Here is a 56671-nt window from a genome sequence, read left to right as displayed (position 1 = left end):
TTATGGAATAAAAAGCTTTGAGCGATTACGAAAAAAGATATTATGGCGTCAACTTATCAGAAGGAATGTAGGTTAACCTACATTCCTTCCAAAGAGAGAGTATTGGAAATATTTACACCACCACAATTGACAGAGAGCCGGAATTTTTCAGAATTCCAATCAAATTTCCCTGCATCCACAATAATTCCACCGAGTGTCGTTCCATTTCCAAGAAGCCATTTTGTTGCAGAATGGATAACAATATCAGCACCATGCTCGAATGGTCTGCAAAGATACGGTGTTGCAAATGTATTATCAACGATTAATGGAATTCCTGATTCATGAGCGATTTCTGCTACTTTTTCAATATCAAGCACATGCAGACTTGGATTACCAATTGTTTCGGCAAAAATTGCCTTCGTATTCGGGGTAATAGCCTGTCTAAAGTTCTCAGGATTTTCTGGATCAACGAAATGCACGTTGATTCCATATTTTGGTAGTGTATTGGCGAATAAATTATACGTCCCGCCGTAAAGGGTTGAAGCAGCTACAATTTCATCACCTGCCCCCGCAATATTTAGGATCGCTAATGTGATTGCTGCCATTCCACTAGCAACGGCAAGAGACCCAATACCTCCCTCCAGCAATGCCACTCTTTCTTCAAAAACAGTTACAGTCGGATTATGAATTCGAGTATAGATGTAGCCAGCTTCCTTTAATCCAAAAAGATTCGCCGCATGCTCTGTGTCTTTAAATAAGTAAGCATTACTTTGATAAATCGGAACTGCACGAGCTCCTGTAACCGGGTCGGCTTGTGTTCCACCATGAATACTAAGTGTTTCAAAACGATAATTTGGTTTGTTTCCGGACATGCTTTTCTCTCCCTTTTTTCAAAAAATTCAAACAACTAAATGCATAGCGGTTCCTTAACGAAGGAGCACCGACATCATGTTGTCCTTAAAGAACTAGCCATTCCAACAAAAAAAGCCTCTTCGATAAGAAGAGACTTGTTTTAAGTTACTCTCCTTATCTTTACAGAATCAAACAGATCCTGCTGGAGTTAGCACCGTGTATTGCACATACCGGTTGCCGGGTTTCATAGGGCCAGTCCCTCCACCTCTCTGGATAAGATTAAATTCCTATAGCTTTAATTGGAAATATATCACACAATGGTATGGTCGTCAATATATTTTTTAGAAAAATTAGAAAATTTAATACGGTTTTGCCAGCATGACAATGCTTTCTAACCGTAATACGTCCCGAAAACTTCCTTTCACCTTCATGGTCTTTTGGTTGATCAATTCTTGAAGCTTCATTTTCCCGCTTAGCCATGCTGTTGCAGTTTGCAAATTGCATTCGATTTGGACAATAGTATGTGACTCTTCTGATAATTCAAGCGTAATGGCTTCCTTTGAAATAAAAAATCCGTATTGTGATTCTCCTATAAGAATTTTTACATACATCCCTTTTTCCGGAAGAAGTAAGCTGATATGGTTCCTTTTATTACATTCCTTGATAAATTGCTTAAGAAGTTCTGACATTCTTTCACTTCCTTTGATAGAAAAGTCAAAAGTGTAAACACGAATCAAGTATATCTACTATTAACTTCTTCCTTCTGGATGTTTTTTCCTTTAAGAACTGTTCGACATTTAATTTTTTTATTTCCCGAGAAATACATAAACTTGTCGATTTTACCCTTTTTACTGCTAAAAAAATAAGGCTGTTTTCGCAAACTTTGTTGCTTTTTAACAAGTAGTGAGGATCGGTTGATTTCCGCTCCAGGATGCTCGCTTTCCGCGGGGCGGGCGGTGAGTCTCCTCGGCGCGCAGCGCCTGTGGGGTCTCACCTGTCCCGCTGCTCCCGCAGGAGTCTCGCACCTTGCGCTCCAATCAACCAACTTTTTTATCAAAGGTTTTCATTCCCAGAACCTATGTAAAAACAACAATCTTTTAGAAAAGAGCCAAAAATAAAAAACCACCGTTTTATATAAGACGATGGTTTTCAAGATCTTTTAATATTTCATAAATATAGGGAACCGATTTAAATGCATAAACTTTTTTTTCGAGCATTCCATTTCTAAAAATCAACAAACAAGGTACACTTTCAATTTTAAAATTCTTCGCTATATCCGGTAAATAATTCAAGTCAGCTTTTATCATTTTAAGTTTTGGAAGCATCGCCTCTACAACAGCAAGCATCTTAGAAGCCACCTGACATGTTCCGCAAAGAGGGGTATATAAATAAAGACAAAAAGTTTCTTTTTGTAAAAGAATTTGTTCTAATTCTTCTTTTGTTAATTGCTGCATTTCTTTACTAGTTCATCCTTTGTTTCAAATATTCAGTATTAACGTCTATATTCGCACTTAAGAGTACAGTAGCAATGTGATGCTTGGGTGCAGTTGCCACTTCTCGATACGCCTTATCAATATAAAGATGAGACGCCTTAGGCAATTCTCTTTTGAATTGCTTTCTTAGCTTTTCTCCAGCTTCATCTGCATCCACCAATATATAGACTTCCTTATTAAATAACTCATCGACCATTTCATCTAGCTTACTTAAAGAAATGGTCCCATTTGTACAAATGATTTGGACAGGTTCGTTCACGACGCTTTTCACTTTGCGTTTGTCAGAAGTCCCCTCGACAATAATCACTTTTTCCAATTGCATATTTTCCATTGTAATCACCCATTCTTACCATGGTAAAAGAAGAAAGCTGTAGAATAATCTGACATGTCCATTTGAGTTAGGAATAACATAATCTATTCTGCTAAGTAGAATGATATGTTAAAAAGTTACTTTGAATTATACTCATATATTATTCAAATTCTAGAATAAGGTGTTGTTTTCCTCTTTTATTTGTGAATTTTAGGGACTATGCTCTTTCATACTTTTCCCCAAATGCTCTTTCACAAACAAAATACTGCAAAAATGAAAAGCGCCGCTAACCTGAAGGGAATATACTTTTTTTCCGAAGAGCTGTAAACAAAAAGAGAAGGCATTTTTTGCCCTCTCTAATCGTCATTAGTCTTCTTTAATCATTTCTTCATATTGCTCAGCTGTCATGAGCTTGTCCACTTCACTAATATCTGACGGTTCTACTACAATCATCCATGCCTTTTCATATGGAGATTCATTTACATATTCAGGATTGTCATTTAATTCTTCGTTTACTTCCACAACTTTACCGCTAATTGGTGCGTAAAGCTCAGAAACTGTTTTCACAGATTCAACACTGCCAAACGGCTCATCTGCTGTAATTTCATCTCCTACTTCTGGAAGCTCAACAAAAACAATATCGCCTAACTCAGATTGAGCAAAAAATGTGATCCCGATACGGACCTTATCCCCTTCTACTTTTACCCATTCATGCTCTTCAGAATAACGCAGTTCTTTTGGTGTAGTCATCCCGATCCCTCCAACTTATGTAATAATTTTTTTAAATCTATTGAAAATAAAATAGATTTTACATACATGATGACATCCTAAAAAGTGAAAATCAATATTTTCTTCTTTTTAAGAAAGCCAGTTCTTTTCAAATTCTTCTTCTTTAAAACCGACTGTGACCTTTTTTCCATCCGTTACAATCGGACGCTTGATCAACATCCCGTCAGAAGCTAATAACTCAAGCAGTTCTGTTTCACTAGCAGTTTTTATTCGATCCTTTATTCCAAGCTCACGGTATTTTTGACCGCTCGTATTAAAGAATTTTTTTAGCTCGAGGCCGCTTTTTTTATAAAGGTCCTCAAGGGTTTCTTTTGAAGGAGGATTTTCTACAATATGAATATCATTATATTGAATTTGATGGACTTCAAGCCACTTTTTTGCTTTCTGGCAAGTGCCGCATTTAGGGTACCAATAAAATGTAAGCATTTTTTCCAATTCACCTCTTTTTTAGGATAACCTCTTCGTGAGAAAAAAACAAAAAATAAGCAATGTTTTTATTAAGTATTTATTAAATAGAAAAAACCGCCTAGAGGACGGTTTTTTCTATTTTTCATCAAACTACATATTTTTCAGCGTCAACCAGTTTTTCAGCTGCTTCACGTTTTTTCGCGATGACATTAATTGGAGTATGTCTCGTAAATTTTCGTAATGCAGAGATCATGATTCTGAGTGTATCTCCTTGTTCTGTTGCAAGCAATGTTTCTTTTGCAAGCTGTTCAATTTGGTTAAATGCTTCTTGGCAGAAAATTTGAGTGTAAAGAAGTTTTTGCTTGCTCTTCTCTAATCCAGACCTTGCAATGGATTTTTCTGTACGTAATACCGCTGATTCCATCGCATATGCGTAAGAAACGATATCTGCAATGTTCACAAGAATTTCTTGCTCTCTTTCTAATGCTTTACCAAATTTTTGTGCTGCCAATCCTGCTGCAAGAAGACCAATCTTCTTCGCGTTCTTCACAAGATACTTTTCTTGCGCAAGCGGTTCGTCACCAGGCTCTTCAGGGATCAGCATCATCAATTCTTCCTGCAATGCTTGCGCTTTTTGAAGTAGAGGAAGCTCGCCTTTCATTGCTTTTCTTAAGAAAGTGCCTGGTACGAGAAGTCGATTAATTTCGTTTGTTCCTTCAAAGATTCGGTTGATACGAGAGTCACGATAAATTCTTTCAATTTCATATTCAGCCATGAAGCCGTATCCACCATGGATTTGAACGCCTTCATCTGCAACATAATCCAATACTTCTGTAGCAAACACCTTGTTAAGCGAGCATTCAATCGCATATTCTGCGATCGATTTGGCAACTTCAAGTCCATTTTTCACTTCTTCATCTGAAAGCCTGCTCATACGCTCCTCAAATAAGCCGACCGTTCTATACACTGAACTTTCCGCTGCGTAAATTTTAGAAGCCATTGTCGCTAATTTTTCACGAGTTAAATTAAATGAAGAGATCGGTGTTTTAAACTGCTGGCGCTGATTTGCATAAGCTGCTGTCAATTCGAATGCACGCTTGGAACCTCCAACTGCACCTACACCCAATTTATAACGACCGATATTCAAGATATTGAAGGCAATGACGTGTCCTTTCCCTGCTTCCCCAAGTAGGTTTTCCTTAGGAACAAGCGCATCTTCAAGAATAAGAGTTCTAGTTGAGGAGCTCTTAATCCCCATTTTCTTTTCTTCAGCACCTGTGGATACACCAGGGAACTCACGTTCAACGATAAAGGCTGAGAAATGCTCGCCATCAATTTTTGCATATACAACAAAGACATCTGCAAAACCTGCGTTTGTAATCCATTGCTTTTCACCGTTGAGTACATAGTGAGTACCCTCTGCGTTTAATTTTGCTGTCGTTTTTGCACCTAGCGCATCAGAACCTGAACCTGGCTCGGTTAAGGCATAGGCTGCAATTTTTTCACCTGTTGCAAGAGCAGGAAGATATTTTTGCTTTTGCTCTTCATTACCAAAAAGAACGATTGGAAGGGATCCAATCCCTACGTGGGCACCGTGTGAAATGGAAAAGCCGCCTGCACGGGACATTTTTTCTGCAATCAATGCAGAGCTGATTTTATCTAGACCTAAACCGCCGTATTCTTCAGGTACATCTGCACCTAATAATCCTAGTTCGCCCGCTTCCTTTAATAGCTTAACAGAGCGATCAAATTCATGATTTTCCAAATGCTCTACCTGTGGAAGTACTTCATTGACTACGAAATCCTCAGTGGTTTTCGCAATCATGATTTGCTCGTCAGTAAAGTCTTCCGGTGTGAAAATCTGTTCCGCCGATACATCTTCGATTAAAAAGCTGCCGCCTTTAACTAATTTTTCAGTTTGACTTGACATTTTATTTCCCCCTTAATTTATGCTAATAGCTCGAATACTCCGGCTGCTCCCATTCCGCCGCCGATACACATCGTTACGATCCCAAATTGCTCATTTCTTCTTTTCATCTCATGTAGAAGTGTTAACGTTAGCTTAGCACCTGTACATCCAAGTGGATGACCAAGAGCGATTGCTCCACCATTTACGTTTACTTTCTCTTCATCTAAACCTAGCTCTCGAATAACTTGAATTGACTGGGAAGCAAAGGCTTCGTTCAACTCAAACAAACCAATGTCAGATAGCTCAAGACCTGCTAATTTCAATGCTTTCGGAATAGCTGCAACAGGACCAATTCCCATAATTTCAGGCGGTACTCCCGCAACTGCAAAGGAACGGAATTTTGCGATTGGTGCTAGTCCAAGTGACTCAGCTTTTTCCTTATCCATGACCATAACGGCTGCAGCACCGTCACTTGTTTGAGATGCGTTTCCAGCTGTAACCGTACCTTTTACGGAGAAAGCCGGGCGAAGTCTTGCCAATCCTTCTATGCTCGTATCTGGACGGACTCCCTCATCAACGGCAAATTGAATGGTTTTTTCCCTTAATTTATGATCACTTCCTACAGAGCGGAGTGTCACTTCAACTGGTACAATTTCATCGACAAATTTGCCTTCTTGGATCGCTTTAGCTGCTTTTTGATGGCTTCTGACAGCGAAAGCGTCTTGCTCTTCTCTAGAGATTCCATATTTTTTTGCTACTTCTTCGGCTGTATGTCCCATCCCCATATAGTATTCTGGAGCAGATTCAGCCAGCTTTACATTCGGTCTTGCTACATGGCCCATCATCGGAACAAGGCTCATCGACTCTGCGCCGCCGGCTATAATGGTATCCGCATGACCAAGCATAATTCGTTCGGCAGCATACGCGATTGTTTGCAGACCACTTGAGCAATATCTATTGACCGTAATGGCTGGAACAGTATGCGGCAAACCTGCCAATGCTCCAATATTCCTTGCCATATTCAAACCTTGCTCAGCTTCTGGCATCGCACAGCCAATAATTAAATCATCAATATTTCCTTCATAATTTCCCGCCCGTTTTAATGTTTCTTTCACAACCAGTGCACCCAGGTCATCCGGGCGTACATGTGCAAGCGTTCCTTTTTTTGCTTTTCCGACCGGAGTTCTCGCTCCAGCTACGATTACCGCTTCTCTCATGTCGATCCCCCTTGCCATATTTGGAAATTTTTTGTTTCAGCCAGACAGAGACCCCCTGCCTAGGACTGAATGAATCTATTAGTTTCTTAACGGCTTTCCTTTTACAAGCATATGCTGCATTCTTGCTTGAGATTTCGGTTGTTCTACTAAACTTAGGAATGCTTCTCTTTCAAGGTCTAACAAATATTGTTCATCCACTTCTGTTCCGTATGGCACCTTTCCGCCTGCAATGACAAAGGCCAGCTTCTTCGCAATCTTTAAGTCATGCTCAGAAATGTAGCCGGATAAATACATTGCTTGTGCACCAAGCAATAATGTGGCATAACCAGTTTCTCCAACAACAGGAATTTTTTTACGAACAGGAGGCTTATATCCTTTTTCGTAAAGAGAAAGCACCGCTTGCTTTGCATCATACAGAAGATGGTCTCCATTTACGCTTATTCCATCCGTACGATTTAATAGGTTCAAATCTCTTGCTTCTTCACCAGACGTAGACACTTTTGCCATAGCAATCGTTTCAAACACTTTGTTCGCTACTTTTTGAAGATCAAATTCTACTCCGCTTGGCATGCTTTCTAAATGCTTAATATACAATTCCTTGTTTCCTCCGCCGCCAGGAATTAGACCGACACCAACCTCTACTAATCCCATGTACGTTTCAGCAGAGGCTTGGATATGGGCTGCTGGCAAGCAAACTTCCGTTCCACCGCCTAACGTCATGCCAAATGGTGCAGCAACGACCGGCTTAGAAGAATATTTGATTTTCATCATCGCTTGCTGGAAGTGTCGCACGACCATGTCAATCTCGAAGATGTTGTCATCTTGTGCTTCCATCAAGATCATGGCAAGATTTGCACCCACACAGAAGTTTTTACCCTGATTACCGATCACGAGCCCTTTAAAATTCTTTTCCACTTCATCGACAGCAAAATTAATCATTTGAATGATGTCAAGGCCAATCGCATTGTTCGGAGAATGAAACTCCAAAAGCGCTACACCATCTCCAAGGTCAATGAAGCTTGCACCAGAATTTTTCTTGATGACTCCTTTTTGCTTTTTCAAGCGCTTAAGATTGATAACCTTTGGATTTTCTTCTAACAGCTTAAATTCACCTTTATGATAGAAATATAATCCGTCCTCCCGCTCTTGATAAAAGCTCGTTACACCGCTTGCCAGCATGTCCTCTACCCACTCTGGAACCTTTTTACCTTCTTCTTTCATCTTGGCTACGGATTTTTCCACTCCGATCGCATCCCATGTCTCAAAAGGACCTAGTTCCCATCCAAAGCCCCATTTCATCGCATTGTCAATCGCTACAATGTCATCGGCAATCGTTCCAAGAAGTTCAGCTGAATAAACAAGAACAGGACTAAAAATATTCCATAGCAATGTTCCAGCACGGTCTTTGCTGTAAACAAGCGCTTTCAGTTTATTTGAAAGACCTTTTTCTTGCTTACTCATTTCAGTGGAAGGCGTTTTTAGCTTCTTTCTTTCTTCATATTGAAGTGTATTTGGATTTAGCTCTAGAATTTCTTTTCCTTGCTTCAAGAAAAATCCTTGACCGGATTTAGATCCAAGCCATCCGTTTTCGAGCATCTTTTTCATAAAGTCAGGAACTTCAAAGACTTCTTTCTCTTCTCCTTCTACTTGGTCGTAGACGTTTTTAGCGACATGAGCAAATGTATCAAGCCCAACAACATCCAACGTACGGAAGGTAGCACTTTTCGGCCTTCCGACTAGAGGACCCGTTACGGAGTCTACTTCTCCAACACTGTAGCCCCCCTTAGTCATTTCTTTCACTGTTACCAATAAACCGTAGGTACCGATACGGTTTGCAATAAAATTCGGCGTGTCTTTCGCTTCGACTACACCTTTACCTAAAACATCCTCTCCAAATTGCTTCATAAACGAAAGCACTTCAGGGTCGGTCTTCTTAGTAGGAATAATTTCAAGAAGCTTTAGGTAGCGAGGCGGGTTGAAAAAGTGCGTACCTAAGAAGTGACGTTGAAAATCTTCTGATCGTCCTTCAGCCATTGCTTCAACAGAGATGCCAGATGTATTGGAACTAACAATACTTCCAAGCTTTCTGTATTGATCGACTTGCTCAAATACTTTTTTCTTAATATCAAGATTTTCCACAACCACTTCAATAATCCAATCAACTTCGCTAAGTCGCTTCATATCATCTTCAAAGTTTCCCGCTTGTATCAAAGCAATATTTTTCTTTGATGTTAATGGAGCTGGCTTTTGCTTCAATAGCTTCTGTAAATTTCCTTGGCTAATTCGATTTCTAACCTGAGGATCTTCAAGAGTAAGTCCTTTTTTCTTTTCATCCTCCGTAAGCTCACGAGGAACGATATCGAGTAGTAATGTTGGAATTCCAATGTTTGCGAGGTGTGCAGCGATTCCAGATCCCATTACACCGGATCCTAATACTGCGGCTTTTTGAATTTGTCGAACCAACTTCATATCCCCCTTTACACTTTTGAATGAATACTCATTCATTTTTTGAGCAAAAAAAATTCAAAAATTTTCTTCTTACTTCTATTATAAAAGATTTTTGAAAATTCCGCAATAATCAATAGACTAAAAATTACAAATCTTTCGCATCTTATTTTTACTTGCATTTTGGACATGATATTGAAAGAGGTGATGAATATGGCAAAGTTTAAGAAAAACCCTTCTAAAGCTGGGGTGAGTGCAGCCAGTGTAAAAGGAAATGCTGGTCCTACCGTTGAAATGGACGGCGGAGGCAAAGTAAATAGCCAAAACAACCAATACAAGAAATAAGAAAAGCGGATTGCGCCCGCTTAGCTCTGAAAAAATCCCCGCTAACTATACAGGTTTAGCGGGGTTATTACATATATATTATTTTTTGAAAATTCCTTTAAGAACAAAGGCAACATTGGCAGGTCTCTCAGCTAATCGACGCATGAAATATCCATACCAGTCGGTTCCATACGGTACATATACACGCATTTTGTAGCCTTCTTTCACAAGCTCAAGCTGTCTTTCTGTACGAATTCCATAGAGCATTTGAAATTCAAATTGATCGTTTGGAATGTTATGCTCTTTTACAAGCTGCTTAGTATATTCGATGATTGCATCGTCATGAGTTGCAACCGCTGTATAGTTGCCATTTAATAGGTGCATTTTAATAATTTTTTTAAAGTTTTCGTCAACATCTTTCTTTTCTGGGAAGGCTACTTCAGGCGATTCTTTATAAGCTCCTTTTACAAGACGAAGGTTCGGATGATATTGATTTAGATCCTCAATATCGTTTACTGTTCTATATAAATAAGCTTGGATAACTGTTCCTACATTATCATACTCAGACTTAAGCTGTTTGAAGATATCTAAGGTTTTTTGACATCTCGAATAATCTTCCATATCGATCGTTACGAACACATTGTTTTCTTTTGCTGCATCCAAAATTCTTCTCATATTACGCATAACAGCTTCATCTGATATATCAAGCCCCATACTTGTCATTTTTAATGAAAGCTGGGAATCCAGTTTTTCTCTTCCGATGGCTTTAATAGCCTCAATTGAATGATCAGCCATCTCATTAGCTTCAGCTACGTTGTCAACAAATTCACCTAAATAATCAATCGTTACACATAACCCTTGCTTATTAAGTTCTTTGATGACATTTGTCGCCTTATCAATCGTTTCTCCTGCAACGAAACGAGAAGCTCCAAAACGAAGACCATATTTTTTTGCCAGTTTTGTCATACTTTTATTTTTTGATAAAAAGAGGAAGAAATCTCTCATTGCTTGTTCCATTCTATAAACCTCCAGTCAAATTGAAAACGTATACAAATTATTTTTTTAATAAAAGAATGCATTAGATAAACATTCAACAAAAAGTTCGAAATTTCGACATTTTTATTTTATCACTTTATTTTGTATTTGAATATTCATAACTATTATTTTTATAAAATAATTTTATATTATTTTTTCACCTTTTAAAATACTGAAATTTTTGATTATTTATCCAGAATATTGCTATTTCCGGTAAAACTGAAATTATATTTTAACTCAGTACTGCAATAATAAAATGTATGTTTATTGGGTGTTGGAGGAAGCATTCACGCAAGAGCACTTTTCTGTCTATTTAAAAAAAGAGAAACCTTATGTATTACGGTTTCTCATCATGATTATCTCAATTTCTTACAAGCTTGAGGACATGTTTTACATCTGTTTTCTTTTTCATCTAGCCTATATGAAAAACAACAAGTAGATCGTACACGAACATGTGCGTCGTATGGTTGAATATACCTTTTTTCGTGGAAGTACCTTTTTAATGGATTATGATTATAGGGCCCAAATAATTTTGCATTCTGATCATCAAGAAGAAAATGAAAATCTTCTGTGATTAGCTGATGAATCATAGGATCTTTATTTTCTTCCAGCAAGCTTTCGTACAGCCAAAAAAGATAAATTCCAATATTTTCCCACATAATCAACTTAGAAAGTTTCGTCACCCGAGATAGAGTATCCATTACATCATAAATATGTTGAGCAAATAATTCTCTGTAAAGCTTTTCCCTTAAATGAGGATAATCAGTGTCCATATCAATAGATGACATGCTTTGAAATTTAATACTCGGAAGCCACATATCATTCTCAAATGAATCAATAAATGAAATATTTTGAATGGAAGGATTCAATTTTTTTCTAAGCATTGTCATACTGTACAAGGTTATAACAGGCAAAAACGCATATCGCTTCATGAATATGGATGCTGCTACTTTTAAATCAGGAGCATTCATAACCTCACAAATTCTTTCAAGCTCTATCAAAGCTTGTCTCTCATCGTTAAAAACCGAAGCAAATGTTTCTTTAACAACGAATGGGTTAGTGTGATCAAAGAAACGATATGGCTTAAGCTTTTCAATATCATGCTGTGAAAGCTTCATTCCTAAGCCTCCCATTCTATATTTTAGGAAAGCAAAACCTAGTCAACCAATGAATTAGTAGCTTGACCCCCTTACACGGTTGCATCCAAAACAGTATTGTTTTTCAAAATGCATCTTCCTTTACCGTGTGGAATGCATAATGGAGTTCCAAAAATCGGGTCTACTGTCACTTCGCAATCCATCTGAAAGACGTTTTTAACAAGGGAGCAATTCACAACAAATTCCGGCTTACCTTGAGCAAAAATCTTCTTATCCTTAATCGCCACAATGTTATGAGCATAGCGGCAGGCAAGATTCAAATCGTGAAGCACCATCACAATCGTACGGTTTTCTTTTTCGTTTAGTTCAAAAAGCAGGTCTAGGATCTCAATTTGATGAGTCATATCCAAATAAGTAGTAGGCTCATCCAACAGAATTGTATCTGTATCCTGTGCCAAAATCATCGCAATCCATGCTCTTTGGCGCTGTCCACCTGAAAGTGAGTCAACCGGGCGATCCTTTAAATGTTCGACCCCTGTTGCTTTCAGTGCATACATGACTTTTTCTTCATCTTCTTCTGACCACTGCTTATACCAAGTTTGATATGGGTATCTTCCCTGCTTCACGAGTTGCAAAACAGTAAGCCCTTCTGGTGCCAAAGGAGATTGAGGAAGAATAGCCATCCTCTTGGCAATTTCTTTTGTAGGAAGCTTTGCGATCGCTTCTCCATCAAGCAGGATAGTGCCCGTCTTAGGTTTTAAAAGACGTGCAATCGATCTAAGCAAGGTTGATTTACCAGATCCATTACTTCCGATAAAAACCGTAATTTCTCCCTTTGGAATGTACAAATCCAAACCTTCAATAATATTTTGATCGCCATATGATAATGTTAATGATTTTGTTAAAATTGCTTCCATATTTTTAAAACCTCTCTATTAGGAATGACGTGTTTTATAAAGAAGATAGATAAAGTATGGAGCTCCGATACTGGCTGTAAAAACTCCTGCTGGAATTTCTAACGGAGCAAATAATATTCTTCCTATTAAATCTGCAATCATAACGAGCAGCGCTCCAATTAGTGCTGAGGTAGGTAATAGCGCACCAAAAGCACTGCCTACCAATCTCCTCGCCATATGAGGAGCCATTAATCCAACAAATCCAATACCTCCTGCAAATGCAACAGCTCCTCCCGTCAATGCAGTAGCTGCAGCAATTAGCATGAATCTTTGTGCTTGAATCTTACTTCCTACACTAACGGCAATTTCTTCTCCTAGTTCTTGTACGTTAAGATTTCTTGCAAGAACCAAAACAATGAATAAAAGGGCTATAACAAGTGGAAATAAGATCTTCACATCCGCCCATTTCGATCCGTTTACAGTACCAGTAATCCAAATATTAGCCTGTGAAGCTTGAAAGATCGGACCCATAATCATCATCATAGTAGTACCTGCCTGCATCAATGCAGATATACCTACACCAACAAGAACAAGCCTAATAGGTGACACTCCATTTTTCCATGCCAGTATATAAACAATGATCGCTGTTACAGATGCTCCAATAAATGCTGAAAGAGGAAGCCAATTAATACTTACCACTAATGAGTTATTATCATCACTAAAAATTGCCAAAAATCCTACAACCGCAACTGAAGCCCCGCCTGTAAGACCTATGATATCTGGTGAAGCAAGAGGGTTTCTAATTACCCCTTGCAAAATACCACCTGCAACCGCTAGCGACATCCCTACGAGTAAAGCAATAAGGATTCTTGGTAAACGGAAAGAATGGATCACAGTTTGATGCATATCATTTCCTGCCCCAGCCAATGCTTTCACAACTTCGAGAGGGGAGATATATAATTGTCCGATCGAGGCGCTTACAATGGTGACACCTACAGTAATAAGCAACAAAATGAAAACGACGAAGGAAGCTTTTTTATCTATTAAAAATGACAGGTTACGTCCGATTCGAAAGCTTGTATATTTTTGCATACTCACTTTGCATTAAACCCCTTTCTAGCAATGTAAATAAAGAAGGGAGTTCCGATAACTGCCGTCATAACACCTACTGGTACTTCCTCAGGCATTACTATATATCTAGCTGAAATATCAGCTGCAACCAGTAATACTCCGCCCAATCCTGCACTGAAAGGTATAACCCATTTATGGTCAACACCAACAATGGATCTTGCAATGTGAGGAATCACTACTCCAACAAAACCTATTGGACCTGAAACAGCTACAGCACTTCCCGCTAATAGAATAATGCATAGAGCAGAAAGTAATTTAATAAATCCAACCTTTAAACCCAATCCTTTTGCAACGTCATCTCCCATAGAAAGGAGATTTAATTTGCTTGAAAGCAAATAGGAAACAAGCAGTCCTACAACAATATATGGAAGTACTGCAACAAGTGACTCTAACTTTCTTCCTTGAACCGAACCTGCCAGCCAAAAAAGCACTTGTTCAAGTGCTGATTCATTATGTACTAGTAAGCCTTGTGTAAGAGATGAGAACATAGCAGCCATCGCAGCACCTGCCAATGTTAGTTTCATAGGAGTTAAGCCTTCTCTTCCTAAGGACCCCACCACATACACTCCAAAAGCTGCAAAAGCTGCACCTAAAAACGCAATCCATGTATAGGTCTGCAAATTCGACACTTGAAAAACAGTAACCGCAACAACAACTGCAAATCCTGCCCCCGCATTGATACCGAAAACTCCAGGTGAAGCAAGCGGATTTTTTGTCAATGTTTGCATAAGTACACCAGCAACAGCTAGACAAGCGCCTACGGAAGCTGCAATCACTGCTCTTGGAAGCCTAACTGTTTGAAGCACGATGTGTTCATTGGATCCGTCAAAATAAAAGAAAGAATCCCAAGCCATGCTCCAAGAAGTATTTGTATATCCATATACTATGCTGGCACATAGCAAAAATAATAAAAGAATACATAAACTCGAGAAACCTAGCCACTTATGCCAAGTTTTTTTCAGTAACATGATGCATTTCCCTCTCCCGAAGAACAAAATATCTTTTTCTTCTATAAGTCTAATGGATTAGAATGTAGTAGTCAATGAACATGAAAATCATTTTCAATTATTGATTGACAAACTCTTTTTGTCATTATAATATCAGAAATGGAATCATTGATAATGATTATCACTATTACTACATAACAGGAGGTACAACTATGCAGATTCAAAAAAAGAAAGGCTTTTCATTTCTACTTCTCACGATCGTATTCGCTTTCATATTAGCGGCTTGTGGTAAAGAAACAACTAAAGAAGAGCCAAAGAAAGAAGAAAAACCAAAAGAAGAGAGTTATACAGTTGAGCATGCAATGGGAACAACTGAAATCCCTAAAACACCTGAAAAGGTAGTCATCCTTACAAACGAAGGTACTGAAGCATTACTAGCCCTCGGTGTTAAGCCAGTAGGTGCAGTTCAATCCTGGACAGGAAAACCTTGGTACGATCATATTAAAACAGATATGGAAGGCGTAGAAGTAGTTGGTACAGAAAGTGAAGTAACACTAGAAGCAATCGCTGCACTACAGCCTGACCTTATTATCGGAAACAAAATGAGACAAGAAAAACTTTATGATCAATTAAACGAGATCGCTCCAACCGTATTCTCCGAAACACTTCGTGGAGATTGGAAAGAGAATTTTGCTCTGTATGCCAAAGCAGTGAACAAAGAGGAAAAAGGTAAAGAAGTACTTGCACAATATGACGAACGCGTTAACAAAATAAAAGAAACGCTTGGCGATAAAGTGAACCAAAAGGTTTCTATCGTTCGTTTCATGGCTGGAGATGTTCGTATTTATCACAAAGATTCTTTCTCTGGCGTTGTGTTAGATCAACTTGGATTTGCTCGTCCTGAGGGACAGGATGTGATGGACTTTGCTGAGAAGAATGTAACAAAAGAAAGAATTCCAGCAATGGACGGAGATGTTCTATTCTACTTTACATATGAAGATGGAGCTGGAGAAGCAACTGCGCTTGAAAAAGAATGGCTTGAGGACCCACTATTCAAAAACCTTTCTGTAGCCAAAGCAGGAAAAGTTTATAAAGTAGATGACGCAATCTGGAACACAGCAGGTGGCGTAATCGCAGCTAACAAAATGCTGGATGACATTGAAAAACACTTCGCTCAATAATCATAACAAGCCGGGATTCGCAAATTCGAACCCCGGCTTTTTTTCATTAACATTTAATGCATACTCTAGATAGTTTTTAATCGCACTTCTCCAATGAGAAGGAAAATAATAGTCATTAGTAAAAGTTTTTGCTACTTTAAATGGTATATATGGCAAAACCTTTAGTCTTATCTGGATTCCAATAGCTGAAGCATTTGCCATAGTTATTGAATAAGTCCAATTCACAAACCCATTTTGATAAAAAATAAAGACTCTTTTCTAAAAGATTGTTGTTTTTACATAGGTTCTGGGAATGAAAACCTTTGATAAAAAAGTTGGTTGATTGGAGCGTAAGGTGCGAGACTCCTGCGGGAGCAGCGGGACAGGTGAGCCTCCTGGAGCGGAAATCAACCGATCCTCACTACTTGTTAAAAAGCAACAAAGTTTGCGAAAACAGCCAAAATAAAAGCCCCCAAAAAACAACCTCCCGATATCTCGGAAGGTTTGCCTCTAAATGTCTGTCGAAAACATGTATTTTTTATAATGGTACCTTATACTGAAGATGATTCCCATCCCAAGCATATTTCCAAGTAATGAGCTTCCCCCATAGCTGATGAATGGTAACGGAATACCAGTAATCGGAAGTACTCCAATGGTCATTCCGATATTTTGGAAAACGTGGAACGTAATCATACTAATAACACCAACACAGATGTAGGAATAAAAAGGATTTTTCGTTTCCATTCCTATTTTTGTAATATGGTAAATCAATAAAAAGAATAGGCTAATGACAATGCTCGATCCAATGAAACCAAATTCTTCTCCAATTATAGAAAATATGAAATCAGAATGACTTTCAGGAAGATAAACCTCCCTATTTCCGATTCCTTTTCCAGCCGTTTGTCCTGATCCGATTGCCAATAGTGACCTAGTTAAATGGAAACCTGTAGAGCTTTGATAATTGTAAGGGTCAATCCAGGAGTAGATCCGACCAAACTGATATTGCTTGACTCCTAAATATTTTTCTAAAATATCCGGATGCCAAAGAACAAAATAAAAAATCGTGGCAACTATTAAAACACCAGCCGTAAAAATAGGAAGTAGAATTCTCCAGGAAATCCCTGAAATAAAAATCATCCCAAGAAGGATTGCAATTAACACAAGTGAAGTTCCTAAGTCAGGCTGCTGCATCACCAATATCAATGGAAGAAAGGTGATCAATCCGAGCTTGAGGAGAAGCAAAAAATCCGTCTCAATCGTTTTAATGAGATGCTTAGCATGATGATTTGTAATGACATTTGCCAGAGTCAGTATTAAGAAAATTTTCATAAACTCAGAAGGCTGCAATGAGCCAAAGCCGGGAACCTTATACCAGCTTTTTGCTCCATTTATGACAGGAGCAATGCTACTTGGAGCTACTATTAATAACGCTAATAATACATTACCGAAGCCATAAGCGTACCATGAGATTTTTTTCAGCTGATCAGAGTCAAAGGTAATGACTCCAAGAATAATTCCAACTCCCACTGTGTACCATACCAGTTGTTTGAGCAAAAAATTTTCTCCATATTGCCCAGTAGTTTGTGCACTATAAATCGCAATGCAGCTTACAATGAACAATAAAAATAGGATGAACGCCAGACCGTAATCAATCTTCGATGAAAAATTATATTGATCTTTCTGCACAATTGACTCTCCTTGTACAAAATAGAAATACCTTCTTTGTGAAAAATGGCAAAATAAAACAGGTTTGCGACCTAATATTATTGAGAAATAGCTGCCTCATTCGAGAAGCCAAAACTTCTTCATATCCAATTACACTTAATCATTATACTTGAACAAAATAAAATCACAACTCACAACTTCCATCTGGATATTATTTCAAAGCTATTATCCAAAATACTAACTAAACGAAAGGGTTGACCCTTAAGTAGATCAACCCTTTTACCAAATGCTAGTTTTTATTATGAAGCCGTTACAAACTATTCATTCATATTAATTTCATTATATATATGCATGATTTAAAATCTTTCTTCATATTCTCACTTATGATTATTTCTTCCATTTTTTTATAATCAGCTTGCCTTATAAGTAGAAATTTAATTATAATAAAGAAAAAAGTTAAAAAATTTAGAAAACTCTGTATTTTTAAAGGGGGTGATATAAGTAAGCAGAAAAATATTTCAAATCACATCTTTGCGCAATCATAGTTATTTGAATCAACTTGGGATGATCAACGTCGCTATCTATTACGGAAAAGCATCTTAGTGATAAACATTTCTTTTACCAGTTTATTCTATGAACAATGCTCTACATTACGAGAGGGGGAATTTTCAAATGGGGGAAAAAAAATTCAATAACCAAAATGAAAGCGATTACACCGCTATTGTTCAATCATCAGCATTTCAAACATTACTCTCCGAAAAGAAAAAATTCATTATTCCAGTCACTATATTCTTTTTTTGTTTCTATTTTGCTTTGCCAATTTTAACTTCTTATACAACAGTGTTAAATCATCCTTTTGTCGGCAGTATTACATGGGCTTGGGTTTTTGCATTTATGCAATTTATTATGACCTGGGGTTTGTGTATGCTCTACTCTAAAAAAGCAGCTAAATTTGATGAGTTAGCTGAAAAGGTCATAAAAGAAAGGAGTAGAATACAATGAATACTGCTGCATTTATTATGTTTTTGGGCATCGTCTTTTTAACGTTAATCGTTACATACTATGCTTCAAAAAAGACAAATAACGCGAGTGAATTCTATACAGCAGGTGGAGGACTTACTGGCTGGCAAAATGGTCTTGCCATAGCAGGGGACTACATGTCTGCCGCCTCATTCCTTGGAATTGCCGGAGCTGTAGCCTTGACTGGTTTTGATGGGTTCTTTTACAGTATTGGATTTCTAGTTGCATATCTTGTCGTCCTCTATCTTGTGGCTGAACCGTTAAGAAATCTTGGAAAATATACGTTTGCGGACATGATAGCAGCACGTTTTGAAGCTAAGAAAATCCGTGGTGTAGCAGCTTTGAACACTGTAACGATTTCTATTTTTTATATGATTGCTCAGCTTGTTGGCGCAGGAGCCCTCATTAAATTATTACTAGGTTTGGAATACACTACTTCGGTGTTAATTGTTGGAGTTTTAATGACCGTGTACGTTATTTTTGGAGGAATGCATGCTACTAGCTGGGTACAAATCATAAAAGCGGTCCTCTTAATGGGCGGAACATTTTTAATCTCTATAATCGTTTTCGCTAAATTTAATTTCAGTATAATGGATATGTTTGCACAAATGAAAGAAGCCACACCATTAAAAGAAGCATTTTTAAATCCGGGAGTTAAGTACAAAGTTGGTTTGGACACGATTTCATTAAATATGGGATTAGTGCTTGGAACAGCTGGACTTCCGCACATTCTAGTACGCTTCTTTACTGTAAAGGATGCAAAAACGGCCCGTTCTTCCGTTGTATATGCAACATGGATTATCGGAGCATTTTATGTCATGACCATCTTCCTTGGTTTTGGCGCTGCAGCCTTTGTGGGAAATGAAGTGATTGTAGCAGCTAACCCTGCTGGTAACATGGCTGCTCCACTTCTGGCAAAAGCTTTAGGCGGAAATATGCTCTTTGCGTTTGTTTCGGCAGTTGCTTTCGCTACCATTCTAGCAGTAGTAGCAGGACTCGTTTTAACCGCTGCTTCAGCATTTTCACATGATTTCTATAATGAGATTCTTCGTAAAGGAAAAGCGACAGAAAAGCAACAGGTCAACATGGCACGCTGGGCAGCAATCGGGGTTTCAGTAATTTCTATTATTATTGCATTAGGTGCACAAACTCTAAACGTTGCCTTCCTTGTTTCACTAGCATTTGCTGTAGCAGCAAGCGCTAACTTACCGGTAATTATTTACACCATCTATTGGAAGCGTTTCAATACAACGGGTGCTATTTGGGCAATGGTGGTTGGACTAATTTCAGCCATAGGATTGGTATTAATAAGTCCTAACGTCTTTAGTCCGGAAGTTGGTAAAGCCATCTTTGTTGGTGATCCAATATTCCCTTATACAACACCGGGAATTGTATCTATTCCACTTGGCTTTTTAGCAGGATACCTAGGATCCATCTTCTCTAGTCAAAAAGCAGATGTGAAAAAATATGAAGAAGTGCTTGTTAAATCCAACACAGGTTTTTGATTAGGTCAATAATCATAAAAGAAGGGACTGCAAACTCAAGCAGTCCCTTCTTTCGTGAAAACAAACTTCAAGCAAATGTTAAATTGGGGTAACTTTATTTGTTCCCTTATCTAGTAAGTCTATCGATTTTAGTAATCTTATAGAGAGAAGGAAAAAGAATCTGCAAAAAACCTCTCATTTCATTAAATAGCTAGATTTGTCGGTCAATCTAAATTATTTCTTTACAAAAAATTGTTGAATTCCTTCAAAAATCCCTTTTGCAGCCTTATTTTGATAATCTTGCTCAGCTACACGCTTTTCTTCGTCAGGATTCGAAATGAATCCTAGCTCAATTAAAACGGCCGGCTTCTTATTTTCCCTTATCACATGAAAATTGCCGAATCGAGTTCCGAGGTCTTTCATGCCCGTATTCGAGATGATTCCTTTTTGAATGTAATCGGCCAATGCTTTTTCTTTAGATTCCTTATAGTAGAATGTTATAATTCCAGAACTCTTGTTTGTGCCAGCATTGTAGTGAAAACTAATAAACGCATCCGCATTGTTTGAATGACTCACATTGACACGAGCTTGAAGAGATAAATACGTATCATCACTTCTAGTTAAAATAACTTTCGCCCCTGCATTTTTTAAAAGTGAAGCTACCTTTAAGGTGGTCATCAAAGTTAAATCCTTTTCCATGTTGAACTTACCTAATGCGCCGGGGTCTCTTCCTCCGTGCCCAGCATCAAGGACGATCGTTTTCCCCTTTAAGCCACCTAAAGATGGTGTGGAATTAGTAACAGGAGCTGTAAGCCACCCTGCTACCCAAGCTTTCGTTCCATTTTCCAATAGAATTTCAAACCAATTATTATTTGAGCCCACTTTTTTATATACAGTCCCTGCTTTTCCCATAATAACAACAGGATAAGTAGTATCAGGGCCTGTCCGAATATTTGCGTCTTTCACAAGTTTAATAGATTCCTCTGTCTGGATTGGTTCCGGAGACGGCTTTTCACTTTCTTCTTCCGTACCCATTTTTTCCGAGGATAAATATTGGCTTGCAGCCCATCCTTGCAAGCTGCCTTTTTGAATTTTTGTCCAGCTCCCCTTCACCTCCAAAGCTTTCACTATATCGTTCGACAGAAGTTTACCTATGATTTTGCCGGACATCGAAGGTTCTGATCTTACATTTAACGAAGTGGCTTTTACATAAAATTCTTTCCCATTTACATTTTTAGATGTATTGGTATTCTGCGATTCCTTACTTGGTGTAGCTGTCTTGTTCTCCTCTTGTTTGGATGCTGAAAGTGAAACGAATTTTGCGGAAATCCAACCATTTACCTTCTTATCTGTTTGTATGTAATACCAGGACCCTTTTGTTTTCAGGATGGCAACCTTTGTTCCCTTTGAAACACTACCGATTTTTTTGCTTTTATCTGAAGCATCGCTCCTAATATTTAAGGAAGTAGCTGTTATGTATCCGTAAAGATTCTGCTTTTTTAAATATTGAGAAGAAGCCCAGCCTTTATTTTTCCCAAAACTGATTTGAGACCAGTTATTTTGTTGAGATAGGATTTCTACCTTCGCATTCCGCTTTAATTTTCCCACTATACTAGCTTTTACATTCGGTGCCGAGCGTACATTTAGAATATCTGCTTGTACAGTTGCTGATTGAGTACTAACTGCATCTACAGAAAAAGGATGGGATTGAAGTAATGTGAAAATCATCATAAGAGCGATGATAAGTTTAATAGACTTTAGACCCACTATAACTCACCTCTTTTTCTCATTAAATAGGCAACACAGGAACATTAACCCTTCATATGTGAAAATAATACTTCTTTTTGATGACAATTGTTAGGGTAAAAAGACTTAAAAATACGTAAATAACATGAAATTTATGTAAAAAAGATAGAAATAAATCGAATAAAGTAGAATTATACTAGTATAATATGCATATTTTTGTCGTTTTTTCATAGTTTGATAACATTCTACTATAATAACCGAATATTTACGACAAATATTTTCCAGTTACAATCTCAATACTCCTATAATTTACAAACTAAAATTTTCTTTAAATAGCTTATCCTGTATGTTTCATTAAGAATGCACAGGAAGTTCAAAGAATTTTCACACTATTATGCTATATTGATTGAACTTCGGATGAAGGCAGGGATGGATGAAATGAGAACAATTCTTAAATGGCTTGTCACGATGATTTGCCTACTCGCTTATTTTTCATTAGGACAAACAAAAGCAAGTGCAAGTAGGATTATTGAAGTAAAAAACGAAGATTCTTTGCAAAGCGTTATTAACTCTGCCCCACCTTTCAGTGTAATTACACTTCCAAAGGGAGTTTTTAAAGAAAATTTGAAGATTACTAAACCTCTTACTTTAAAGGGAAAGAAGGGGGCAGTTCTGGATGGAGGTTTAAGAGAAGATGTGCTTAAGATACAAGCCTCTGATGTTACGATTGATGGAATCCATATCCGTAATAGTGGGAAGAAGAACAAAAATGCAGGAATCCATGTAATCAGCAGTTCAAATATTACGATTCAAAATGTTAGTTTAAGCAATATTTTTTATGGAATATATTGTGAGAGCAGCTCCCATATAAAAATATTGAATAATCGACTGACTGGATTAGATGAACACTTTTCAAAAAGGGGAAACGGGATTCACCTTCAAGAATGCAGTAAAGTGGATGTTTTTTCGAACCACATTCACAGCGTGCAGGATGGAGTCTATTTTGACAAGTCTGAAGATATTAAAGTAGAAAAAAATCAAATGACTGATTCTCGTTATGCTCTGCACTTTATGTTTAGTAAAAATATTCAAGCCGTCAGCAATATCATGTCCCATAATATTAATGGATTAATGGTTATGGATTCCCGAGATCTCTCTTTCATACATAATGAAATGAACCATCATTTTCATTTTCGAGGCTACGGCGCTCTTCTATATGACTCGTCAAATATTCTAGTAAAACAAAATAGAATTCTTCACAATAGCACAGGTCTTGCTCTTGAATCCGTTACAAATGTTAAAACGAACGGAAATCTGATCAGCAGCAATCAGGTTGGTCTAGAACTAAAGGGAGCAAATGGACAAAACGAGTTTACCGAAAATAATTTTGTCGGAAACATCGTGTCTTCCAAAATTTCAAACGGAATCGTAAGACTTGATAATGGTGAAATCGGCAATTACTGGGATGATGATTCTTCTCTTGATTTAAATGGAGATGGAACGGGAGAAACACCGTATAAAGCAGGAACCTTATATGATCGATTAGTAAGGAAGTATCCCTATTGGCAGTTTTATTTCGAAAGCCCTGCCATTAAGCTGTTAACCAAAGCAGAATCTATGTTTCCATCACTAAGCAGCTCTCTTGTTTTTGACGAAAAACCCGCTACAATCCCTTTTCAAATTTGGAGTAGGGAGCAAAATCGCGACAATACAAAAAATCTCTGGTTCTTTTTAACAGGTTGCCTATTACTTATGAAATCATTGCTATTCATTATGGTCTTTGGGAGGAATCAAACAAAATGAAGAATTTTTTTATCATATTACTTGTTCCAATACTGTTGATGGGCTGTTCAAAAAACGTTTCTTATGAGCCTCAGGAAATTAATCCGGAAATTGATGTGTGTGAGGTTTGCAACATGAGTATCACGGAAGTTCATTTTGCAACACAATTAATCAGTAAGGATGGCGAGGTATATAAATTTGATGATGTTGGCTGCATGATTGAATTCGTTGAAAAGAACGAATCCATAGAAAAAAATCAAATTGCTAAGCAATATGTAAGGGATTTTAATAGTGGGGATTGGGTAGAACTGAAAGATGCTTATCATGTCTATGATCCGGACATTTGGACGCCTATGGCCAATGGAATCGTATCCTTCTCGACCAAAGAATCAGCGAAAAGCTTTATAAAAGAACAAGGTAAAGGAGAAATATACGATTTTGAAAAACTTAAAACGCATACTTGGAGCTGGAGCAAATGAAACTAGTAGAAATTGCAAGACAGCAATTTATTCTGTTAATTCGAAGTAAATGGATCTATAGCTTTGGGCTACTGTTTACCATTCTCGCCATTGTCATCGTGTCTTTCGGGGACAGCTTTTCTGCCGGAAATTCTGGATTTAATCGTACATCTGCAAGCTTATTAAACTTAAATTTATTTTTAATTCCTCTTGTCTCCTTACTAATGGGCAGTTTATTCATTTCAGGAGAAAAGGAGGATCAAGGACTTCTTTTGCTTTTAACCTATCCTGTGTCCGTCCACAAAGTCATCCTAGGGAAATTTCTTGGTTTATGTTTGGCGCTTTGGACCGTGTTATCAGCTGGATATGGTATATCTGCATGGTTTATGTATTTCTTTCAGCCAGATGGATCACTAGCTTTCTTATTCACGTTTTATTTTTTATCTATTTTACTAGGATTTATTTTTTTATCAATATCTGTATTAGTTGGCTTTCTATCAAAATCCAGATTTCAAGCGTTAGGAATGACATTAATGTCTTGGGCATTATTTGTTCTGTTCTATGAATTTATCGTAATGGGACTTACTATGCTTGTTCATAAAGCATGGATTCTTCCTGTTTTTAGCCTATCTATTTTGCTAAATCCAGTTGAACTTATAAGAGTTTGGAGTATTTTGCTGCTAAAAGGCGAGGCTGTTTTTGGACCAAGCCTTTATGACTTAACAATATGGGCAAAGAACATAGTCGGGCAATTCTTATTTATTTTATCTGCAATGCTTTGGATCGTACTGCCACTACTAGTAAGCCTTCTTGTCATACAAAGGAGAGTTGCCAATGAATAGTCCATTTTTTGAAGCTCGCAACTTAACGAAGTGCTTTCAGGATAAAAAATCGCTTGATCATGTTAGCTTTTTTATACCTCAAGGAAAAATCCTGGCATTATGCGGCGGCAATGGGGCGGGGAAAAGCACCCTGATCAAAATCATAACGGGTATACTCTCTCCTACAGAAGGAGAGCTCATGATGAACGGCCAAACTGTAAACACAAAATCTATTGCGTACAAAACGATGTTTTCCTATATGCCTGACCGAATGCTTTTTCATCCTCAGCTGACAGGCTATGAAGTTCTAAAATTTTTTGCTAAGCTACGAGGGTTGTCGGAAAATCGAGTCATCACTTGGATTGAGAAAATCGGGCTTACAGAAGCCCTTCATAAGCAGGTTAAACACTACTCAAAAGGAATGCAGCAAAGACTTTCTCTTGCCCAAGCTCTTATGAGTGATACTCCTTTCATTATTTTGGATGAACCTACGAATGGACTCGATCCTTATTGGGTATTTGTGTTTAAAAATTTGTTAAAAGAAGAGAAACAAAAAGGCAAAACGATCTTGTTTTCCACCCATATTTTATCCATAGTAGAAGAACTTGCAGATGAAGCAGTATTTTTAAATGAAGGAAAAGTAGTAGCTTCCGGTACAATCAATGAGATCGTAAACAATGGAAGCGAAGGTGCATCTTTGGAGGATGTATTTTTTAAGAATTCCATTTTGTAAATTTTATATGTCCATGATCTATTAATATAGACTAATTGGGTACATACTTCCTAACCTTGTAACTTCTGGATACTTTTAGATTTAGTATAAGTTTGTAAAGGAAGAAAACATAAGAAATGTAAAAGCCCATGAGAACATTTACTTTCTCATGGGTTTTCTTCATTTAAAAGGGCTTTTGAGACAGCCCTATTATAACCTTAATGACCATGTCCGTCGTCTTTGTTGTGATCAGATTCCATATGAGATTCTGAATTCTCTTTTCCATTTTGCTGCATTTTCATTTTTTTCATATAACGTTTGTTTGCTTCTTCATCTAACTCCTGCCATGAGGATTTAACTGCGTTTACTACACTATTTTCCTTAATAAACTGATCTGCACTCGCTTCATCCTTGAAAAATGCATACCCATATTTCATAGGTGTTTGAATGTTAGCTTTTACAAGAACAGCTGTGTTTGCATCGATCCATTTCTTTGTTTGATCGTCTCTTACCCATTTAATCCTATACTTTTCCCCATTTTTTCTTTCTGCGTTTAATAGGCATCCAGAATCATCAAAGAACACATTCTTACCATTTGCATCGATCGCTTGTGCGGTAAAGACACCCATGTCATGCTCGCTGCCATAAACCTTCATGTTGCAAAATGCACAAGTATCATGCTCTGTCGGCTCCATTGGCTTAGCAGCTGTTGTTTTCTCTACTTGATTTTCAGTCTTTTGTTCTGCTTGTGACTTTGACTCCGTTGGCTTCTCTGTGCTTTTTTCAGTGGTACCACATGCTCCGAGTATGAACAAACTGCCTAAAACCATTAAAAATAATAATTTCCTCATTTTCCCAACCCCCATTTAATGATCATTACTTTGACATTGTAAGCGGTACCTGTGATAGAAGTATGGAAAATGTAAGAAGTTTTCTAGTATTGGAAACTTTTCACAAAATCGTAAAGGTTTATATAGCATCTATCTGATTTTTTGTGGATATCTCTAATCGAAAAACCAGATGCAAATAATGATGGGGGATCCTATTTATTTTTATGTGGATTGATGGCGGGTAATCTATAATAGATTAATAGCGACTAATAAATAAATTCTTTCTATACATACTTTAGATTGATACTGTAAATTCATATGTGAAAGGTTCGTAAAAGTATAGAAAACCTTGCTACATCTATAAAGAAACACACGGCATTTCCTATATGCCGTGTGTTTCTTCGTGTGATTTTAAATTTGCACAATTAAAGTAAAAACCATTAGAGAATTTATGGGCTAAAATATTTGCTAATTTGGTTCCAAATTCACTGCCATTTAGTACGAGAATTTGTTGTCTTATAATAAAATTCTACTTCAAAACTGAACTACTAAGGTGCTTTTCGTAATAGCCATATCTTTTCTATTGGATCGTATACCCTCCATCAATCACAACCGCTTGACCCGTAATGCCTTTCGATTTTTCGTCGGCGAGGAATAAAGCATAGTTGGATATTTCTTCTACTGACAATAACCTTTTTTGTGGAACGAGCGGATAGATGACTTCTTCTAAAACTTGTTCAAGAGGCACATTTCTTGTCGCAGACAAGTCCACAAGCTGATTACGCACAAGTGTCGTATCTACGTAACCCGGACAAATGGCATTTACGGTTATGTTATAGTTAGCAGTTTCCAGAGCCGCTACTTTTGTAAGTCCAATCACCCCGTGCTTGGCACTGTTATAGGCAGATTTACCAGCAAATCCGATCAGTCCGTTTATAGAAGCCATATTGATGATTCTTCCGAAGTTTTGTTTCTTCATAATGGGAAGTGCATGCTTCATCGCGATGAACGGAGCAACAAGCATAATTTTAACGAGTCTTTCAAATGTTTCTGTTGGAAAATCCTCTATAAATGAAACATGCTGCAATCCTGCATTGTTGATCAGAACATCCAGTCTCCCAAATTGTCTAACCGTTTCATTTATCGCTTTTTGTACGCCTTCCTCACTTGTTACATCCATCTGTAAACCAATGGCATGAAAGCCTGCTTCCTTTAGCTTTTCCGCAGCTTCTTCTACTGCCTCTTGGTGTACATCAGTCAAAACAACTCTTGCTCCCTGCTCCCCAAAGGCTCTAGCCATTTCAAATCCGATTCCACGTGCAGCTCCTGTTATAAATACCGTTTGACCTCTAACCATTTTGTTTCCAACACCTTTCTTAAATACCAAGTCCTAATGAGAAGAGAACAATCGCTAAAATCACACCTAGTGCTGGAACAATGACCGTTAATGCGCCAACCGCATTATAGGCATCCTGGTGAGACTCTCCGCAAACCGCCCGAATGGTCGTCACGACATAGCCATTATGCGGCAAGGAATCTAATGCTCCGGATGAAATGGAAACGACACGGTGTAGTGCTTCTGTATTGACTCCCATATCGAGATAGTGAGGTGCTAAAATAGGTAAAGCAATCGCCTGACCTCCCGAGGCAGAGCCTGTCATCCCTGCAATCACACTGACCGCAATGGCACCGCCAATTAGAGGACTTCCAGGAATGCTTGTCATGAATTCTACAGCTTGCGTAAATGCAGGTACAGCTTTGGCTACTCCGCCAAAACCAACGACTGCAGCAGTGTTACCAATTGCAATTAAAGCGCCGATTGTACCTTCTGAAAGAGCTTCCCAGAAATTTTCAAAATACTTTCTATTTAGCACATACGCTGTAATCACACCACCTAGCAAAGCGACTATCAATGCGGATTGCTTTAATGAATCATGGAAAATATAGGATATTACCAGTACAACGATGAGAGGAATCGCTCCTAAAAGCGGACTAGGAAGCACACGATCCTTTGAAGATGGATCATTTTCTCTGCTAGCGAACGTTTCACCCTTGCTGACAGCCTTTGAAATCATCCGTTTTAGCCACCAGTAACCGAAAATCGCCATAAAAAGGGCAACAATTAAGCTAACTTCCCAACCTGCATAAGGAGAGGTATTTAAATATTGAATCGGAATCCAGTTCTGAATTTCAGGAGATCCTGCCGAAGTCATCGTAAAGGTGACAGAACCAAAAGCCAAGGTAGCCGGTATAAATCGTCTTGGCAAATTCGCTTGCTTAAAAAGGCTAAGGGCCATTGGATACACAGAAAATGCCACTACAAATAGACTTACTCCACCATATGTGAGAATGGCACAAGCAGCTACAACAGCTAGAACAGCGTATTTCATTCCAAACTTAGAAACAATAAACTGTGACACACTGTCCGCTGCTCCACTATCCTCCATTACTTTTCCAAAAATAGCTCCAAGTAAGAACATTAAGTACCAAGATGTCACGAACCCTGAAAATCCTGTCATATAACTACCTACTAAATTCGCTTCACCTTCCCCCACAAGCTGAGGAAAAAGTGGTAGGCCGCTGAAGACTGCTACAAATAAAGCGGATAAAGGACCGACAATTAATAAGTTCATGCCGCGCATCGTCAAAAAGATTAATAAAAACAAACCACCAATAAGTCCAATCATACTTAACATAGGCATCCTCCTTTATTAATAGGAAACGATCCATAGTGTAACTGTTTTTGAAAAGAGCTTGATTCTTCTATCACCTCCCTTCAATGACAATGTGAAAATATTGTTAATAAAATAAATATGTACAAGGTGCAAAATCATACATAGATTTTTACAAAAGAAAGAGGTTCCCCATAGAAATGCTTTGGGGAACCTCTTTTTTCTGTACAATTGTCTTGATTTATGTAAAAAAAGAGCCTGACAGTAGTTAGCGTCGTCAGACTCTTTACATACTATTCTTCTTTTTTAGTTAAGCACCGATCGCATTCCATTAAGTATGATTCCGCCTGCTCATAAATATGAGCTCCACACTCACTGCATTTTTTTGGTGGAATACTTTTAAAAAACTCAACCGATCTTTTCATTTCCATTTCCTCCTTTTATATTACACATCAACCTATATGTTTTATGTTATAATACAGTATATACCGTTACATTCCAAAAGTGAACTATTTTTTGAAATTTTTTTACAAAAAAAGTTGTCCGAAAAGTAAGCAGTTTCGTTATCGAGAAGAAAACATTTGAAAGATCAATATTCTTGAACATAAAAAAGGGCATCCAAAAGCCGAAAATTCGACTTATTAGACACCCCTTAAAACGTATTAGGAATCTAAGCGTTATCAGTCTGATCCTTTTTCCTGTTTTTTTTTCTGTAGTTCAGCTAATTTTGCTAGTAGAATATGCTGGGGCATATGCATAATTTGTTCAATTGGCAAATGTAATTCTTTAGACAGCTTTTGAGCTGTTTCTGCTGAAATTTGAAGTGGTCTCATGTTACATTCCCTCCTTGGATCATAATAGTACATCCGATTCCGGCTAGACATAATTAGTATACCCCAGACTCCGGCAGGCTGGCTCTAAATAAAGCTCGACCAGAATAAACAAGGGGAGTGCATTAAAAGAAAAAAGACCACTCTATTTAGGAGCAGTCACTGTTGATTATCGTATAAGTTCCATAAAATGATGGAGTATTTTTGCCGTTAATCCCCATATCACTTTATCCTCATAACAGTAAAAAAGTTCATATACCTGTCTGGTACGCCAGTTATAATTTTCGCCACCCACAATCAAATGAAACGGAAAGCCTTTCTCAGGTTTTGCTTGAAAATCGACTTTATAGCACTTAGGTTGAACTTTTTGGAAATGTGAGATGGGTACTGTAAAGATTTCCTCTACTTCATCCGGATTCACTGAGATGTCATTCATATCTGATATTGTTCCAGCAAACGGATAAATGATTGTTCCATATGGAGTCACCAAATAATCAAGTGGATAAACATTTTTTATATGATCTTCTGATAGACCAAGCTCCTCCGATGTTTCCCGAATGGCAGCACATTTCTCATTTTCATCCTCTACATCTATTTTTCCCCCTGGGAAGCAGATTTCTCCCGGCTGTCTTCTCAAATTATGAGCCCTAACTTCAAATAAAACATGCGTTTCTCCTTCTATTTCAATTAAAGGTACAAGAACAGCATATTTAAGAAAATGATTTCCTCCTAAAATACCAGGCTTATGATTTCTAAGTGCTTCCAATATTTTTTCCACTTCCTCACCTCCGCTAGATTCACTTATTCCTATTATATAAAAAAGAAGGACAAGTCTCTTCTAAAAGACTTATTCCTTCTTGAACAAAAGTATTAATTAAAATGTTTTTGCAGCTTCTTTTGCTTTCGTTATAGCTTCTGCAAAAATGGCTTCTGCTTCAGCCGGTGCAGCAGCCATTCCTTCTGCTACTACAAGCGTGAAATCTTGAATACCTAAGAAGCTCATGACTGTTCTCAAATAGCTTTGAGTGTGCTCCATGGCAGCGGCAGGTCCATCTGAATACACGCCTCCACGTGCTTCGATGAGTGCAACTTTTTTATCTCCTGCTAAACCGATAGGACCGTTTTCAGTATATTTAAATGTTTTACCTGCAACCGCAATTGCATCAATGTATGCTTTCATAAGCGGCGGGAATCCAAAGTTCCAAAATGGAGTAGAAAATACCACTTTGTCCGCTTCTAAAAACTGATCAACAAGCTCTCCTAGTCTTGTGATTTTCTTAGCCTCTGTCTCTGTAAGCTCTTGGTTTGCTGCAGCTTTAGCCCAGCCGTTCAATACATCCGCATCAATTAGAGGCAGGTACGTATTGTATAGATCGAGCGTTTCTACTTTTGCATCTGGATTTTCTGTTTGGAAAGCATCCAGAAATGCATTTGCTAAACGAGTAGAAAAAGATTGATCATCTCTCTTTGGATTTGCTTTTACATATAAAACTTTTGTCATGCTGTGATCTCCTTTTCTTAGTTGTAGATATAAATTCTTAATCGAGATATTTTTTATTTAAATATCTCAAATCCAAGATTATTATAGTATTGAATATTTCGCCTGTCAATAATTCTTAATTAAAATATTTTTAATTAAAGATATTTCCATAAATAATAAAAAACGCCAGCCGGAGTAATTTTTTCTCTCCACTTAGCGTTTCTATTCTTACTCCCCAACAAACTTTGCATAATAGTTTTTCGCATCAATGATATCATTCGTTCCGTGAACCAACATCCGCCCATCCTTGAACAGTACCAACGTTACTTTTTCGTCCGGAAAAAATCGAAGCAAGAAAGAGTTAAACTCTACCTTCCCTACCTTTTTTAGCCTTTGGGCCATCATTTCAAAATCGAATGTCCTCCTTTTTCTAGGTAAAACCTGAACCGTATCTCTTCCACATAAAATGGCAAATTGAATCTGCTGCTGTGAGGTTCGGTCAAGAAATTCAAAATTTTTCTTCACACATGTTGGACATTCAGGATTCGAACCGCCGCTAATATCCATCTGGAAATTTGAATGATACCATATGTCAAACTGTTCAAGATAAGGATTCCTTTCTGCACCTACCAATAGCTTCAAAACTTCGACAGCTTGAAAAGATCCAATAATATCAGTAATTGGCGAAAGGACACCAATCGTGTCACATGTTTCACCCAGACCTGTAGGGATATGTGGAAACAAACAACGGTAACATGGTGTCTTTCCAGGAATAAAAACAGCGAACATTCCTCTTGAGCTTACCGCTCCTCCATAAACCCAAGGTATGCCATGTTTAACGGATACATCATTGATTAAGTAGCGAGTCATAAAATTGTCCGTTCCGTCTACAATTACATCGAAACCGGTTAATAATTCTTCTGCATTGGACACGTTCACATCCGATATAATTGCATCAATTTTTACTGAGGAATTGATCGATTGAAGCCTTTTTTTTGCGGCTATGGCTTTGGGGAGATTTTGAATTGCATCTTCTTCATAGTAAAGGGTTTGGCGCTGCAGGTTCGAAAGCTCAACCAAATCTCGGTCGATCATTCTTAAACTTCCAATACCAGCACGGACAAGATGATTAGATATTACAGTTCCTAATGCTCCCATTCCTACTATTACGACAGAACTACCGATGATCTTTTTTTGACCTTCTTCTCCAATGGGCTGAAATAAAATTTGTCTTGAGTATCGGTTTATATCTACCATTTCGATCTCCCCATATCAATAAAAGTATTACAATTTATTATAATAAAGTTTGTAATTTTTTTAAAATTTAAAATATAATAAAATTAGAGTCTTTTAACTCAAATTTTACCAATAGAGGGGGAAATGAAATGAATCTTGGCGGTTTTAAGAACAAGGAAGCAGTAGTAGATTTGTCCAGTGGATCAGTAAGCTATCGGAATATTAATGAAGACGACGCCAAAAAATATATTGGCGGACGCGGCCTGGGCGTAAAGTACATGTTGGATAATGGTCCTGAAGTAGAGCCATTTTCGGAAGAGAACTTGCTTTGCATCATGACAGGACCGGTGACGGGTTCTCGTTCTTCTATGAGCGGACGTCTTGCTGTTGTAACAAAATCTCCTCTAACAGGAACGGTGACAGACTCTCATATGGGCGGATGGACAGCAGCAAGATTAAAATGGGCTGGTTTTGATAATATTTTATTTAAAGGTAAAAGTGACAAGCCCGTTTATTTATTTATCGAAAATGGTACAGCGGAGCTTCGTGATGCTTCCCACCTATGGGGATTAAGTACGCGCGCCACTGTTCAGGCAATGAAAGATCAATACGGTGAAGAAAATTTGAGCGTTATGGCAATCGGGCAAGCCGGAGAAAACTTGGTCCGGTATGCATGCTTCATAAACGAGCATGACCGAGCTGCTGGTAGAGGCGGGACAGGAGCAGTTGCAGGCTATAAAAACCTAAAAGCCATTGTGATTAAGGCTGAGCAAAAAGGAAACATGCCTGAGCCGAAGCAAAAGGATGAATACACCGCTGCCAATAAAAAAGCAGTAAAAGCGATTTTGGAAGGCGGTCTCACCGCTCCGCGTAAAGGTGGATTATCCGTATATGGTACCAATGTTTTAACGAACTTAATTAATGAAGTCGGGGCACTTCCTACGAAAAACTCTCAATTTACCCATTGGGATGAAGCAGAAAAGCATAGCGGAGAGTATGTAAACGAGCACTTGCTCGTTGCAAACAATACATGTCACGCTTGTCCAGTCGCTTGCAAAATCGAAGTTGAAGTAAAAGAGGGAAAATATAAAACGAGAGTGGAAAGCTTCGAATTCGAATCTGCATGGGCGCTCGGTGCAAACAGCGGACTAAGTAACAGTGAAGCAATTGCCTATTTAATTGACCGCTGTAACGAATATGGAATAGACACGATTGAACTTGGAAACGCTTTCTCTTCTGCTATGGAAGCGTACGAAAAGGGCCTCATTTTAGAAAGACTTGATTGGGGCGATGCAGACCGTATGATCGAAATGACACGCAAAATCGCTTATCGTGAAGGATTTGGAGATGTTCTTGCTGAAGGTCCAGCTAGAGCCACCGCATTATGGGGTGCACCTGAATTATCCATGTCTGTAAAAGGACAATCCATCCCTGCATATGATCCTCGTGGCATCCAAGGAATTGGCCTTGGGTATGCGACAAGCAACCGTGGAGCTTGCCATTTGCGTGGATATACTGTAGCTAGTGAAATTGCCGGTATTCCTGAACCAACTGACCGCTTAGAGCCTAAAGGAAAAGGAGAGCTGCTTAAAATATTCCAAGACTTACTTGCCTTCTCTGACTCTATGAACATATGCAAATTCTCTTCCTTCTCTGAAAACGCCGAACATTATGCAGAGCAATACAGCACAATGACAGGTATTCCAATGACGGCTGACGATGTTATGAAGGCTGGAGAAAGAATCTACAACCTAGAGCGCTACTACAATAATCTTGCAGGCTTTAACAAGCGTGAAGATGATTATTTACCAAAACGCTTTACAGAAGAACCTGCTACAGGAAACAGTTCCGGCTCTGTCAGTAGAATGGATATCATGCTAGATGAATATTACCAGGTACGCGGCTGGAAAGACGGCGTCGTTCCTGAGGAAAAATTGCAAGAGCTAGGAATTAAGCAATTAGTCTAAATGTTGATCATGTAGTTGCTACAAAATAAATGCTGAGTCAAATGGTGGTTAATACTTTTGACTCAGCTTTTCTCTTTTACAAGGCTTCCCCCTTACCTTGTTTCTATCATTTTGAAGATCTTTATCCACCGATTCTTGTAGTTTTATAACGATAGTTTTTTATAAGCTGTTTTAATGTTTCTTCATCGTTTGCCGTAAATAAAATTTGGACGGCATTTACCTTGAAAACGGAAGTAAAAGCAATTTCTTGCTCTGTTATAATGTTTGCGGTCCATCCATCTCCTTTATAAAGAAACGGCATGTTGTCTGTTATCCTCTCTCCACCTAGCTCTTCCAAGTACATGGCAAGATGGTTAATAGGAATACCCCGAAACTCCAATTGCTTGCTCGTCATATTAACCACCTGCCACAGGTGGAAAAAGCGCGAACTGGTCGGTATCTTTTACCTTTGTTTGTAACCCTTTATCATGGATAATATTTTTACCGTTTACATACACATGAACGAAAGGCTTCAACTCTTTTTCCTCGGTAAAGATTTCTTCCTTTAAATCTGGATACATCTCAATCATTTTGTTCAGCACATCAATGACCATATTCCCATCGGGCTTCACTTCAACTGTTACTCCACCGCATATTTGCCTGAGGTTGGCGAATACTTTTACTTGCATAGCGCGACCCCCTTCTTCTTATTTCTATATTAAATCTTTATGTCTACTATGTCACGAAAGCACTTTCATTTTAATAGAATCTTTCTTTTATGTTTTTTTAAAAAGGAAGATGGAGAGACTTACTCCCGGTTTTATTCATAATATTCAACTGGTTTTTGAGATATTTCAACCGGTTTTTTTAACAATTCAACCGGTTCTCTAAATAATTCAACCCGTCCCAACAATAATTCAACCCGTTTCAACAATAATTCAACCTATTTGTACAGAATGAGGAAAAACTTCTGGCTAATCCATGTGAAATACGGACACGATAAAATTTAGGAGGGATGTTTCTTGAAGAAAAAAGAAGACCGTTCTGCTGAGGAACTTATACAGCTTGTAGAAATCATCAATGCCAAAGGTGATACCGGAGAATTACAAGAAATTGTAAATAAAGAAAGCACTTCGGAACATGAAGGCTGCAACCACGATTTCTTTTACCAAGAGCTCCGCGTCATCGCAGAGGATTCAGTCAAACCAGAGGATGGGAGTCCATCTCAATGAGGGGTACAATGATCGATATATCGAGATGACGGCTCATTTCCTACCGCTGACGACCGATATATTACCGCTGACGACCGATATATCGGATTGACGACCGATATTTTACCGCTGACGACCGATATATCGGAATGACAACCGATTTCCTATTCCAAATCACAGTTCTATCCGAATGATAAGCGTATCTAATCCTTCTGAATATGCAAAAAATAGACCTTGTCTAAAAGCAGCTTCGAAAGCTGCTTTTTTCTATTTTCATGTATTCCTGTTAAAATAATTACATAGTGTGAACTTGAAATCTGTATAAAAAGGAGGGGAAAGTAATTGGAAAAAGAAAACAAAGACGCTTCTAATCAAAGAAATACTCTCGATGAAGAGACGCTATTCATCGTTTCACAAACCTTTAAAGCTCTGGCGGATCCAACAAGAATTAAAATTTTGCATTTATTGTTTTCAGGAGAACACTCTGTAAACGAAATCGCTGAAAAGTTAGCATTACATCAATCTACAGTCTCTCACCAATTAAGGTTTTTAAAAAATTTCCGGCTTGTAAAATTTAGAAGAGAAGGTACCACTCTATTCTACTCATATGATGATAATCATGTTATGGACATCCTAAAGAAAATGATTGAGCATGCCAATCACCATTAATCTTAAATTTGAACCTCTCATGGCTAAAGTCACGAGATTCCTGGCTAGTCCGCTCTAATAAAAGCAAAAGCTGAGCCAAAAGTGTTGTTAGTCAACAACCTTTCGACTCAGCTTTATACGATGATCTAGCTCTTAACTACGAATTGACTATCATATTAATTACAAGTCCCATGCTTACTAGGACAGCCTTTTTCAATATGTTCAACTTGAATGGTGCTGTGTTCTATATGGAACTCATCATGTAAAATCGTTTGAGCTTGATGCAAAATTTGATCATGATTCCCCTCAGCTTCCATACTAATATGGCAGCTAAACATAGGAAGCTCAGAAGTCAATGACCAAGTATGGACATCATGAACATCTCTTACATGAGGGATGCTTTGGAGAGATTTTCTGATTATGTCTAAATCTAAATGTCTAGGGGTACCTTCCATCAACACGTGGAAAGTTTCTCTTATTACTCTCCACCCACTAATCATGATAAGAATAGCCACAATGATACTTGCAATTGGATCTGCAAGCCCCCATCCAAAGAACATAATCATCAAAGCCGCTATAATGGCCCCCACTGAACCGAGCATATCCCCAATCACGTGCAGGAATGCACTTTTAACATTTAAATTATCATCTTTATCCCCGCTCATCAAAATCCAAGCAGCTACGATGTTCACCAACAACCCCGTAACAGAGATTGAAAGCATCCCTACACTTTGAACTTCTGGAGGATTGAGAAATCTGTGATAGGCTTCAAAAAAAATGTAGAAAGAAATCAAAATCAAGGTTAACCCGTTTAGTGCCGCAGCAATAATTTCAAACCGTTTATATCCGAACGTTTTGGTGGATGAAGCCTTTCTCTCTCCTAATTTAATCGCGAAAAAGCTTAAACCTAAGGCTGCAGCATCACTTAGCATATGCCCTGCATCTGACAACAAAGCTAAACTATTCGTTAATAATCCCCCAATTACTTCTACAACCATAAATGATGCGATTAAGATAAAGGACCATAGCAAGGCTTTCTTGTTATTGGTATGCGAGTGTGAATGTCCATGTCCATGAGAATGTCCATGATGATGTCCCATTTTATTACACCTCTATAATTGAATATATGAACAGATATGCATATATACATATTATGCGATACATAGCTATATTGTGCAATATTTTCTTAAGCTGAGTTTAACAAAGAAATCCAATGAAAACAAAAAAGAAGCTGACCTATAAGTGCCTGACTCCCGCTAACAGTTACTTTAAATAAGAAACAGTTCTCCTGTTTTCAATATTAAATAACAATGGGTGCCACACTTTGTTTTAGGTCAGCTTCATTCTTTCATCATTAAATTGGTAACAATGCTACTTTTTCTTTCGCTTCTAGGTTTTCAATCATGGTATACCAAGCCTGTGGTTTGTTTGATAAAACAGAATAATAGCGTTTTAAGAATTTCACGATAAGGTCTGTTTGCAGCTCATTGACGCCTTCTTCCATTGGAAGGAAGCAAAGGTCTAGCCCTTCTACAGCCTCTCCATCATTGTTCCAGGAAGGATGAACATAAGGGAAATCAAGACGTTTATATCCAAGGTGAGCCAATACTTCACGGCGTACATAAGGATCCATTGGCTTTACTCCACCAAACTCATAATGCTCTACACGATATGGATCATAAATTTCCGCAAACATGCCAAATAACTTTTTACCGTTAGCTTCTGCCAATGAATTCAAATCCTCTGCTCTCTTTTGAGCTAAAAATGGACCGATTCCTAGACCAGGCTGGCCAATGATTGTAAAATCTGTCATGGCGACATTAAAATCTTCATAGTAGCGATACTCCGTTGCCCCTACTACTTTCCCATTGTGAACGGCAACAAAAACTCGAATTCCCGGATCCTCTAAAGGCTCTTTCCAAAGATCAAACTCTAATACTTCTTCCGGTGGGAATACGTCTTGCATCAATTGATGCATTTGTTTAAACAATGGATCTTGTATATTTGTAATTCGATGATATTCCATTTTTACTATTCTCCTTTTTTAATTGATGAGTAAAAAGGGTTTTTCCACTCCATAAGGGCAGCATAATTACGTGATTCTTCATCCTCTAAATAGTTAGCCACCACTTTAACAGGAGTACGACCACAACGAAGCAGGAAGGTGATAACTGGATCTTTTAGTTCACCTTTTACCACAGCATCAAGATATTGTTCCGGTGTCATCTCATTTGCTTTTTTATGATAGCCTGGCATCCGTCCTCCTCCAAGCAATCGCTCCAAACCCAAATGAACAACAACTTCATACATGGATAACATCATCCACTTGCCCAATCCTAGCTTTCGATAGGCCGGACGCACACCAATATCAACAACATATAACGTATTACCGTTCGGGTTATGGTTACGGATATAGCCATTATCAGTGATTTCTTCCCAGGAATGATCCGGATGATTAGGATCGAAGTCAACGAGTAAACCAGTCATGGAACCAGCAATTTCTCCATCTACTTCGATACATAAAGCTCCTTCTGGAAAGAGAGTCACATGATTTTTAAGCTGCTCTGTATTCCACCATAATTCAGATGGAAACGGCGGAGGAAAGCTTTCCTGTTGAATACGAATTAAGCCAGGAAAGTCTTTTTCTTCATAATTACGGATTACCGCCGGGACAGGCTTGTCTTGGTCGAAAACAAAAAATTCTTTTCGATACATAAGGTTCACCCCTTATTATTGCAAGCTCTTTTCTATAACATAGTGGCCTTTGAGTGAGCCATCATTATTTTGTTTCCCAATCTGGATATAGATCTGTACGACGGTCACGCCAAGTTGTAACAGAGCCACTCTCACGAACTTTATACAGAAGTTCGAGGTTAAGATCTGCCGTAACAATCATATCTTGATTGATTTCCCCTTCTACCAAGATGCCGCGCGGAGGGAACGGAATATCGTTCGGTGTAATCACCGCTGCTTGCCCGAAATTCGCCCGCATAAAATCAACTGTTGGAAGAGAACCAACTGTACCTGTTGTTACGACATACACTTGATTTTCTACCGCTCTAGCATGGCTCGTATAACGAACTCGATGGAAGCCGTGACGATCATCGGTACAAGATGGACAGAAAATAACATCAGCGCCCTTTGCCTTTGCCATTCGAACAATTTCCGGAAATTCAATGTCATAGCAGGTTAGCATGGCAATGGTTCCTTTTTCTGTCTCAAACACTTCCAGGCCTTCTCCGGCACTCATATTCCATTCTTTTACTTCTGTAGGAGTGATATGAAGCTTTGCCTGTTCCGCGACCCTTCCATCTGGATAAAACAAATGAGCAACATTGTATAATTTGTCACCCTTACGAATTACATGGGTACCTCCGATGATGTGCATCTTTGTTTTTTTAGCAAGATTTATAAATAATGAACGATATTGTTCTGTAAAATTCGGCAATTCTTCAATCGTTAAGGCTTCGCCTTTATCATTACCAATAGACATGAGTTGTGTTGTAAAAAATTCAGGGAAAAGAACAAAATCCGCATCAAATTCTTCGGCTGTTTTTATATAATGCTCCACTTGATTTGCAAATTCTTCAAAGGAATGGATGGTATGAAGATGATATTGAACTGCAGAGACTCTCATTTGCATAATACTCCCCTCTTTCGTAATGATTTGAGATTTAATCCGATACCGTTATTATTAGGTAAATATACAAAAGTAACAAGTACGCACTTTTGTGTCAGATAGTAACAAAAAGTATACTAAAGCAAAGTTTATTCATAGGACTTCATGTGCTATGAGCTTATAAGATTGAGCCCGATCTTCATAGCTGTGTGTAATCGTAACAATCATAATTTCGTCCGCTTGGTATAGTGTTTGTAATGCAAGAAGCTGTTGTTTTACTTCTCGTGGATTACCAATTACCATTTTATTTCTCATTGCCTTAATCATTTCTTTTTCATCGCTACTATAGGAATACTGTTTAGCTTCTTCTATAGAAGGGATCCCTTTTTTACCTTCTCCCTTTGCAGATTGCACATGCCACAAATAACCACTTAAGGCTAGTTCTTCTGCTCTTTCTGTTGTTTCTGAACAGATCACGGAAACGGCAACGATTGATTTAGGACGTTGTAGCCTGCCTTTTGCTTTAAATCTTTCGAGATAGGTTTTCATAATATCAGATCCTTCTTTATCACTCATGAAATGCCCAAATGCATAGGCCGTTCCATTTTCTGCTGCAAGAATAGCGCTTTTTTCGCTCGTTCCAAGAATCCATGGTTCAGGGGAGATGGCAGGAAGAGGGGATGCAGAGATTTTCGAAAACATATGATCAGAAGGGAAATCGTTTTGTAAAAAATGAAGGAGATCGATAATCTTTTCAGGCATTTTGCGAACTTGCTCCAAAAAGTTATCCGAAAGTGCCATCGTTGCTTCTGCCGATCCTCCTGGAGCTCTGCCAATTCCTAAATCGATTCGATCCGGAAATAGAGTTGCAAGCATATGATACGTTTCCGCAATTTTGTAAGGTTTATAGTGTGGAAGTAAAACAGCTCCAGATCCAATGCGAATTTTCTTTGTGTTTGCTCCAATGTATCCTAACATGACTTCAGGGGCTGAACAAGCAAGTCCAGGGTAATCATGGTGTTCAGCAATCCAGTATCGTGTGTATCCTAATTTCTCTCCAATTTGCGCAAGTCTCATCGATTCTTGTAATGCGTCTTGAGCGGTCTTTCCAGAAGAAATAGGGGATTGATCTAAAATACTTATTTTCATAACAGTATTCCCTCTTTCTACACAGATCTTGTGCTTCGATCACTTTAACTATTATGTGTGCTTGTAATTATATAGCAGTTTTATGTAAAGGAAAAATATTCTGTTTTGGATTGTTATTGAAACACTTGCTTATTACATAAGTAATATTTTTCATGATTGGAGAAAGAATTATTCACATTCAAGAATAAAACCGGTAAAGCGAATGAACAGAATGATAAACAAAAACAGGTCAATTGAAGGTGACCTGTTTTTACTCAAGTAATATTAAGAAAAATTATGAACCCTGTAATGCTTGTTTTACAGCTTCTTTAAGTGAAGTAGGCGTTCCAATTAGATTTTGCAAATCTTCTGTAGTTCTAGCTGTCTCACCTTCGGAAATCGCATGATAGATCACAGCAGAAAACTCAGCGACTGGTACTGGTAGTCCAACGTTAACGAGATATTCCTTCATTTCATCAAATGAAACAGAACGGTGTTCGACCTTTTTACCAGAAACATCAGTGAGAACTTGAGCCAGCTCATCAAAGCTCCATGGTTGTGGGTTCACAAGGTTGTACGTTTTGTTTTCATGCCCTTCCTCTGTTAGAACAGTAGCCGCTGCCAAAGCAAGATCGTTTCGAGACACTGCATTAAGCTTTCCAGTTCCTGCATTCGTAACTAATTCTCCGCTCGCTACTGATGCAGCAAGCCCCGGGTTTACAAAAACCTCAGCATATAGAGCGTTTCGCAAGAATGTATAAGGAATGTTTGTAGAACGAATGGCATACTCTGAAGCTAAATGAACGTTTGCAAGTGGTAATGTAGATTCCTCAGCAAAAGCAAATCCCGTATAAGCAATATGTTTAACCCCTGCATCTCTTGCCGCTTGTGCTACATTTGCATGCTGGCGAATACGCAGTGTATCATCGAGGTCAGGGCTTGAAATAAAGAGCACCTTTGACGCTCCTTCAAATGATTTCTTCATCGATTCTACATCCATGTAATCCCCATAACGAACTTCGATTCCTAGATTAGCAAGATCTTCAGCTTTCTCCACATTGCGAACACTTGCAATGATCTCATGTGCCGGTACTTTTTTTAATAAATGCTGAATAACAAGACCTCCTAAATGACCTGTTGCACCAGTAACAACAATTGACATGTAAACTTCCTTCCCTTCTTATTAGTCCATTTATTTCAAGAGGTTTAATATAACCAAATTGGTTACAACGTATACAAAAAAATAAACGTTCATTATAACCATATTGGTTACAACTTGTATGAAAAAATTAGCTCTTTTAAGAGCCACTTTTCTCGCTAAGTTCATTCACCAATTGCTGTAATGTAACTTGAGCTAGTTCATGTTCCAAAGCGGCTTGCGCTTGAAGCATTTTTGTTCGAAAAACAGATTCGATATTAGCTCCAACTGGACATTTTGGATTAGGATGATCGTGAAAATTAAAAAGATCGTCCTTCTCAACCACTTCCACAGCTCTATACACGTCAAGGAGTGTAATTTCATCCAGCCCTTTCTGCAAGTATGCTCCTCCAGCTCCAGCTCTTACTTGCACCAAACCAGCTTTTTTTAGCTTTCCAATGATTCTACGAATAATAACTGGGTTTGTCTGTACACTTTCAGCAATAAAATCCGATGTACAAGGTGATGGACTTAATGCGATCAGAGACAAAATATGAACTGCGATGGAAAATCGGCTGCTAATTTTTTTCATACGCTTCACCTCTCGATGTAACCATTTTAGTTTCAACCAAAATAAAAGTCAAGGAATTACCTATTACCACTATTTCAGGTTTACATGAGTATCTATTCAAGTATTAGTCAATCATTTATTCCATTAGGTTGTAAGAAACACTTTTCTTTTTTAAAAAACTTAGGTTGGAATTATTTTTTCAATGATTTTAATAATTTCCTACATGATCTTTCCTCCAGTATCATAAATCCACTTCGTAGAATATAATGGTCATCTCATGAATGAATAAAAAATAGTATATAAATAAAAACACTATGGAGGTGAAGTCATGGCAGTAGTGAAGCATACAGAGTCAGATCTCGCACTATTGGCAAGATTACTTAGGGCTGAAGCTGAAGGAGAAGGAGAAAAAGGAATGCTGCTCGTCGGGAACGTAGGAATTAACCGAATCAGAGCAAATTGTTCAGATTTTAGAGGAATTCGCACTATTCCACAAATGATTTTTCAACCACATGCATTTGAAGCAGTTACAAAAGGTTATTTCTATCAAAGAGCCAGAGAAAGTGAAAAACGATTAGCTCGTCGATCTGTAAGAGGAGAGCGACATTGGCCAGCAAAATTTAGCTTATGGTATTTTAGGCCACCAGCCGATTGTCCTCCACAGTGGTATAATCAGCCATTGGCTGGACGTTACAAGCTTCACTGTTTTTATCAACCAACAGCCGAAACCTGTGAAAATATATATAACACGTTTTAGAACAGCGAAACATTACATGGAGGCATTGCGAGCTCGCAATGCCTTCATCAAATTGACATGTGTAAAAAAATAGTTAGATTGGTTTTAATCACTATATTTTTTAGAATAGGTCCACTACATTTAATGAACATGCCGGTATTTCTGCCTGGTAATGGACAGCCTTATTTTTATACATAACAGAATGGACATGAAACGATCGTCCATTTTAGAACTGCTGCACAGTTACATAAATATAACATGTATATTATCAAAAGATGATAAAAGGATTTTACCCTTTTTTGCACGAATATGTAAAACAAGAACAAAACAATAAATGTTCATAAATATCCTACTCATTTTTCTGGAGAATGTAGTAAGATGTAACGGAAATCTGATCATTTATTTCGATATCCGAAGTAAAATGATTGATGATTTCGACTATATAGAGGGGAGTTGTTAGTATGACAGAACAATTTAAAGCATTAATGGTAAATAAAACAGAAGATGATTTTTCGGTGGGGGTTAAGAATATTTCCTTTAATGATTTGCCTGATGCCGATGTATTAATCAAAGTAGAGTATTCTAGCATGAACTACAAAGATGGTTTAGCAAGTATTCCTAATGGTAAAATTGTAAGATCTTTTCCGTTTGTCCCAGGCATTGATTTAGCAGGAGTGGTCGTGTCATCACAAGACCCACGTTTCCGTGAAGGTGATGAAGTTATTGCAACAAGTTATGAAATCGGAGTGTCCCATTATGGGGGGTATAGTGAATATGCCCGTATTCCTGGAGACTGGATTGTTCCATTGCCAGAAAATTTGACATTGAAGGAAGCGATGGTTTATGGAACGGCTGGATTTACTGCCGCCCTTTCTATTCAAAGACTAGAGGATAATGGGTTAACACCAGAAAAAGGCAAGGTTCTTGTAACTGGAGCTACCGGAGGAGTAGGAAGCTTAGCTGTTTCTATGCTAGCAAAACGTGGCTACGATGTGGTAGCCAGCACAGGAAAAGCTTCTGAACATGATTTTCTACATAAGCTTGGTGCAAAAGAGATCCTTTCTCGCGAAGAAGTTTACAGCGGAACCATTAAAGCATTAGATAAGCAGCTATGGGCTGGTGCGGTTGATCCTGTAGGAGGAGAAATGCTGGCTTCTGTTTTAAGTAAAATACAATACAATGGATCGGTTGCTGTCAGTGGATTAACCGGTGGAGGCAACGTTCCAACCACAGTATTTCCATTTATTCTTCGCGGCGTTAACTTGCTAGGAATCGATTCTGTATACTGCCCAATGGAGGTTCGCAAAGAGCTTTGGAGCCGAATGGCAACGGACTTAAAGCCATCTACTCTTTTAGACTTAATTCAAAAAGAAATTACACTCGAAGAATTACCTGAAACTCTACCTACTATCTTAAAAGGGCAGGCAAGAGGACGAATCATTGTAAAATTATAAAAACTCATGTAAGAAATTTATTCTGTTATAAAATCGGGCTGGCATTAAAATGCGTTCTTGTGCTTTTTTGATGTCAGCCCGCCATTTAATTTTTTTCCACAGCATGTCCACCAAATTCGTTGCACAGCGCTGCTAAAGGAACATAATACAATGAATGATACATATGAGTTCTATGCAAAAAGACCACAGTCAGCAACATGTATATAAGTTGCTAACTGTGGTCTTTAAATATTGTATCTTACGTTTTACTTTATTGACTCTTTTATTTCCACCTTATTATTCAAGACAGTCTCCATATAGTTTTTACCCCATTTATACATAGAATCCAGAATCGGCATGAGGCTTTTTCCATGTTCTGTTAGTGAGTATTCTACTTTTGGAGGAACAACGGGATAGACTTTACGTTGAACAATGAGATCTTCTTCCAGCTCACGCAATTGGTTCACAAGCATTCTTTGTGTAATTCCCGGCATGAGTGCCTTCAATTCACCAAACCGCTTGGTCCCCTCTCTCCCTAGATGCCACAATATCAACATTTTCCATTTTCCACCAATAACAGAAAGAGTTAATTCTTTTTCACAGTTAAACATTTTATCCTGCATACGGGACATTTGTTTCACCTCCATGCTTATTATAACCCATAGTATATTTTTTGACACTATGTATAAATAAAGTGCGTACTTACAAATAATCAATATACATTGTAAACTAACATCTGTTCCATTGTTAAAAAAACAATGGATCCTGTTCCCGGGACAATATAGGTACACAGACCATATTACTGTGCATCAAACAAAAAAATGTATGAGGAGTGAAGAATAGATGGAACTTCAATTAGCATTAGATCTTGTAAATATTCCAGAGGCAATTGAACTGGTAAAACAGGTTGAAGAGCATATTGATATAGTTGAAATCGGTACGCCGGTTATTATTAACGAAGGTCTTCATGCTGTAAAAGCAGTGAAAGAAGCATTCCCTCATTTAAAAGTATTAGCTGACTTAAAAATTATGGATGCTGCTGGATATGAAGTCATGAAGGCATCTGAGGCTGGTGCAGATATCATTACGATTCTTGGTGCAGCTGAAGATATGTCTATCAAAGGTGCAGTTGAAGAAGCGAAAAAACAAGGTAAAAAAATCCTTGTGGATATGATTGCTGTAAAAGACCTTGCTGGACGTGCTAAAGAAGTGGATGCAATGGGTGTTGACTATATTTGCGTGCATACTGGCTACGATCTTCAAGCAGTTGGAAAAAACTCTTTTGAAGATCTTCAAACCATTAAAAGCATCGTAAAAAATGCAAAAACTGCAATCGCAGGCGGTATTAAATTAGAAACACTTCCAGAGGTTATTAAAGCCCAGCCCGATCTTGTCATCGTTGGTGGAGGTATTACAGGGCAAGCAGATAAAAAATCTGTAGCTGCTCAAATGCAACAAATGATCAAACAAGGTTGAGGATCATGATGCAGACTACTCAATATTTAGCTGAAATCCTAAAAGAGTTACATCGGTCAGTAGGCTTAATAGCTGATGATGAAGCAGAAAAACTGGTAAATGGGATTCTTGAATCAAAGAAAGTCTTTGTAGCTGGTGCAGGAAGATCTGGTTTTATGGCTAAGTCCTTTGCGATGCGAATGATGCATCTAGGAATAGATGCCTATGTAGTAGGAGAAACCGTCACTCCGAACTTTGAAAAAGACGACATTTTGATCATCGGTTCGGGTTCAGGAGAAACAAAAAGTTTAGTTTCCATGGCGGAAAAAGCCAAAAATATAGGCGGAACAATTGCTGCTGTGACCATTTTTCCTGAATCCACGATTGGAAAGCTAGCCGACTTTACGATTAAAATGCCTGGATCTCCTAAAGACCAATCAGACAGTGATTACAAAACGATACAACCAATGGGCTCACTTTTCGAGCAAACCTTGTTATTATTTTACGATGCTGTCATTTTAAGGTTCATGGAGAAAAGGGGATTAAATTCGAATACGATGTATGGCAGACATGCCAATTTAGAGTAAAAATGATCCAATCATCAAAAAGCGAAAGCACCCGTTTAAAAGGAAAAGGAACGTTCGACCCCACAAAGAGCTGGTGCTTGATGGATAAAGAAAACTTGCAGATTGGCGTGCCTCGTAAAGATGAAGTCAGGGGCATAATGGCACTTATGCCTCTCTGCCAAAAAGACCTCAAACCGTCACTAGGTTTGAGGTCTTTTTTCAATTCTTGCTGTTTAATTAATGAACTTTCACTTCCCGTTCTTCCGTATGGTAACATTAGAAATAAAGGGGGATGATGGTTCACATGAAAGAGGAATTTTGGAAAGCCATTGTGGCGTGTGATGAAAATTTTGATGGGATTTTCTATTATGGTGTCATGACAACAGGTATTTTTTGCCGCCCCTCTTGCCGCTCTAAAACTCCAAAACAGCAAAACGTTAAAATTTTTCATAATCATGAGGAGCCAACAGTTGAAGGATTTCGTCCATGTAAAAGATGCCGACCTGATTTACTAACCCATTCAACAACAAAACAAAATCTTGTTGAAAAAGCCATACAAGTGATATCTGAAAACTACTCAAAAGAGATTGGTCTTGCTGATTTGGCAGAAGAATTATATGTTAGCCCCTTTTATCTACAAAGAATTTTTAAAAATGAAATGGCTATGTCACCTAGTCAATTTTTAATGAATAAACGAATCGAGATTGCAAAAGACCTCATTCTTCACACTTCATTAATTATGACTGAAGTAGCTTTTGAAGTAGGCTTTAAGAATTCCGCCCATTTTTCGTCCGTTTTTCGAAAAAAAGTCGGCTATTCCCCCACTGAATATCGCTTAAAACATACAGGATCATAAATTTTTGAAGGCTGGCTCAAATGCTCTTGAGTCAGTCTTTTCTGTTATACATTAAAAATGCTCTTTTTTCGGTCGTCAGTTAACATATATCGGTCGTTAGCAGTAAAATATCGGTCATCAGTCAACATATATCGGTCGTTAGTAGCGATAGCCTATACAAAAAAAATTACATAGCAAGAATTCAAAAGAAATCAATCCACTAAAATAAGATAATGCTAGTATGAATATAAAGGAGGGATTCGTTTCATGCGATTGTACAGTGCTTTAATTAGTTTGAGTATGATTTGGGGTTTATCTTTTGTTTTTATAAAATGGCTGACTGAATCTGCAGGAGTTTGGGGAACTGTTTTTTTTAGATGTTTAGCAGGTGCCATTATTTTAATGCCCTTTTTATGGATCAAAAGAAAGCAAATTGTTAGACCCATACCTTGGAAAGCACTGATAATTGTTGGGGTATTTAATGCAGGGCTTCCTTGGGGGCTCATCTCCTTAAGCGAAACCCAAATTGCTAGTAATACAGCAGCCGTGTTAAATGCTCTTACACCATTATTTTCAGGGTTAATTGGTGTAATGGTATTTTCTAAAGCTTTGTCAAAAAAACAATGGCTAGGAATCATCATGGGTTTTGCTGGTATTTTAGTGTTAATGGACTTCAATGTAAAGCTATTATTAGGTGAAAATTTTATTGGGATTGGAACCATGATTCTTGCAACCATTTCTTACGGCTTTGCCTCCCAATATACGAAAAAGCATTTAGGTAATACAGGAGTTCTTTTAATTACGACGTGTTCCTTGACTGTAGGGGCAGCAATAGGATTCTTTGGATCATTGGTTACAGGTCATATCCCATTTCATGTTGAATGGAACTCATACATGTTCATGTCGGTTATTGGTCTTGGATGTTTTGGTTCAGGTATAGCCCATCTTCTCTTCTATTATTTAATGACAAAGGGAAGTCCAGAATTTGCTACAACGGTTACGTATATCATTCCCGTTACAGCTATGATATGGGGATCTGTTTTATTAAACGAAGCAGTGACAAAAAATATAATCCTAGGACTGGCCATTATTTTTGTAGGAATCTATTTTTCTAGTGGTAAATCTAGGTTTCCTTTAAAACGATTTCAAACGACAAAAAATTCATTTTGAGTAAAAACAATAAGAGCAGACATGTTAGTGTCCGCTCTTTTTTTTGTTCGGCCTTTTTAAAATAATATGGCCGCAACCCACTTTATAAAAAAATGCTATATAGAGAACATTCTACCCGATTCTGAGATCATTCAACCTGTTCTCGAAATAATTCAACCCGTTCTCGAGATTATTCAACCCGTTCGCGAAATAATTCAACCCATTCGCGAGATTATTCAACCCGTTCTCGAAATAATTCAACCCGTTCTCGAAATAATTCAACCCGTTCTCGAAATAATTCAACCCGTTCTCGAGATTATTCAACCCGTTGTCGAAATAATTCAACCCGTTCGCGAGATTATTCAACCCGTTCTCGAGATTATTCAACCCGTTATCGAGATTATTCAACCCGTTCTCGAAATAATTCAACCCGTTCGCGAGATTATTCAACCCGTTCTCGAAATAATTCAACCCGTTCTCGAGATTATTCAACCGATCCTCAAAATTTCTCAATCAGTGATACATAGATTGAACTTTCTCTAAGTCATTTAATAATTGAGGAATTTCTTCTGGGGACAGGCGTACAGGCATTTGGTCGTATAATGTAATAATTTGCCCATCTGTCTCATGCTGATGTTTTTTCAAATAATGATATAAGCTGTTTAGTTGGTTTTCTTTAAGGATCGATTGTGTGGAGAAATTTTTTACTTTTAATATAGAAAATTCATTCATAGATGAATCAAATTCCCCTGAAATAATGTGGCCTTCCATTAACACAATATCACTCCTAAAAATTCGTTTGAGTTAGTTTACCCTAAGCTAGTTACTGGTACTCCATCGAATGAAAGGAAAGTCTTCTAAAGCGAATGAAATATTCAACAGGTAGTCATATTAAAACAGAAGTCCTTTACTTTCTCCTTTTTAAGATGGAGAACGACTGAAAGGAGTATAGCGTATGCCGACATTTTTCCATGGTAAAACCAAAATTTTCTACGAAGACAAAGGATCAGGAGTCCCAATTGTGTTTATCCATCCTCCTGCTATGGGAAGAAAGGTGTTTTATTATCAGAAACATTTGGCTGAACATTACAGGGTGATTTTTCCAGATTTAAGTGGTCATGGAGATACGATTGGCCCAATAAAAGACGTTTCTATTTTAGGGTTTGCAGAAGAAATTCATGCCTTGTTAAATCATCTCCAAATTGAAAAAGCAGTGATTTGTGGATATTCTTCAGGCGGGATTGTTGCACAAGAATTTGCCCTTTCTTTTCCAGAGAAGACGATGGCAGTCATTCTTTCAGGTGGATTTCCAGCTGTACAATCTATTGGTTTTAAATATGAACATCTTGCAGGAATATACTTTGTCAAACATTATCCCGATACCTTAGCGTATATGATCGCAACCAGTCATACGAAAAACAAAAGACTGCGAAATGAGATTATTGAACATATGCATAAGGCAAATCGAAAAGTTTGGCTTCAGTTTTATGAACGATCCCTGCACTATTCATGTGTCGATCGACTTCATCAATTGAAATCTCCTTTATTATTGCTATATGGATCCCGAGACTTGGTAAATCAACACTTACGTTGTTATAAAAGGCATACAAACTGTCTGGCTGTTATTATTCCAAAAGTATCTCATCAATTGCCGACAAAAAAATGGCAACTATTTAATCAACTGATCTCAGGCTTTGTATGTGAACAGGCTTATGCTTCAAAAAACCTTTAAGTTTTCTCTTAAAATGGGTTATTAGGTGCTTTGCAGCTATTTTTTGCTCCCATTTTAATTTTGGTTGGTTATGAACAATATGAGTGGGTTCCATTTGTTGTAGGTGTCCTAACACGTGCTCACTTTTTACCTTTTATGTGGGTGTATGACAGTAGAGCTTATTTATTCCAACAATTGCTACTGTTATCGTTTCATCAGTAACTTATCTAAAAAGGTGTCAGACACCACAGAAAGACATTTGTCCACGAATGGTGTCAGGCACCACAGAAAGACATTTGTCCACGAATGGTGTCAGACACCACAGAAAGACATTTGTCCACGAATGGTGTCAGACACCAAAAAAGTGTGCCTAAAAAACGGTAGGGAATCCTACCGTCAAATACGAGGTGTCTATCAAGATACTTTAAACCGTTTGACGATTCGACTAAGCATCTGTGAATGATCAGATAGCTCTGTTGCTTCTGCTGCTAATTGGTGAACTACATTTGCTTGTTCATTCATACTTCGAACCGTTTCTATCACCTGATCAGTGAAGTGTTCAGCAATATTATTGATCTCCGCAATAATTTTTTCTAACTGCTCTCCATCCTTCATTAATAAATCAGAGGATTGGTGATTGGCTAATACTGCTTCTTTCGTCTGTTCGGATGCTTGATTCAGCTTGCGAATGGATTCCCCGGCAACTTTTACAACCTGAACTCCATCGCGAATTAAAGCAATATTTGATTCAACATCATTTACTGCCAATTTCAAGTCGTCTCTTGTCCCTTCTAATGTGCTGAGGATATCAGCAGCAAACGTATTCGTATCTTCCGCTAATTTACGAACCTCTTCTGCAACAATTGCAAAGCCCCTACCTGCATCTCCAGCTCTAGCAGCTTCAATGGAGGCATTTAGAGCAAGTAGATTCGTTTGTTCGGAAATCTTTGTAATAGCTGACACCTTTTGCATAATTTGATCTGCTTCATGAACAATTTGCATAATTTGTTTGGCAGTTTGTTGGACACTGCTTTGGATTTGCTGCATTTTTTCTTCTGATGAGGTAACAGCTGTAGTCCCTTCTTCCGCAACCATTGAAGCATCTTCAGACACTTGAAGAGTTTTTTTAATATCTTTTTGCATCCTTCTAATTCCCTGCATGATATTTTGAACCATTGCATTGGCCGACTGTAATGAAGATAATTGATTTTCTGTTCCACTTCTAAAAGAATTCATCGTTTCTTCAAATTCAGCAAACGTATTAGACAATCGTTGAGCTTCCATCGCCTGTGTATCACTCACCTTACTAACGGCTTGTGATGCCTTATTAAGTTCAATCACGATATTTTTCATCCCTAAAACAATTTTATTGATTTCAAAACCAATTTGCTTAAATTCAGTACGAGACTTTTCTTTTACTTCAGCTGTTAAATCACCTGCAGAAATCCGCCTTGTTACCCCGTACCAAGTTGAAAGCCCTTTCATTGCATAGCGAAATAAATAAAAAGATAGTCCACCCGCTGATAGAGTTGAAATGACGGTAAGTATGATCAAATCTTGTAAGTTAATTCCTAAAAATACTCCCCCTAAAGCAACTAGACTGGCAGGAATTAGGGTTAAGCTCGATACCATTGGAACGAGAAATTTTTGATGAACAATCCGACCTAACCGCAAATTAAAGCGCTTACCATTTCCTAGATTCATAATAGGGCAAGATGCATCAATTAATAATTCCCCTGTATTTCGTTGATATAATTGAAGCAATGGCTTGTCCGTTTGAGCTGCTTTAATCCCCACCTCATCAACGAACGGATAACCTTCCCGAAGCCGATTGGTATGGATGTGGCTCATTCCTTGTTCATCTACAATCAGTAAATATTCATCCCTATTTAATTGTTCATCTAAAATTGAGCGTAATTTATGATAGTTGTGATCAATTGATTGCTGGTTTGCCAAAATTGGATGAAGCAATTCCGCAACTTTTTGAACTTTGGATAACGCCTTCTGTGCTGCTCGTGACTTTAATAAAGAGCTCATTACATCCCCTCCCATTTCCCTCTTTATTTTATTATAAAGAAAATTCTTAATATTTTTTATATATTCTAGTTTTTTAGAATGAATATTTTCCATCCCCTAAATCATTCTCTAAAGAATAAAAGCATAAGCTACCTAATAGTAAACTTATGCTTTAATAAAGGATTTTCAATTTGTAGCAAATTCACCTTAAGATGAACATCTAGCTTTATTTCCTAGTTACCCCTTTCTTTTCCATAAGCTTTAAGTCGTTGACACATATGATAGTTATGGTTGTCAAAATGTAATGTTTAATTTTGTATAACCAAAATAATTAAAAACTTCAATAAATAATTGGGGAATTGTGGTAAATTATACAATGAGAGGGGAGAAGGAAAATGACATACGAGATTTACGCAGTAATTATTTTAATAGTTGGGATATTAATAGCCACTTTTTCCAGCCTGAGAAAACCTAAAGCAAAAAAGCTCAGAATTTGGGGAATAACCACTATGCTCATAATAGCACCAATTGCTTCGTGGTTAATCAGTAGTATCTATGGATTATGTGAAGGTAGTGGATTTGCAATGATAGGGCTACTTATCATTCTGTTCCCAATCCTTTTTATAGCAGGAATTGTTCTTTACTGGGTTGGTGGAAGGGTCTGAAAATTCAAAAGTAATTTTAAAAGAAACGGGAAACCTTTGAAAAATAGAGTTTCCCTTTATTTTTGCTCAAAATCAACAATAAGATTTAACAAAGCCTTAAATAAAAGAAAGACAGCCCAAGAAGGACTGTCCTAGGTTGCAGATAAAGGATCTTTCCTATTTTTATAGTATTTATATTTATTTTGTAAATCTTAATCCCAGAAATAAGGCCATCAATATTGCACATCTGTAAGCTTTTGAATCGGCCTATTGGATATTACATCTAATCTTACTTTTTCACAATCATAGAGGTAATCGTTCCAACGGTGGATATGGTTAAACACGAAAAGAGAAAGCTTTTTAAGCCTAAGGCTTGGTATCCTGCTGCTACAACAAATCCATCTACTATTAAAATTATGATCCCTACGTTTAGTGAAGTAGCATTCGAAATGAATTGGGCTATTAAGTCCGTTCCTCCAGTGCTCGTCTGATACCGAAGCATAAGTCCAATTCCTAATCCAATGATGGTTCCCCCTAATAAAGCACTGCTAAAAATGGACAGCGAAATTTGTGATTGAAGCGGGGCTAGCCAATCAATAAAAACAGAAGAAACCATTAACCCATGAAAGCTATTATAGAAATAATTTCTCCCATAAAACCAAGCATATATAAAGATCGGAATGCTGAGCATGATCATACATACCCCAGTTTGAAGATTAAAGTAATAATGAAGAATAAGTGCGATGCCAATAATCCCACCATCCAACAAGTGATGAGGCACTAAAAAGAGATTAATTCCAAGACTTATTAAGAAGCTTCCGATTAAAATAGCCATTAATTTTTGAAGGATACCAATCACCTTGCTTTTTTACATATATTTCACAATATATGTCCAAGCTTGGAATTTAAGAAGTAGTGAAGTACCACATCTTTTTATGAAAGATATCTAAACCAAATATAGATCGATGAGATAATGATCGATAGTAACATCACAGGAAATCCTATTACTAAAAAGCGCTTAAATGAAATGTGATAGCCTTCTTTAGAAGCTAGACCTGCAACAACAAGATTTGCGCTTGCGCCAATGAGCGTACCATTTCCGCCTAAACAAGCCCCGAGTGCTAAACTCCACCAGAGTGGCTCTAAGTTCTGAATGCCACTATTCCCCATCTCTTTAATTAAAGGGATCATGGTAGCGACAAATGGGATATTGTCAATAAATGCTGATGCAATGGCACTTACCCAAAGAATTAAAAATGTAGTTGGAACGATTTCTCCACCTGTTAAAGCAATGGTTTTTTTCGCAAGTGTAGAAATGACTCCAGTTTCAACAAGTCCTCCTACTATTACGAACAAGCCTATAAAGAAAAATAGTGTTGTCCATTCCACTTTCTCCAAAGCGTGGTCCAAATATTTTTCCCCAGTTAGAAATAATAAAAGAAAGGCACCAATTAGGGAAATTGTTGCTGTCTCGATATGCACAAATTGATGAAGAAAAAACCCTCCGATTGTCACAGTTAATGCTAATAGACACTTAGCAAGAAGTTTAGAATCTGTTATTTCTTCTCGCGCATTCTTTTTTAATAGCATCTCCTTTAGCTCGTCAGTTGTTTTAAGATCCTTACGATACCAGAAAGCTAAAATACCAACGGTAACAAATAAAATAAAGAAACTGATTAAGAACAAATGATCAATAAATGCGTTAAAGGTTAATTCTTTTACAGCGCTTCCTATCATAATATTGGGAGGATCGCCAATCATTGTTGATGTTCCCCCAATATTTGATGCAAAAATTTCAGTAATAAGATAAGGAATTGGATTTACCTTTAATTGTTGCGTAATCTTAAATGTTACTGGAACCATGAGTAAAACGGTTGTGACATTATCTAGAAAGGCCGATCCAAAAGCAGTGACTAGCCCCAACATTATCAATACTCTTATTGGGTTAGCTTTAGCAAATTGTGTCGCCTTTACAGCTATGTAGTTAAAAACCCCTGTTTGTCCAGTAATCGAAACGATAATCATCATACCAATAAGCAAACCGATCGTATTAAAATCAATGTGATGTAGGGCTGATTCTTGAGTCATAATGCCTACAGTAATCATGATCAGGCTGCCTGTCATGGCGATAATCGTTCGATGGACTTTTTCAGCAATAATGAGACCATATGTAAGTAAAAAGATACCAATTGCTATAAATGATTGTTGATCCATTTCGACACTCCTATGAAAAATTTAAACTATCACACTAATTTTACCCACTTACACCTAAAAAGTGAATAAATAAAAGTGTGATTTTATCAAATATAATCCCACTGCTTTTATTTTGGGTTAGTTTTTTCCTAGCTCTTTTAAAAAGTATAAATAGTACCACTTATATTTCAAACCCTTTAGTTTGCTAATGTACTAAAAAAATTAGTTGACACTCATTTTTATTTTGTGTTAAATTCATTTTACGATAATTTATTACTCTAATATATTATCGAACTAAAGTATTTATAGAAGTTTATCATCATGAATGCATTCATCATCATAGATAAGTTATGCTTTATCGTCTATTTTGTGTAAATATCGAGTGATTAATAACTTTGCTTCCTTCATTTTTAAAAATACATTTGCTAACGATCCCTTTAAATATAAAGACGTTTGGGAAGGTTAAGAACAACAAAGGTGGTACTACATTCACCAAATTTATATAAAGCAAAATAATAATCCGTTAAAGGTGGTTTTATACAAATGAAACGTTCAATAACAATAATTCTAGCCATCATAGCGATATTCTCGCTTCTTTCAGGATGCTCCAAACCGGAGGAAAAAGACAATACGCTAGTGATTGGGATCGATGATAAATTTGCACCTATGGGGTTCCGTGACGAGAATAATAAAATCGTGGGCTTTGACATTGACTATGCGAAAGCAGCTGCTGAAAAAATGGGAACAAAGGTTAAATTTCAACCCATTGACTGGAAAACAAAAGAATCCGAGTTAAGCAGTGGGCGGATTGATCTCATTTGGAACGGATACACGATCACTGATGAGCGCAAAAAGAAGGTTCTTTTCACAAAGCCTTATTTGAAAAATGCACAAGTGGTTGTCACCCTGGCTAATTCCAACATTACTAAACTCGATGATTTAGC

Annotated in this window: 59 protein-coding genes and 1 riboswitch; of the genes, 21 read left to right on the top strand and 38 right to left on the bottom strand. The window is 37.7% G+C overall.

Annotated features, from left to right (window positions below):
* Window positions 1-77: 77 nt before the first annotated feature.
* The 9 genes from GD441_RS09125 to GD441_RS09085 form a co-directional block, all read right to left on the bottom strand.
* Window positions 78-851 (bottom strand): aminotransferase class I/II-fold pyridoxal phosphate-dependent enzyme, encoded by a 774-nt coding sequence (locus GD441_RS09125; protein WP_263862434.1) that lies wholly within the window; start codon window positions 849-851, stop codon window positions 78-80.
* Window positions 852-1002: 151 nt separating this feature from the next.
* A riboswitch (SAM riboswitch) is annotated at window positions 1003-1111 on the bottom strand.
* Between the two features lie 79 nt (window positions 1112-1190).
* Window positions 1191-1520, bottom strand: coding sequence for an SCP2 sterol-binding domain-containing protein (locus GD441_RS09120; protein ID WP_153125937.1), 330 nt, complete (start codon window positions 1518-1520; stop codon window positions 1191-1193).
* A gap of 441 nt (window positions 1521-1961) precedes the next feature.
* Complete coding sequence (locus GD441_RS09115) at window positions 1962-2285, bottom strand: thioredoxin family protein (RefSeq protein WP_153125935.1); 324 nt, start codon at window positions 2283-2285, stop codon at window positions 1962-1964.
* A 7-nt stretch (window positions 2286-2292) separates the two neighbouring features.
* The gene (locus GD441_RS09110) at window positions 2293-2655 is read right to left on the bottom strand and encodes a toprim domain-containing protein (RefSeq protein ID WP_153125933.1); all 363 of its coding nucleotides are present in this window, start codon (window positions 2653-2655) and stop codon (window positions 2293-2295) included.
* A 345-nt stretch (window positions 2656-3000) separates the two neighbouring features.
* Window positions 3001-3384, bottom strand: a complete 384-nt coding sequence (gcvH, locus tag GD441_RS09105) for a glycine cleavage system protein GcvH (RefSeq protein ID WP_153125931.1) — start codon at window positions 3382-3384, stop codon at window positions 3001-3003.
* Between the two features lie 108 nt (window positions 3385-3492).
* Window positions 3493-3849, bottom strand: coding sequence for an arsenate reductase family protein (locus GD441_RS09100; RefSeq protein WP_153125929.1), 357 nt, complete (start codon window positions 3847-3849; stop codon window positions 3493-3495).
* Window positions 3850-3976: 127 nt separating this feature from the next.
* Window positions 3977-5761 carry an acyl-CoA dehydrogenase family protein gene (locus GD441_RS09095; protein ID WP_153125927.1) on the bottom strand — a complete coding sequence of 595 codons (1785 nt, stop codon included), beginning with the start codon at window positions 5759-5761 and terminating at the stop codon, window positions 3977-3979.
* A gap of 17 nt (window positions 5762-5778) precedes the next feature.
* Window positions 5779-6957 carry an acetyl-CoA C-acetyltransferase gene (locus GD441_RS09090; protein ID WP_153125925.1) on the bottom strand — a complete coding sequence of 393 codons (1179 nt, stop codon included), beginning with the start codon at window positions 6955-6957 and terminating at the stop codon, window positions 5779-5781.
* Between the two features lie 78 nt (window positions 6958-7035).
* Window positions 7036-9420, bottom strand: coding sequence for a 3-hydroxyacyl-CoA dehydrogenase/enoyl-CoA hydratase family protein (locus tag GD441_RS09085; protein WP_153125923.1), 2385 nt, complete (start codon window positions 9418-9420; stop codon window positions 7036-7038).
* Between the two features lie 195 nt (window positions 9421-9615).
* On the opposite strand from GD441_RS09085, the gene GD441_RS09080 reads away from it, so the two are divergent.
* Window positions 9616-9747: a YuzL family protein gene (locus tag GD441_RS09080; RefSeq protein ID WP_153125921.1), complete on the top strand. Its 132-nt coding sequence runs from the start codon at window positions 9616-9618 to the stop codon at window positions 9745-9747.
* A 78-nt stretch (window positions 9748-9825) separates the two neighbouring features.
* Here GD441_RS09080 and GD441_RS09075 read toward each other — a convergent pair whose 3' ends face one another.
* The 5 genes from GD441_RS09075 to GD441_RS09055 all read right to left on the bottom strand — a co-directional run bounded on the left by GD441_RS09075 (window position 9826) and on the right by GD441_RS09055 (window position 14853).
* Window positions 9826-10743, bottom strand: coding sequence for a proline dehydrogenase family protein (locus GD441_RS09075; protein WP_153125919.1), 918 nt, complete (start codon window positions 10741-10743; stop codon window positions 9826-9828).
* A gap of 374 nt (window positions 10744-11117) precedes the next feature.
* Window positions 11118-11879 (bottom strand): (2Fe-2S)-binding protein, encoded by a 762-nt coding sequence (locus tag GD441_RS09070; RefSeq protein WP_191992135.1) that lies wholly within the window; start codon window positions 11877-11879, stop codon window positions 11118-11120.
* A 71-nt stretch (window positions 11880-11950) separates the two neighbouring features.
* Window positions 11951-12775 (bottom strand): ABC transporter ATP-binding protein, encoded by an 825-nt coding sequence (locus GD441_RS09065; protein WP_153125915.1) that lies wholly within the window; start codon window positions 12773-12775, stop codon window positions 11951-11953.
* An 18-nt stretch (window positions 12776-12793) separates the two neighbouring features.
* A complete protein-coding gene (locus tag GD441_RS09060; RefSeq protein ID WP_153125942.1) occupies window positions 12794-13846 on the bottom strand; it encodes a FecCD family ABC transporter permease in 1053 nt (350 codons plus the stop codon).
* A gap of 2 nt (window positions 13847-13848) precedes the next feature.
* Window positions 13849-14853, bottom strand: coding sequence for a FecCD family ABC transporter permease (locus GD441_RS09055; RefSeq protein WP_153125913.1), 1005 nt, complete (start codon window positions 14851-14853; stop codon window positions 13849-13851).
* Window positions 14854-15044: 191 nt separating this feature from the next.
* Here GD441_RS09055 and GD441_RS09050 point away from each other — a divergent pair, with 191 nt between their 5' ends.
* Window positions 15045-16013, top strand: a complete 969-nt coding sequence (locus GD441_RS09050; protein WP_153125911.1) for an ABC transporter substrate-binding protein — start codon at window positions 15045-15047, stop codon at window positions 16011-16013.
* A gap of 489 nt (window positions 16014-16502) precedes the next feature.
* Here GD441_RS09050 and GD441_RS09045 read toward each other — a convergent pair whose 3' ends face one another.
* Window positions 16503-17678, bottom strand: coding sequence for an FtsW/RodA/SpoVE family cell cycle protein (locus GD441_RS09045; RefSeq protein WP_153125908.1), 1176 nt, complete (start codon window positions 17676-17678; stop codon window positions 16503-16505).
* Between the two features lie 651 nt (window positions 17679-18329).
* Between GD441_RS09045 and GD441_RS09040 the strand changes: the two genes are divergently transcribed.
* The gene (locus tag GD441_RS09040; protein ID WP_153125906.1) at window positions 18330-18659 is read left to right on the top strand and encodes a DUF485 domain-containing protein; all 330 of its coding nucleotides are present in this window, start codon (window positions 18330-18332) and stop codon (window positions 18657-18659) included.
* The gene (locus GD441_RS09035; protein ID WP_153125904.1) at window positions 18656-20182 is read left to right on the top strand and encodes a solute symporter family protein; all 1527 of its coding nucleotides are present in this window, start codon (window positions 18656-18658) and stop codon (window positions 20180-20182) included. The genes GD441_RS09040 and GD441_RS09035 overlap by 4 nt, the downstream gene beginning before the upstream one ends.
* A gap of 213 nt (window positions 20183-20395) precedes the next feature.
* Here GD441_RS09035 and GD441_RS09030 read toward each other — a convergent pair whose 3' ends face one another.
* Entirely contained in the window at window positions 20396-21928 is a 1533-nt protein-coding gene (locus GD441_RS09030) for an N-acetylmuramoyl-L-alanine amidase family protein (protein ID WP_153125901.1), read from the bottom strand.
* Window positions 21929-22345: 417 nt separating this feature from the next.
* Between GD441_RS09030 and nosD the strand changes: the two genes are divergently transcribed.
* The 4 genes from nosD to GD441_RS09010 are packed head-to-tail and all read left to right on the top strand — an operon-like array spanning window position 22346 to window position 25701.
* Complete coding sequence (gene nosD, locus GD441_RS09025; protein WP_191992134.1) at window positions 22346-23710, top strand: nitrous oxide reductase family maturation protein NosD; 1365 nt, start codon at window positions 22346-22348, stop codon at window positions 23708-23710.
* On the top strand, window positions 23707-24168 hold the full coding sequence (locus tag GD441_RS09020; protein WP_153125897.1) for a nitrous oxide reductase accessory protein NosL: 462 nt from the start codon (window positions 23707-23709) through the stop codon (window positions 24166-24168). Before nosD ends, GD441_RS09020 begins: the two co-directional genes overlap by 4 nt.
* Window positions 24165-24989 (top strand): ABC transporter permease, encoded by an 825-nt coding sequence (locus GD441_RS09015; protein ID WP_153125895.1) that lies wholly within the window; start codon window positions 24165-24167, stop codon window positions 24987-24989. The genes GD441_RS09020 and GD441_RS09015 overlap by 4 nt, the downstream gene beginning before the upstream one ends.
* Window positions 24982-25701 carry an ABC transporter ATP-binding protein gene (locus GD441_RS09010; RefSeq protein WP_153125893.1) on the top strand — a complete coding sequence of 240 codons (720 nt, stop codon included), beginning with the start codon at window positions 24982-24984 and terminating at the stop codon, window positions 25699-25701. Before GD441_RS09015 ends, GD441_RS09010 begins: the two co-directional genes overlap by 8 nt.
* Window positions 25702-25898: 197 nt before the next feature.
* Here the strand turns inward: GD441_RS09010 and GD441_RS09005 are convergent, their stop codons facing one another.
* The 8 genes from GD441_RS09005 to GD441_RS08970 all read right to left on the bottom strand — a co-directional run bounded on the left by GD441_RS09005 (window position 25899) and on the right by GD441_RS08970 (window position 32749).
* On the bottom strand, window positions 25899-26531 hold the full coding sequence (locus GD441_RS09005) for a nitrous oxide reductase accessory protein NosL (protein WP_191992133.1): 633 nt from the start codon (window positions 26529-26531) through the stop codon (window positions 25899-25901).
* A gap of 559 nt (window positions 26532-27090) precedes the next feature.
* Window positions 27091-27867 (bottom strand): 3-hydroxybutyrate dehydrogenase, encoded by a 777-nt coding sequence (locus GD441_RS09000; RefSeq protein ID WP_153125889.1) that lies wholly within the window; start codon window positions 27865-27867, stop codon window positions 27091-27093.
* Between the two features lie 19 nt (window positions 27868-27886).
* On the bottom strand, window positions 27887-29206 hold the full coding sequence (locus tag GD441_RS08995) for a GntP family permease (RefSeq protein ID WP_153125887.1): 1320 nt from the start codon (window positions 29204-29206) through the stop codon (window positions 27887-27889).
* 269 nt (window positions 29207-29475) lie between these two features.
* Window positions 29476-29613, bottom strand: coding sequence for a protein YhfH (gene yhfH, locus GD441_RS08990; RefSeq protein WP_153125885.1), 138 nt, complete (start codon window positions 29611-29613; stop codon window positions 29476-29478).
* A 249-nt stretch (window positions 29614-29862) separates the two neighbouring features.
* On the bottom strand, window positions 29863-30015 hold the full coding sequence (locus tag GD441_RS08985; protein WP_153125883.1) for a YycC family protein: 153 nt from the start codon (window positions 30013-30015) through the stop codon (window positions 29863-29865).
* 166 nt (window positions 30016-30181) lie between these two features.
* Entirely contained in the window at window positions 30182-30790 is a 609-nt protein-coding gene (locus tag GD441_RS08980) for an NUDIX hydrolase (protein ID WP_225434181.1), read from the bottom strand.
* Window positions 30791-30886: 96 nt separating this feature from the next.
* Window positions 30887-31513, bottom strand: coding sequence for an FMN-dependent NADH-azoreductase (locus GD441_RS08975; protein ID WP_153125879.1), 627 nt, complete (start codon window positions 31511-31513; stop codon window positions 30887-30889).
* Between the two features lie 207 nt (window positions 31514-31720).
* The gene (locus GD441_RS08970) at window positions 31721-32749 is read right to left on the bottom strand and encodes a ThiF family adenylyltransferase (RefSeq protein WP_153125877.1); all 1029 of its coding nucleotides are present in this window, start codon (window positions 32747-32749) and stop codon (window positions 31721-31723) included.
* Between the two features lie 128 nt (window positions 32750-32877).
* Between GD441_RS08970 and GD441_RS08965 the strand changes: the two genes are divergently transcribed.
* Entirely contained in the window at window positions 32878-34695 is a 1818-nt protein-coding gene (locus tag GD441_RS08965; RefSeq protein ID WP_153125875.1) for an aldehyde ferredoxin oxidoreductase family protein, read from the top strand.
* Between the two features lie 121 nt (window positions 34696-34816).
* On the opposite strand, the gene GD441_RS08960 is transcribed toward GD441_RS08965, so the two are convergent.
* A complete protein-coding gene (locus GD441_RS08960; RefSeq protein WP_153125873.1) occupies window positions 34817-35089 on the bottom strand; it encodes a MoaD-like domain-containing protein in 273 nt (90 codons plus the stop codon).
* A 1-nt stretch (window position 35090) separates the two neighbouring features.
* Window positions 35091-35363: a ubiquitin-like small modifier protein 1 gene (locus GD441_RS08955; protein ID WP_153125872.1), complete on the bottom strand. Its 273-nt coding sequence runs from the start codon at window positions 35361-35363 to the stop codon at window positions 35091-35093.
* Between the two features lie 333 nt (window positions 35364-35696).
* Here GD441_RS08955 and GD441_RS08950 point away from each other — a divergent pair, with 333 nt between their 5' ends.
* Window positions 35697-35906, top strand: a complete 210-nt coding sequence (locus tag GD441_RS08950; RefSeq protein ID WP_153125870.1) for a hypothetical protein — start codon at window positions 35697-35699, stop codon at window positions 35904-35906.
* 321 nt (window positions 35907-36227) lie between these two features.
* Window positions 36228-36554, top strand: coding sequence for an ArsR/SmtB family transcription factor (locus tag GD441_RS08945; RefSeq protein WP_153125868.1), 327 nt, complete (start codon window positions 36228-36230; stop codon window positions 36552-36554).
* 155 nt (window positions 36555-36709) lie between these two features.
* Here the strand turns inward: GD441_RS08945 and GD441_RS08940 are convergent, their stop codons facing one another.
* The 7 genes from GD441_RS08940 to GD441_RS08910 all read right to left on the bottom strand — a co-directional run bounded on the left by GD441_RS08940 (window position 36710) and on the right by GD441_RS08910 (window position 43010).
* Window positions 36710-37633, bottom strand: a complete 924-nt coding sequence (locus GD441_RS08940) for a cation diffusion facilitator family transporter (RefSeq protein ID WP_153125866.1) — start codon at window positions 37631-37633, stop codon at window positions 36710-36712.
* Between the two features lie 254 nt (window positions 37634-37887).
* Window positions 37888-38559: a GNAT family N-acetyltransferase gene (locus GD441_RS08935; protein ID WP_153125864.1), complete on the bottom strand. Its 672-nt coding sequence runs from the start codon at window positions 38557-38559 to the stop codon at window positions 37888-37890.
* Window positions 38560-38564: 5 nt separating this feature from the next.
* Window positions 38565-39248 carry a GNAT family N-acetyltransferase gene (locus GD441_RS08930; RefSeq protein WP_153125862.1) on the bottom strand — a complete coding sequence of 228 codons (684 nt, stop codon included), beginning with the start codon at window positions 39246-39248 and terminating at the stop codon, window positions 38565-38567.
* A gap of 64 nt (window positions 39249-39312) precedes the next feature.
* Complete coding sequence (locus GD441_RS08925; RefSeq protein ID WP_153125860.1) at window positions 39313-40176, bottom strand: carbon-nitrogen hydrolase family protein; 864 nt, start codon at window positions 40174-40176, stop codon at window positions 39313-39315.
* 129 nt (window positions 40177-40305) lie between these two features.
* Window positions 40306-41301 carry an LLM class flavin-dependent oxidoreductase gene (locus tag GD441_RS08920; RefSeq protein ID WP_153125858.1) on the bottom strand — a complete coding sequence of 332 codons (996 nt, stop codon included), beginning with the start codon at window positions 41299-41301 and terminating at the stop codon, window positions 40306-40308.
* 274 nt (window positions 41302-41575) lie between these two features.
* On the bottom strand, window positions 41576-42442 hold the full coding sequence (locus tag GD441_RS08915) for an SDR family oxidoreductase (RefSeq protein WP_153125856.1): 867 nt from the start codon (window positions 42440-42442) through the stop codon (window positions 41576-41578).
* Window positions 42443-42578: 136 nt separating this feature from the next.
* The gene (locus GD441_RS08910) at window positions 42579-43010 is read right to left on the bottom strand and encodes an Rrf2 family transcriptional regulator (protein WP_153125853.1); all 432 of its coding nucleotides are present in this window, start codon (window positions 43008-43010) and stop codon (window positions 42579-42581) included.
* 307 nt (window positions 43011-43317) lie between these two features.
* Here GD441_RS08910 and GD441_RS08905 point away from each other — a divergent pair, with 307 nt between their 5' ends.
* Both GD441_RS08905 and GD441_RS08900 read left to right on the top strand, forming a co-directional pair.
* Window positions 43318-43746 (top strand): cell wall hydrolase, encoded by a 429-nt coding sequence (locus tag GD441_RS08905; RefSeq protein ID WP_153125851.1) that lies wholly within the window; start codon window positions 43318-43320, stop codon window positions 43744-43746.
* 440 nt (window positions 43747-44186) lie between these two features.
* Window positions 44187-45179, top strand: a complete 993-nt coding sequence (locus GD441_RS08900; protein ID WP_153125849.1) for an NADPH:quinone oxidoreductase family protein — start codon at window positions 44187-44189, stop codon at window positions 45177-45179.
* Window positions 45180-45424: 245 nt separating this feature from the next.
* Here GD441_RS08900 and hxlR read toward each other — a convergent pair whose 3' ends face one another.
* A complete protein-coding gene (gene hxlR, locus GD441_RS08895; protein ID WP_153125847.1) occupies window positions 45425-45790 on the bottom strand; it encodes a transcriptional activator HxlR in 366 nt (121 codons plus the stop codon).
* A 211-nt stretch (window positions 45791-46001) separates the two neighbouring features.
* Between hxlR and hxlA the strand changes: the two genes are divergently transcribed.
* The 4 genes from hxlA (at window position 46002) to GD441_RS08875 (ending at window position 49184) form a co-directional block, all read left to right on the top strand.
* Window positions 46002-46634 (top strand): 3-hexulose-6-phosphate synthase, encoded by a 633-nt coding sequence (gene hxlA / locus GD441_RS08890; protein ID WP_153125845.1) that lies wholly within the window; start codon window positions 46002-46004, stop codon window positions 46632-46634.
* An 8-nt stretch (window positions 46635-46642) separates the two neighbouring features.
* Window positions 46643-47200: a 6-phospho-3-hexuloisomerase gene (gene hxlB / locus GD441_RS08885; RefSeq protein WP_153125940.1), complete on the top strand. Its 558-nt coding sequence runs from the start codon at window positions 46643-46645 to the stop codon at window positions 47198-47200.
* 283 nt (window positions 47201-47483) lie between these two features.
* Window positions 47484-48035, top strand: coding sequence for a bifunctional transcriptional activator/DNA repair enzyme AdaA (locus GD441_RS08880; RefSeq protein WP_191992132.1), 552 nt, complete (start codon window positions 47484-47486; stop codon window positions 48033-48035).
* Between the two features lie 246 nt (window positions 48036-48281).
* Complete coding sequence (locus GD441_RS08875) at window positions 48282-49184, top strand: DMT family transporter (protein WP_153125841.1); 903 nt, start codon at window positions 48282-48284, stop codon at window positions 49182-49184.
* A 492-nt stretch (window positions 49185-49676) separates the two neighbouring features.
* On the opposite strand, the gene GD441_RS08865 is transcribed toward GD441_RS08875, so the two are convergent.
* Complete coding sequence (locus GD441_RS08865; protein WP_420849675.1) at window positions 49677-49934, bottom strand: hypothetical protein; 258 nt, start codon at window positions 49932-49934, stop codon at window positions 49677-49679.
* Window positions 49935-50118: 184 nt separating this feature from the next.
* Between GD441_RS08865 and GD441_RS08860 the strand changes: the two genes are divergently transcribed.
* Together GD441_RS08860 and GD441_RS17630 are read left to right on the top strand one after the other, a co-directional pair.
* Complete coding sequence (locus GD441_RS08860; RefSeq protein ID WP_153125836.1) at window positions 50119-50895, top strand: alpha/beta fold hydrolase; 777 nt, start codon at window positions 50119-50121, stop codon at window positions 50893-50895.
* 30 nt (window positions 50896-50925) lie between these two features.
* Window positions 50926-51096, top strand: a complete 171-nt coding sequence (locus tag GD441_RS17630; RefSeq protein WP_420849674.1) for a DUF7010 family protein — start codon at window positions 50926-50928, stop codon at window positions 51094-51096.
* A gap of 192 nt (window positions 51097-51288) precedes the next feature.
* Here GD441_RS17630 and GD441_RS08855 read toward each other — a convergent pair whose 3' ends face one another.
* A complete protein-coding gene (locus GD441_RS08855; protein WP_191992131.1) occupies window positions 51289-52911 on the bottom strand; it encodes a methyl-accepting chemotaxis protein in 1623 nt (540 codons plus the stop codon).
* A 374-nt stretch (window positions 52912-53285) separates the two neighbouring features.
* On the opposite strand from GD441_RS08855, the gene GD441_RS08850 reads away from it, so the two are divergent.
* Window positions 53286-53555, top strand: coding sequence for a hypothetical protein (locus tag GD441_RS08850; RefSeq protein WP_153125832.1), 270 nt, complete (start codon window positions 53286-53288; stop codon window positions 53553-53555).
* 268 nt (window positions 53556-53823) lie between these two features.
* On the opposite strand, the gene GD441_RS08845 is transcribed toward GD441_RS08850, so the two are convergent.
* Complete coding sequence (locus GD441_RS08845) at window positions 53824-54369, bottom strand: YitT family protein (protein ID WP_153125939.1); 546 nt, start codon at window positions 54367-54369, stop codon at window positions 53824-53826.
* Between the two features lie 98 nt (window positions 54370-54467).
* The gene (locus GD441_RS08840) at window positions 54468-55748 is read right to left on the bottom strand and encodes an ArsB/NhaD family transporter (protein ID WP_153125830.1); all 1281 of its coding nucleotides are present in this window, start codon (window positions 55746-55748) and stop codon (window positions 54468-54470) included.
* 522 nt (window positions 55749-56270) lie between these two features.
* Here GD441_RS08840 and GD441_RS08835 point away from each other — a divergent pair.
* Window positions 56271-56671, top strand: a 401-nt coding sequence (locus GD441_RS08835; RefSeq protein WP_153125828.1) for a transporter substrate-binding domain-containing protein, incomplete at its 3' end; no start/stop codon positions are given.

Origin of the sequence: Peribacillus tepidiphilus, assembly GCF_009466385.1 — a bacterium.
In the GTDB taxonomy this organism is placed as follows: domain Bacteria; phylum Bacillota; class Bacilli; order Bacillales; family DSM-1321; genus Bacillus_BN; species Bacillus_BN tepidiphilus.
Note: the sequence above shows the minus strand (reverse complement) of the source record. Positions and strands in the feature narration are given on the sequence as shown.

Excerpts from the sequence above, each read along its gene's own strand:
- GD441_RS09125 (WP_263862434.1), bottom strand. The coding sequence starts at position 851 with ATGTCCGGAAACAAACCAAATTATCGTTTTGAAACACTTAGTATTCAT.
- GD441_RS09120 (WP_153125937.1), bottom strand. The coding sequence starts at position 1,520 with ATGTCAGAACTTCTTAAGCAATTTATCAAGGAATGTAATAAAAGGAAC.
- GD441_RS09115 (WP_153125935.1), bottom strand. The coding sequence starts at position 2,285 with ATGCAGCAATTAACAAAAGAAGAATTAGAACAAATTCTTTTACAAAAA.
- GD441_RS09110 (WP_153125933.1), bottom strand. The coding sequence starts at position 2,655 with ATGGAAAATATGCAATTGGAAAAAGTGATTATTGTCGAGGGGACTTCT.
- gcvH (WP_153125931.1), bottom strand. The coding sequence starts at position 3,384 with ATGACTACACCAAAAGAACTGCGTTATTCTGAAGAGCATGAATGGGTA.
- GD441_RS09100 (WP_153125929.1), bottom strand. The coding sequence starts at position 3,849 with ATGCTTACATTTTATTGGTACCCTAAATGCGGCACTTGCCAGAAAGCA.
- GD441_RS09095 (WP_153125927.1), bottom strand. The coding sequence starts at position 5,761 with ATGTCAAGTCAAACTGAAAAATTAGTTAAAGGCGGCAGCTTTTTAATC.
- GD441_RS09090 (WP_153125925.1), bottom strand. The coding sequence starts at position 6,957 with ATGAGAGAAGCGGTAATCGTAGCTGGAGCGAGAACTCCGGTCGGAAAA.
- GD441_RS09080 (WP_153125921.1), top strand. The coding sequence starts at position 9,616 with ATGGCAAAGTTTAAGAAAAACCCTTCTAAAGCTGGGGTGAGTGCAGCC.
- GD441_RS09075 (WP_153125919.1), bottom strand. The coding sequence starts at position 10,743 with ATGGAACAAGCAATGAGAGATTTCTTCCTCTTTTTATCAAAAAATAAA.
- GD441_RS09070 (WP_191992135.1), bottom strand. The coding sequence starts at position 11,879 with ATGAAGCTTTCACAGCATGATATTGAAAAGCTTAAGCCATATCGTTTC.
- GD441_RS09065 (WP_153125915.1), bottom strand. The coding sequence starts at position 12,775 with ATGGAAGCAATTTTAACAAAATCATTAACATTATCATATGGCGATCAA.
- GD441_RS09060 (WP_153125942.1), bottom strand. The coding sequence starts at position 13,846 with ATGCAAAAATATACAAGCTTTCGAATCGGACGTAACCTGTCATTTTTA.
- GD441_RS09055 (WP_153125913.1), bottom strand. The coding sequence starts at position 14,853 with ATGTTACTGAAAAAAACTTGGCATAAGTGGCTAGGTTTCTCGAGTTTA.
- GD441_RS09050 (WP_153125911.1), top strand. The coding sequence starts at position 15,045 with ATGCAGATTCAAAAAAAGAAAGGCTTTTCATTTCTACTTCTCACGATC.
- GD441_RS09040 (WP_153125906.1), top strand. The coding sequence starts at position 18,330 with ATGGGGGAAAAAAAATTCAATAACCAAAATGAAAGCGATTACACCGCT.
- GD441_RS09035 (WP_153125904.1), top strand. The coding sequence starts at position 18,656 with ATGAATACTGCTGCATTTATTATGTTTTTGGGCATCGTCTTTTTAACG.
- nosD (WP_191992134.1), top strand. The coding sequence starts at position 22,346 with ATGAGAACAATTCTTAAATGGCTTGTCACGATGATTTGCCTACTCGCT.
- GD441_RS09020 (WP_153125897.1), top strand. The coding sequence starts at position 23,707 with ATGAAGAATTTTTTTATCATATTACTTGTTCCAATACTGTTGATGGGC.
- GD441_RS09015 (WP_153125895.1), top strand. The coding sequence starts at position 24,165 with ATGAAACTAGTAGAAATTGCAAGACAGCAATTTATTCTGTTAATTCGA.
- GD441_RS09010 (WP_153125893.1), top strand. The coding sequence starts at position 24,982 with ATGAATAGTCCATTTTTTGAAGCTCGCAACTTAACGAAGTGCTTTCAG.
- GD441_RS09005 (WP_191992133.1), bottom strand. The coding sequence starts at position 26,531 with ATGAGGAAATTATTATTTTTAATGGTTTTAGGCAGTTTGTTCATACTC.
- GD441_RS09000 (WP_153125889.1), bottom strand. The coding sequence starts at position 27,867 with ATGGTTAGAGGTCAAACGGTATTTATAACAGGAGCTGCACGTGGAATC.
- GD441_RS08995 (WP_153125887.1), bottom strand. The coding sequence starts at position 29,206 with ATGTTAAGTATGATTGGACTTATTGGTGGTTTGTTTTTATTAATCTTT.
- yhfH (WP_153125885.1), bottom strand. The coding sequence starts at position 29,613 with ATGGAAATGAAAAGATCGGTTGAGTTTTTTAAAAGTATTCCACCAAAA.
- GD441_RS08985 (WP_153125883.1), bottom strand. The coding sequence starts at position 30,015 with ATGAGACCACTTCAAATTTCAGCAGAAACAGCTCAAAAGCTGTCTAAA.
- GD441_RS08975 (WP_153125879.1), bottom strand. The coding sequence starts at position 31,513 with ATGACAAAAGTTTTATATGTAAAAGCAAATCCAAAGAGAGATGATCAA.
- GD441_RS08970 (WP_153125877.1), bottom strand. The coding sequence starts at position 32,749 with ATGGTAGATATAAACCGATACTCAAGACAAATTTTATTTCAGCCCATT.
- GD441_RS08965 (WP_153125875.1), top strand. The coding sequence starts at position 32,878 with ATGAATCTTGGCGGTTTTAAGAACAAGGAAGCAGTAGTAGATTTGTCC.
- GD441_RS08960 (WP_153125873.1), bottom strand. The coding sequence starts at position 35,089 with ATGACGAGCAAGCAATTGGAGTTTCGGGGTATTCCTATTAACCATCTT.
- GD441_RS08955 (WP_153125872.1), bottom strand. The coding sequence starts at position 35,363 with ATGCAAGTAAAAGTATTCGCCAACCTCAGGCAAATATGCGGTGGAGTA.
- GD441_RS08940 (WP_153125866.1), bottom strand. The coding sequence starts at position 37,633 with ATGGGACATCATCATGGACATTCTCATGGACATGGACATTCACACTCG.
- GD441_RS08935 (WP_153125864.1), bottom strand. The coding sequence starts at position 38,559 with ATGGAATATCATCGAATTACAAATATACAAGATCCATTGTTTAAACAA.
- GD441_RS08930 (WP_153125862.1), bottom strand. The coding sequence starts at position 39,248 with ATGTATCGAAAAGAATTTTTTGTTTTCGACCAAGACAAGCCTGTCCCG.
- GD441_RS08925 (WP_153125860.1), bottom strand. The coding sequence starts at position 40,176 with ATGCAAATGAGAGTCTCTGCAGTTCAATATCATCTTCATACCATCCAT.
- GD441_RS08920 (WP_153125858.1), bottom strand. The coding sequence starts at position 41,301 with ATGAAAATAAGTATTTTAGATCAATCCCCTATTTCTTCTGGAAAGACC.
- GD441_RS08915 (WP_153125856.1), bottom strand. The coding sequence starts at position 42,442 with ATGTCAATTGTTGTTACTGGTGCAACAGGTCATTTAGGAGGTCTTGTT.
- GD441_RS08910 (WP_153125853.1), bottom strand. The coding sequence starts at position 43,010 with ATGAAAAAAATTAGCAGCCGATTTTCCATCGCAGTTCATATTTTGTCT.
- GD441_RS08905 (WP_153125851.1), top strand. The coding sequence starts at position 43,318 with ATGGCAGTAGTGAAGCATACAGAGTCAGATCTCGCACTATTGGCAAGA.
- GD441_RS08900 (WP_153125849.1), top strand. The coding sequence starts at position 44,187 with ATGACAGAACAATTTAAAGCATTAATGGTAAATAAAACAGAAGATGAT.
- hxlR (WP_153125847.1), bottom strand. The coding sequence starts at position 45,790 with ATGTCCCGTATGCAGGATAAAATGTTTAACTGTGAAAAAGAATTAACT.
- hxlA (WP_153125845.1), top strand. The coding sequence starts at position 46,002 with ATGGAACTTCAATTAGCATTAGATCTTGTAAATATTCCAGAGGCAATT.
- hxlB (WP_153125940.1), top strand. The coding sequence starts at position 46,643 with ATGCAGACTACTCAATATTTAGCTGAAATCCTAAAAGAGTTACATCGG.
- GD441_RS08880 (WP_191992132.1), top strand. The coding sequence starts at position 47,484 with ATGAAAGAGGAATTTTGGAAAGCCATTGTGGCGTGTGATGAAAATTTT.
- GD441_RS08875 (WP_153125841.1), top strand. The coding sequence starts at position 48,282 with ATGCGATTGTACAGTGCTTTAATTAGTTTGAGTATGATTTGGGGTTTA.
- GD441_RS08865 (WP_420849675.1), bottom strand. The coding sequence starts at position 49,934 with ATGGAAGGCCACATTATTTCAGGGGAATTTGATTCATCTATGAATGAA.
- GD441_RS08860 (WP_153125836.1), top strand. The coding sequence starts at position 50,119 with ATGCCGACATTTTTCCATGGTAAAACCAAAATTTTCTACGAAGACAAA.
- GD441_RS08855 (WP_191992131.1), bottom strand. The coding sequence starts at position 52,911 with ATGAGCTCTTTATTAAAGTCACGAGCAGCACAGAAGGCGTTATCCAAA.
- GD441_RS08850 (WP_153125832.1), top strand. The coding sequence starts at position 53,286 with ATGACATACGAGATTTACGCAGTAATTATTTTAATAGTTGGGATATTA.
- GD441_RS08845 (WP_153125939.1), bottom strand. The coding sequence starts at position 54,369 with ATGGCTATTTTAATCGGAAGCTTCTTAATAAGTCTTGGAATTAATCTC.
- GD441_RS08840 (WP_153125830.1), bottom strand. The coding sequence starts at position 55,748 with ATGGATCAACAATCATTTATAGCAATTGGTATCTTTTTACTTACATAT.